General features: G+C 60.0%; 50 protein-coding genes. 36 read left to right on the top strand and 14 right to left on the bottom strand.

The features are described 5' to 3' along the window. The first annotated feature begins 115 nt into the window (after positions 1-115). The 3 genes from HX790_RS18685 to yfcF all read left to right on the top strand — a co-directional run bounded on the left by HX790_RS18685 (position 116) and on the right by yfcF (position 2,674). Positions 116-1,006 carry a hypothetical protein gene (locus HX790_RS18685; protein ID WP_256349285.1) on the top strand — a complete coding sequence of 297 codons (891 nt, stop codon included), beginning with the start codon at positions 116-118 and terminating at the stop codon, positions 1,004-1,006. A 61-nt stretch (positions 1,007-1,067) separates the two neighbouring features. Beyond that, positions 1,068-1,943, top strand: coding sequence for a hypothetical protein (locus tag HX790_RS18680; RefSeq protein ID WP_256349286.1), 876 nt, complete (start codon positions 1,068-1,070; stop codon positions 1,941-1,943). A gap of 98 nt (positions 1,944-2,041) precedes the next feature. Further along, positions 2,042-2,674 carry a glutathione transferase gene (yfcF, locus tag HX790_RS18675; RefSeq protein WP_176991908.1) on the top strand — a complete coding sequence of 211 codons (633 nt, stop codon included), beginning with the start codon at positions 2,042-2,044 and terminating at the stop codon, positions 2,672-2,674. A 3-nt stretch (positions 2,675-2,677) separates the two neighbouring features. Here yfcF and HX790_RS18670 read toward each other — a convergent pair whose 3' ends face one another. After that, on the bottom strand, positions 2,678-2,923 hold the full coding sequence (locus HX790_RS18670; protein WP_176991907.1) for a hypothetical protein: 246 nt from the start codon (positions 2,921-2,923) through the stop codon (positions 2,678-2,680). Positions 2,924-3,066: 143 nt separating this feature from the next. Here HX790_RS18670 and HX790_RS18665 point away from each other — a divergent pair, with 143 nt between their 5' ends. Continuing rightward, positions 3,067-3,711: an ATPase gene (locus HX790_RS18665; protein WP_176991906.1), complete on the top strand. Its 645-nt coding sequence runs from the start codon at positions 3,067-3,069 to the stop codon at positions 3,709-3,711. A 33-nt stretch (positions 3,712-3,744) separates the two neighbouring features. After that, positions 3,745-4,086 carry a hypothetical protein gene (locus HX790_RS18660; RefSeq protein ID WP_017136847.1) on the top strand — a complete coding sequence of 114 codons (342 nt, stop codon included), beginning with the start codon at positions 3,745-3,747 and terminating at the stop codon, positions 4,084-4,086. Between the two features lie 53 nt (positions 4,087-4,139). Here the strand turns inward: HX790_RS18660 and HX790_RS18655 are convergent, their stop codons facing one another. Next, positions 4,140-4,886 carry a creatininase family protein gene (locus HX790_RS18655; protein ID WP_176991905.1) on the bottom strand — a complete coding sequence of 249 codons (747 nt, stop codon included), beginning with the start codon at positions 4,884-4,886 and terminating at the stop codon, positions 4,140-4,142. A gap of 30 nt (positions 4,887-4,916) precedes the next feature. Next, complete coding sequence (locus HX790_RS18650) at positions 4,917-5,630, bottom strand: murein L,D-transpeptidase catalytic domain family protein (protein WP_017136845.1); 714 nt, start codon at positions 5,628-5,630, stop codon at positions 4,917-4,919. 41 nt (positions 5,631-5,671) lie between these two features. On the opposite strand from HX790_RS18650, the gene HX790_RS18645 reads away from it, so the two are divergent. Continuing rightward, positions 5,672-7,255, top strand: coding sequence for a murein L,D-transpeptidase (locus HX790_RS18645; protein WP_176991904.1), 1,584 nt, complete (start codon positions 5,672-5,674; stop codon positions 7,253-7,255). Between the two features lie 131 nt (positions 7,256-7,386). On the opposite strand, the gene HX790_RS18640 is transcribed toward HX790_RS18645, so the two are convergent. Both HX790_RS18640 and HX790_RS18635 read right to left on the bottom strand, forming a co-directional pair. After that, positions 7,387-7,947, bottom strand: a complete 561-nt coding sequence (locus HX790_RS18640) for an AAA family ATPase (RefSeq protein WP_176991903.1) — start codon at positions 7,945-7,947, stop codon at positions 7,387-7,389. Between the two features lie 42 nt (positions 7,948-7,989). After that, positions 7,990-9,018, bottom strand: a complete 1,029-nt coding sequence (locus tag HX790_RS18635; protein WP_176991902.1) for an alginate lyase family protein — start codon at positions 9,016-9,018, stop codon at positions 7,990-7,992. Positions 9,019-9,122: 104 nt separating this feature from the next. Here HX790_RS18635 and dapF point away from each other — a divergent pair, with 104 nt between their 5' ends. After that, the gene (dapF, locus tag HX790_RS18630; RefSeq protein ID WP_176991901.1) at positions 9,123-9,926 is read left to right on the top strand and encodes a diaminopimelate epimerase; all 804 of its coding nucleotides are present in this window, start codon (positions 9,123-9,125) and stop codon (positions 9,924-9,926) included. Here dapF and HX790_RS18625 read toward each other — a convergent pair. Together HX790_RS18625 and HX790_RS18620 are read right to left on the bottom strand one after the other, a co-directional pair. Next, positions 9,923-11,056 carry a PAS domain-containing sensor histidine kinase gene (locus HX790_RS18625; protein WP_017136840.1) on the bottom strand — a complete coding sequence of 378 codons (1,134 nt, stop codon included), beginning with the start codon at positions 11,054-11,056 and terminating at the stop codon, positions 9,923-9,925. The genes dapF and HX790_RS18625 overlap by 4 nt on opposite strands. After that, on the bottom strand, positions 11,046-11,861 hold the full coding sequence (locus tag HX790_RS18620; RefSeq protein WP_017136839.1) for an alpha/beta fold hydrolase: 816 nt from the start codon (positions 11,859-11,861) through the stop codon (positions 11,046-11,048). The genes HX790_RS18625 and HX790_RS18620 overlap by 11 nt, the downstream gene beginning before the upstream one ends. A gap of 127 nt (positions 11,862-11,988) precedes the next feature. On the opposite strand from HX790_RS18620, the gene HX790_RS18615 reads away from it, so the two are divergent. Further along, on the top strand, positions 11,989-13,200 hold the full coding sequence (locus HX790_RS18615) for a YgcG family protein (RefSeq protein ID WP_017136838.1): 1,212 nt from the start codon (positions 11,989-11,991) through the stop codon (positions 13,198-13,200). Positions 13,201-13,203: 3 nt separating this feature from the next. On the opposite strand, the gene HX790_RS18610 is transcribed toward HX790_RS18615, so the two are convergent. Then, complete coding sequence (locus HX790_RS18610; RefSeq protein ID WP_017136837.1) at positions 13,204-13,881, bottom strand: bifunctional 2-polyprenyl-6-hydroxyphenol methylase/3-demethylubiquinol 3-O-methyltransferase UbiG; 678 nt, start codon at positions 13,879-13,881, stop codon at positions 13,204-13,206. Between the two features lie 122 nt (positions 13,882-14,003). On the opposite strand from HX790_RS18610, the gene HX790_RS18605 reads away from it, so the two are divergent. Further along, positions 14,004-14,549 (top strand): GNAT family N-acetyltransferase, encoded by a 546-nt coding sequence (locus HX790_RS18605; RefSeq protein ID WP_017136836.1) that lies wholly within the window; start codon positions 14,004-14,006, stop codon positions 14,547-14,549. Between the two features lie 4 nt (positions 14,550-14,553). On the opposite strand, the gene HX790_RS18600 is transcribed toward HX790_RS18605, so the two are convergent. Continuing rightward, on the bottom strand, positions 14,554-15,048 hold the full coding sequence (locus HX790_RS18600) for a DUF1543 domain-containing protein (RefSeq protein ID WP_017136835.1): 495 nt from the start codon (positions 15,046-15,048) through the stop codon (positions 14,554-14,556). A gap of 106 nt (positions 15,049-15,154) precedes the next feature. On the opposite strand from HX790_RS18600, the gene HX790_RS18595 reads away from it, so the two are divergent. Further along, positions 15,155-15,976 carry an aldo/keto reductase gene (locus HX790_RS18595; protein ID WP_170040061.1) on the top strand — a complete coding sequence of 274 codons (822 nt, stop codon included), beginning with the start codon at positions 15,155-15,157 and terminating at the stop codon, positions 15,974-15,976. A 53-nt stretch (positions 15,977-16,029) separates the two neighbouring features. Here the strand turns inward: HX790_RS18595 and HX790_RS18590 are convergent, their stop codons facing one another. Then, a complete protein-coding gene (locus HX790_RS18590) occupies positions 16,030-16,545 on the bottom strand; it encodes an Hcp family type VI secretion system effector (protein ID WP_017136833.1) in 516 nt (171 codons plus the stop codon). Between the two features lie 479 nt (positions 16,546-17,024). Here HX790_RS18590 and tssA point away from each other — a divergent pair, with 479 nt between their 5' ends. From tssA to HX790_RS18515, 15 genes are all read left to right on the top strand, one after another. Continuing rightward, a complete protein-coding gene (gene tssA / locus HX790_RS18585) occupies positions 17,025-18,608 on the top strand; it encodes a type VI secretion system protein TssA (protein ID WP_176991934.1) in 1,584 nt (527 codons plus the stop codon). A 34-nt stretch (positions 18,609-18,642) separates the two neighbouring features. Next, positions 18,643-19,140, top strand: a complete 498-nt coding sequence (gene tssB, locus HX790_RS18580; RefSeq protein WP_017136831.1) for a type VI secretion system contractile sheath small subunit — start codon at positions 18,643-18,645, stop codon at positions 19,138-19,140. Between the two features lie 26 nt (positions 19,141-19,166). Continuing rightward, complete coding sequence (gene tssC, locus HX790_RS18575) at positions 19,167-20,642, top strand: type VI secretion system contractile sheath large subunit (protein WP_176991900.1); 1,476 nt, start codon at positions 19,167-19,169, stop codon at positions 20,640-20,642. Next, positions 20,639-21,058: a type VI secretion system baseplate subunit TssE gene (gene tssE, locus HX790_RS18570; RefSeq protein WP_189660907.1), complete on the top strand. Its 420-nt coding sequence runs from the start codon at positions 20,639-20,641 to the stop codon at positions 21,056-21,058. Before tssC ends, tssE begins: the two co-directional genes overlap by 4 nt. Continuing rightward, positions 21,048-22,835 (top strand): type VI secretion system baseplate subunit TssF, encoded by a 1,788-nt coding sequence (gene tssF, locus HX790_RS18565; protein ID WP_099547822.1) that lies wholly within the window; start codon positions 21,048-21,050, stop codon positions 22,833-22,835. Before tssE ends, tssF begins: the two co-directional genes overlap by 11 nt. Continuing rightward, entirely contained in the window at positions 22,799-23,791 is a 993-nt protein-coding gene (gene tssG / locus HX790_RS18560; RefSeq protein WP_176991899.1) for a type VI secretion system baseplate subunit TssG, read from the top strand. Before tssF ends, tssG begins: the two co-directional genes overlap by 37 nt. 6 nt (positions 23,792-23,797) lie before the next feature. Next, positions 23,798-26,242: an AAA family ATPase gene (locus tag HX790_RS18555; RefSeq protein ID WP_256349352.1), complete on the top strand. Its 2,445-nt coding sequence runs from the start codon at positions 23,798-23,800 to the stop codon at positions 26,240-26,242. Then, complete coding sequence (locus HX790_RS18550) at positions 26,239-27,768, top strand: sigma-54-dependent Fis family transcriptional regulator (RefSeq protein ID WP_176991897.1); 1,530 nt, start codon at positions 26,239-26,241, stop codon at positions 27,766-27,768. Before HX790_RS18555 ends, HX790_RS18550 begins: the two co-directional genes overlap by 4 nt. Positions 27,769-27,986: 218 nt before the next feature. Further along, positions 27,987-29,180: a type VI secretion system-associated FHA domain protein TagH gene (gene tagH, locus HX790_RS18545; RefSeq protein WP_176991896.1), complete on the top strand. Its 1,194-nt coding sequence runs from the start codon at positions 27,987-27,989 to the stop codon at positions 29,178-29,180. Further along, positions 29,177-29,659 carry a type VI secretion system lipoprotein TssJ gene (gene tssJ / locus HX790_RS18540; protein ID WP_017136823.1) on the top strand — a complete coding sequence of 161 codons (483 nt, stop codon included), beginning with the start codon at positions 29,177-29,179 and terminating at the stop codon, positions 29,657-29,659. Before tagH ends, tssJ begins: the two co-directional genes overlap by 4 nt. 1 nt (position 29,660) lies before the next feature. Further along, a complete protein-coding gene (tssK, locus tag HX790_RS18535) occupies positions 29,661-30,989 on the top strand; it encodes a type VI secretion system baseplate subunit TssK (protein ID WP_169987794.1) in 1,329 nt (442 codons plus the stop codon). A 5-nt stretch (positions 30,990-30,994) separates the two neighbouring features. Then, positions 30,995-31,861: a type IVB secretion system protein IcmH/DotU gene (gene icmH / locus HX790_RS18530; RefSeq protein WP_138450039.1), complete on the top strand. Its 867-nt coding sequence runs from the start codon at positions 30,995-30,997 to the stop codon at positions 31,859-31,861. Between the two features lie 15 nt (positions 31,862-31,876). Next, positions 31,877-35,254 carry a type VI secretion system membrane subunit TssM gene (gene tssM / locus HX790_RS18525; protein WP_176991895.1) on the top strand — a complete coding sequence of 1,126 codons (3,378 nt, stop codon included), beginning with the start codon at positions 31,877-31,879 and terminating at the stop codon, positions 35,252-35,254. Continuing rightward, on the top strand, positions 35,251-35,982 hold the full coding sequence (locus tag HX790_RS18520) for a PP2C family serine/threonine-protein phosphatase (protein ID WP_099547828.1): 732 nt from the start codon (positions 35,251-35,253) through the stop codon (positions 35,980-35,982). Before tssM ends, HX790_RS18520 begins: the two co-directional genes overlap by 4 nt. Next, positions 35,979-36,821: a serine/threonine-protein kinase gene (locus tag HX790_RS18515; RefSeq protein WP_099547829.1), complete on the top strand. Its 843-nt coding sequence runs from the start codon at positions 35,979-35,981 to the stop codon at positions 36,819-36,821. Before HX790_RS18520 ends, HX790_RS18515 begins: the two co-directional genes overlap by 4 nt. A 159-nt stretch (positions 36,822-36,980) precedes the next feature. Here the strand turns inward: HX790_RS18515 and HX790_RS18510 are convergent, their stop codons facing one another. Continuing rightward, on the bottom strand, positions 36,981-37,310 hold the full coding sequence (locus HX790_RS18510) for a DUF6388 family protein (protein ID WP_169987799.1): 330 nt from the start codon (positions 37,308-37,310) through the stop codon (positions 36,981-36,983). A 296-nt stretch (positions 37,311-37,606) separates the two neighbouring features. Here HX790_RS18510 and HX790_RS18505 point away from each other — a divergent pair, with 296 nt between their 5' ends. Beyond that, positions 37,607-39,679, top strand: a complete 2,073-nt coding sequence (locus HX790_RS18505; protein WP_176991894.1) for an EAL domain-containing protein — start codon at positions 37,607-37,609, stop codon at positions 39,677-39,679. Here HX790_RS18505 and HX790_RS18500 read toward each other — a convergent pair. From HX790_RS18500 to HX790_RS18490, 3 genes are read right to left on the bottom strand one after another with little or no spacing between them, the layout of a single operon-like run. After that, positions 39,676-40,524: a metal-dependent hydrolase gene (locus HX790_RS18500; protein WP_099547831.1), complete on the bottom strand. Its 849-nt coding sequence runs from the start codon at positions 40,522-40,524 to the stop codon at positions 39,676-39,678. The genes HX790_RS18505 and HX790_RS18500 overlap by 4 nt on opposite strands. 15 nt (positions 40,525-40,539) lie before the next feature. Continuing rightward, the gene (locus HX790_RS18495; protein ID WP_176991893.1) at positions 40,540-41,430 is read right to left on the bottom strand and encodes an SDR family oxidoreductase; all 891 of its coding nucleotides are present in this window, start codon (positions 41,428-41,430) and stop codon (positions 40,540-40,542) included. Further along, positions 41,427-42,962 (bottom strand): NAD(P)/FAD-dependent oxidoreductase, encoded by a 1,536-nt coding sequence (locus HX790_RS18490; RefSeq protein WP_176991892.1) that lies wholly within the window; start codon positions 42,960-42,962, stop codon positions 41,427-41,429. Before HX790_RS18490 ends, HX790_RS18495 begins: the two co-directional genes overlap by 4 nt. A gap of 275 nt (positions 42,963-43,237) precedes the next feature. Between HX790_RS18490 and HX790_RS18485 the strand changes: the two genes are divergently transcribed. The 10 genes from HX790_RS18485 to HX790_RS18440 all read left to right on the top strand — a co-directional run bounded on the left by HX790_RS18485 (position 43,238) and on the right by HX790_RS18440 (position 56,827). Then, a complete protein-coding gene (locus tag HX790_RS18485) occupies positions 43,238-44,236 on the top strand; it encodes an alpha/beta fold hydrolase (protein WP_176991891.1) in 999 nt (332 codons plus the stop codon). Positions 44,237-44,518: 282 nt separating this feature from the next. Next, on the top strand, positions 44,519-45,799 hold the full coding sequence (locus tag HX790_RS18480) for an alkane 1-monooxygenase (RefSeq protein ID WP_176991890.1): 1,281 nt from the start codon (positions 44,519-44,521) through the stop codon (positions 45,797-45,799). Between the two features lie 134 nt (positions 45,800-45,933). Next, positions 45,934-46,428: an alkane oxidation protein activator PraA gene (gene praA / locus HX790_RS18475; RefSeq protein ID WP_017136810.1), complete on the top strand. Its 495-nt coding sequence runs from the start codon at positions 45,934-45,936 to the stop codon at positions 46,426-46,428. Positions 46,429-46,562: 134 nt separating this feature from the next. Next, complete coding sequence (gene praB / locus HX790_RS18470) at positions 46,563-47,075, top strand: alkane oxidation protein activator PraB (protein WP_176991889.1); 513 nt, start codon at positions 46,563-46,565, stop codon at positions 47,073-47,075. A gap of 123 nt (positions 47,076-47,198) precedes the next feature. Then, positions 47,199-48,644 (top strand): outer membrane protein transport protein, encoded by a 1,446-nt coding sequence (locus HX790_RS18465; RefSeq protein WP_017136808.1) that lies wholly within the window; start codon positions 47,199-47,201, stop codon positions 48,642-48,644. A gap of 272 nt (positions 48,645-48,916) precedes the next feature. Beyond that, entirely contained in the window at positions 48,917-51,442 is a 2,526-nt protein-coding gene (locus HX790_RS18460) for an acyl-CoA dehydrogenase (protein WP_176991888.1), read from the top strand. A 117-nt stretch (positions 51,443-51,559) separates the two neighbouring features. Beyond that, positions 51,560-52,903 carry a 3-oxoacyl-ACP reductase gene (locus HX790_RS18455; protein ID WP_176991887.1) on the top strand — a complete coding sequence of 448 codons (1,344 nt, stop codon included), beginning with the start codon at positions 51,560-51,562 and terminating at the stop codon, positions 52,901-52,903. A 3-nt stretch (positions 52,904-52,906) separates the two neighbouring features. After that, on the top strand, positions 52,907-53,797 hold the full coding sequence (locus tag HX790_RS18450) for a MaoC/PaaZ C-terminal domain-containing protein (protein WP_176991886.1): 891 nt from the start codon (positions 52,907-52,909) through the stop codon (positions 53,795-53,797). After that, a complete protein-coding gene (locus HX790_RS18445) occupies positions 53,794-55,092 on the top strand; it encodes an acetyl-CoA C-acetyltransferase (RefSeq protein ID WP_176991885.1) in 1,299 nt (432 codons plus the stop codon). The genes HX790_RS18450 and HX790_RS18445 overlap by 4 nt, the downstream gene beginning before the upstream one ends. A 31-nt stretch (positions 55,093-55,123) precedes the next feature. Next, positions 55,124-56,827: an AMP-binding protein gene (locus tag HX790_RS18440; protein ID WP_176991884.1), complete on the top strand. Its 1,704-nt coding sequence runs from the start codon at positions 55,124-55,126 to the stop codon at positions 56,825-56,827. Positions 56,828-57,062: the final 235 nt, after the last annotated feature.

The following is a 57,062-nucleotide window of genomic DNA, read 5'->3' as shown; positions in this document are numbered from 1 at the left end:
TCTGACAGTAGACGGAGTATTGGATTCGGCGTGTAGTGCTGTGAGTCCGCCCAGGTGAGGGCGGGTACCTACCTGTTACTGAGGTAGGTGCTCTTAGGCCCCAGGAGTGTCGATCATGTCCGATTCAAGCCAAGCCCCGCGTGAAGTCTGCTGCACCGTTGTATCTGAGCAGTGCCATGAAGATCACAAGGCCTGCCTCGATCATGGGGAGGTGGCGCACGTGCATATTCATGTTCATGTACACCATAAATGCTGTTCGACGGGGGCGGTGTCCGTACCCGTACCCGTGCCGGTGGCCGAAAAAAAATTGCCAGTTATCAGGCTTGGTTTTACCAATATTGCAATTGGCAGTCCGAATTATTCTAAAGTGATGCCGCAGGTCAAGTTGCCAGCCAACTATGGTGCAGAGGGCACGTATAATAAAATTCAATCTGTCATTACGTTTGATGCGATGGCCGATATTGTATCGGCCACCGTAACCGCTGCCGAACTCAAGGCTAAATATGACGTGCTGTCGGTAGGGCTGCATGTGAGTACGTTTACCGTGGCACAAGCTGCCAAGTTGAAAGCCTATGCCGATTTGGGCGGTGTCTTGCTGCTGACCTGTGATAACAGTACTGCGGCTGGCATGACAAATGTTCTGCAGGTATTTGGGCATACCGGCTCCTTTGTTGTCACTCCATCATTTACTTATAGCGGAGTGTCCTCCGTATCAGAAAGCTTTAGCAGCTATTTTGGCAACTCTGAGGCGGTTCCGCTTAAGGGCGGTGGGCTGTTGGCAATAACGGCTGCGCAACTCCCTGTCGACAGTAGAGTGATAGCCACTTACGGAACTAATGTGCTGTTCTGGGTAGTGGGTGGGACAAAGGGCCGGGTGGTCGCCTTTAGTGATATAGACCTGGCGGTGATTGATGTCGATGGCGCTACGATCGATAACGGGCAAGAGAGATTTGTAAATAATATGATGGCTTATGTTTTTGATCAGGTGCTGGTGAGCGCGGAATAAGCGCATATGCGGTCGGCAGTAACGTTCCGGTAAGTTTGCTAAGTTTATAGGAGTTTTGAATATGTCTGATTCAAGCCAGTCCCCGCGTGAAATCAGTGGTGTCGTAGTTTCTGAGACGTGCCGTGAAGATCACAAGAACTGCCTCAGTGGTGAAGAGGTGCATATACACGTGCATGTTCATGTGCACCGTCATTGTTGTTCGGCGGCGACTGCGGCCGTGACCAAGCCAGTAAAGTTGCAGGTTATAAAGTTTGGTTTTACGGGTGTCGCCATTGGTAATTCAAGTTACCCCAATTTGATGGCGCAGGTTAAAGAACCCGCAAACTACGGACCCAACGGGACTTATAATAAAATCCAGTCTGTAGACGCCATTGATGCCACGGCAGATATTGTTGCTCCCTCTATAACGGCTGCTGAATTGAAGGCTAAATATGATGTGCTGTCTGTCGGGTTGCATGGCAGTAATTTTACCGTGGTACAAGCCGATAGACTGAAAGAGTATGCAGCGCTGGGCGGCGTCTTGCTGTTAGCCTGCGACTGTGGTAGCGCCGTAGGCATGTTGAATGTTTTACAGCGATTTGGGCATACCGGTACTCTTGTTGGCGCGACTGTCGCGGGGGTTTACAGCGGATTATCTTCCGCGACGGAAAATTTAAGCAGCTATTTCGGCAACTCTTTAGGCGTGACAATGAAGGGGAATGCAACACTCTCAGTGGCTGCAACACAACTTCCGCCGGGGAGCAAGGTGTTGGCGACATTGGGTGCTTATGTGCTTTTTTGGTTGGTAGGCGGCACGATGGGCCGAGTGATCGCATTCAGTGATATTGAACTTACCACCACTGAGGTTTCAGGCACCACGGTAGACAATGGGCAAGAGAAGTTCTTGAATAACATGATGGGCTACGCATTTGATCAAGTATTGGCGAGCGCTGGATAAAAGTATGCATTCCCACCAGGAATGCCCCTATAAAAACAGCGCATTGTCTTTCTGGGCGCCGATCTCGTAGCGTGGTCTCTCACCCAAGGAGAGCTTTTATGCCTTCACCATCGTTGCGCCTTTACGTGGATGCCCAATACACCAGCCCCTACGCCATGTCGGTATTCGTCACCCTGCTGGAAAAGGGCATGACCTTCGAAACCGTCACCCTTGACCTGGACACGGCGCAAAACCAGGCAGCGGAATTTGTCCAACTGTCCCTGACTCAGCGTGTGCCCACGTTGGTGGAAGGCAACTTCGCCTTGTCGGAGTCCTCTGCAATCAGCGAATACCTGGATGAGGCTTTCCACCAGACCACGGTATACCCGACGGACTTAAAACAGCGGGCGAGGGCGCGGCAGGTTCAGGCGTGGTTGCGCAGCGACTTGCAGGCTATTCGCCAGGAACGTTCGACGCTGGTGGTGTTCTATGGGCAGAAGATGCCGCCGTTGTCGCCTGCGGGTGAGGCGGCCGCGCACAAGTTGATTCAGGCGGCACAGGCGTTATTGGCAGGCAACCCGCTGTACCTGTTCGGTGCGTGGTCGATAGTCGATGTGGACCTGGCGGTGATGCTCAACCGTTTGATCCTCAACGGTGACAACGTGCCCGCCGAGTTGGTGGCCTATGCACAACACCAATGGCAGCGGCCTTCCGTGCAGGCCTGGGTCAACCTGCACCGCCCGGCGCTCTAGGGGTTACAGCCATTCCTGGGCCACACGCCGGCCCAGGTCTTCCCAATCGGCCATGCCCAACACCCGCGTGGTGTTCAAGCCGCGCAGGTAACCGAGCAGTTGCTGGGCGCTGGCGTAACGCAGGTCGGCGTCTACGGTGTCGTCCTGCAGCACGTTTTCATATTCAACCAGGTAATCGGCGACCCGCTCGCGAAACTCCGGCAATACGGCTTCGCGGATGCGGTCGAAGGTTTTCTGGTGGGGCTTCATGGCGTGGTCCTTATAGGTTTTATGGAGTTAGGCTGCCTGACACTATCGGTTCAAATGATAGTCACCATCAAGGATCACACGTTCTGTTTTTGCGCCAAAAGCGGACAATCACGCCATCGACACGCTGTTCAAGGAAATGCGCGATGAGGACTGTAATCCAGCTGGGCCTGATGATACTGATGCTCGGCACCACGGTGCTGGCCAACCCGGCGATTGCCGATGATCTGCGTACAAGCCATTTGCTGCCTCTCGTCGGTAGCGTAGACTCCCTGCGGCACGCGCAATCGGTGGGGGTGTTGTACAGCGAAAACACCCGCGACAACCTCAGCTACCTTGAACGCTACCACGCCATGGCCATGAACGGCGCCAAGGATGCCCTCGACGGGCGCATCCGTGAAGCGTTCGTCAACAGCTCCGACCCGGAACTGGCCATCGATTGGTTAATGAGTTCGTTGCAGGGCACTTTTCTTACAGTAACGGTCTATAGCAGCCTCGATGAATTGGTGCAGGCGCACCCGGATGTGGTGGTGGTGCTCGATACCCACAACCAGCTGCTGACCCAGCGTAACGATCAGGTTGAGGCGCGCTTTGTTGCACGGTTCTATGACGCGAACCTGCAATACATCGCCAAGGCTGAAGGCTCGGTGCACAAACAGGTGCCGTCTGTGTGGGTGCATGACAAGGCGGTGCCGGAAATTGCCACACAGATTGAACAGCAGCGTGATGTACAGCTTGATGCGTTGAAGCAGTTCGATGTGTCGCTCAAGGCGTTGGTAAGCGCCAGTTGATGTGAACTTTTCTTTTTATACTCAGGATTTTATATGCGCGCTTTTTTCGTTCCGGCCCTGGCTGCGGCTCCTTTGTTGCTGACCGGTTGTATCACCGCTCCCAACGCTCCGAGCTTGACCCTGCAAACCAATAAGACCCCTGAAGGCTATGTGCAGTGCGTGTTGCCCAAGCTTGAAAAACACGGCATTACCTCGACGGTGACCCAGAACTCGCGTCACGCCAAAGTGGTGTTGACCAGCAAGATTGCCGCCGATGATGTACTGGAAGCCTACAAGTCCCAGGACGGCACCAAGGTGTTCCTGTATGAGCGCAAGCCACTGGCGTCGGCGATCAAGCCATCGCGGCTTGAGTTGGCGGCACAGGATTGCAAGTAATCCGAGCCTTCACACCGTTCAAGCCAGCTCCCACATTTGGATTTATGGTGGGCCTAGGGTTTGGCTTCGTTGCTGAAGTTGTGCACCGTGTTGACCAGCCCCTTGGCCGCCAACGCCACCAACTCACCGCCTTTTTCCACCGTCGCCAGCGCGGGATCAGAGCCCATGCGCCCGTCGGGGAAGCGTGCGCGAAAGTCCAGCGCTTCGCGGATCGGCCCGGTGTTGGCGATTTGTGGCGAATACTCAGCCGACTTGATCGACTCTGGGTACGCCCACTGCGTCACCGCAATCTCCGACGGCGTGGCGTGGCTGCCGTGGCCCACCGGGAATTGGCGGTGAGCCAGTTCGTTGACGCCTTCCAGGTCCCACCAGTTCACCAGCTTGAGTGCAAACCCGGCCGGGCGGCGGGCGTAGCTGGCTTCGGCGTACAGCTCGGAAAAGGCCGCCTCGATGGTGGCGATATTGCCGCCGTGACCATTCAAGAACAGGATTTTCTCGAAACCATGCCCGGCCAATGAACGCACCCAATCGCCAATGGCAGCGATAAAGGTGGAAGGGCGCAGGGAAATGGTCCCGGGAAAACCCAGGTGGTGCTGGGCCATACCGATATTGAAGGTCGGGCCGATCAGGATGTCGGCGTTTTTCTGCGCCTCGTGGGCGATGATTTCCGGGCACATCCAGTCGGTGCCCAATAGGCCGGTGGGGCCATGCTGCTCGTTGGAGCCAATGGGAACAACCACCGTGCGGCTGCGTTCCAGAAACTGCCCGATTTCGATCCAGGTGGAGGTGTGTAGAAGCATGCGACGCTCTCTTTTATCTGTGGGGACAGGCTAACCACCACGGATTGTACGACTACTCGCCACCTGTTGGGGTTTGCAGTTGAGATACGTCGACGACTTCAGCCAGCGCTGGTCCGGGTACCAGGAGAACATGAACTGCCCATCCTTGAGTTTGTCTACCACCTGGCGCGCTACTTGCGGGCGCACGGCCGGGCAACCCTGGCTGCGGCCGATTCGGCCTTCGCGCTTGCTCCACGCCGGGTTGACGTAGTCGGCTGCATGAATCACCAGTGCGCGGTCGCGGGCCTGGTCATTGAAGCCCGGCTCCAGGCCGTCCATGCGCAACGAGTAGCCGTGGGTGCCCAAGTAACTCTCCTGGGTGCGGAACAAACCCAGGCTGGATTGGTGGCTGCCTTCCCGATTGGAGAATTGCGTGGCAAAGTTTTCCCCGGATTTGGCACCATGGGCCACCAGGTCGCGCAGTACCAGGGACCTCTTGCGTAGGTCGAAGATCCACAGCCGACGGGCGGTAGAGGGCTGGGAGTAGTCAATGACGGCCAGGCGATCCGAGCGTTCCTCGCCGTTGTTGACCGCGCATTGCACCGCGCTCAGGGCGCTTTTCAGTACAGTGGGATTGAGTTCTGGAGCCGAGCGCGCCAGGCTGCTATACAAAGTAGGAGGGTTGGCAGTGGCGGCGAGCGTAACATTGCTCAGCGTAGCCAGGGTCATGGCGATCAAGCCGGCGCGGCATATTAAAGTCAGCATCTACAGTACATCCCCCCCGCTGTGGATTGGAGTTAAGTCAATTGTTCAAAAAACACGCATGTTACTTGAGCATTTGCCTGCTCGTTGCACCACTGGTCGCGACAGCTGATGAGCTGCCGGTGGACGCTGTGCCGGTGGTTTCGACCAGCCCGGTGCAGTTGGCCCTTTCTGAACTGCCCAGCGTTTGCCCCAACCTTGCCGCGCAGATAGACGCAACGACCCAAGCGCGCTTGCAGGCGTTCTACCAGCAACAGGGCAATGTGACGCTGTGGTCCGATGAGCGCCGCCACACTCTGCAATCTCAGTTGCTGATGCTGGCCGACGATGGCCTGGACCCCACCCACTATAGCCTGCCTACCGTGGATGCCACGGGTAACGTGCTGTGCAGCGATATCGGCAGCAGCCGGCAATACCTGCAAGCCCTGCAGGATTTGCATTACGGGCGCCTGCAACAGTCGCGTTTCGAGCCGCTGTGGCATTCCCAGCCACCCACCCTCGACCCCAATACCCAAGTGCTGGCTTTTGCCACCACCGGCCTGCAAGACATGGCGCAAGCCTTTGATCAGGCGCGCCCCAGTGCCGACCTGTACCGCAGCTTGCGCAATACCTACGCCACTGTGCGCCTGCAGCCGTTGCCCCATTGGGACCCGGTCGCCACCGGGCCGCTGCTCAAGCCAGGCATGGAGGACCCGCGCGTGCCCGACCTGGCGCGGCGCTTATATAGCGGTGGTTATCTCGCCAAGGCGCCGACGGGCAACAGCCGGCAGTACCGTGACGAGTTGGTCAAGGCGGTCAAGGCCTTCCAGCTCAGCCACTCGTTGCAGGCCGACGGTGTGATAGGCACGGGTACTGTGGCCGAACTCAATATCAGCCCGGCGATGCGCCGCGATCAGTTGCGCATCAACCTCGAACGTTTTCGTTGGCTGGCTCAGGACCTGGAACCCGAAGGTGTCGTGGTTAACGTCGCGGCTGCGCAATTGAGTGTTTACCAGAGCGGCATCCCGGTGTGGCAAACCCGCCTGCAAGTGGGGCGTGCCGAACGCCAGACGCCGCTGCTCAAGTCGCGCATTACCCGGCTTACCCTCAACCCCACGTGGACCATCCCGCCGACGATCATGCGTGAGGACAAACTCCCGGCCATCCGCCTCAACCCCGAATACCTGCGCCAGCAAAACCTGCAAGTGCTCGACGCCCAGGGCCGCCCATTGACGGCCGACCAGGTGGATTGGTCGCACCCCGGCAACATTCTGCTGCGCCAGGAGGCCGGCCCGCGCAACCCGCTGGGCCGCATCGTGATGCGCTTCCCTAACCCCTATTCCGTTTACTTGCACGACACGCCGAGCCAGCCGCTGTTTACCAAAGGCCCACGGGCATTCAGTTCGGGCTGCGTGCGGGTTGAGCAGCCGATGATGCTGCGCGACCTGCTGGTAACCCCGGCCGAACGCACGCGCACCGAAGAATTGCTGGCCACCGGCACAACCCATGAATTCAGGCTGGCCACGCCGGTGCCGGTGCTGTTGGGTTACTGGACAGTGGAAGTCGATCGCCAAGGCGGGTTGGTGTACTCGCCGGATATTTATGCGCGTGACCCGGTGTTGGTGAAGGCGATGGGAGCGGTGCTCTGAAGCTCGATGTGGCTAGCTGGTTTGTTGTGGCAGGCGGGGCTGTTGTGGCGAGCAGGCTTGCCCTGCGTTGGGCTGCGTAGCAGCCCCAAAACCAGACGCTTATGTGTCTCTGAGAAAACGCGGTGACTGTACTAGGGCCGCTTCGCAGCCCAACGCAGGGCAAGCCTGCTCGCCACGGTAAGCCCGCTCGCCAGAGGGGTGATGTGTGCCAGGATCACTTCGACGGCCTCGGCGGCTGTCACACTTGCAGTGTCGACAGTCAGTGGCGTCTCAGCCCACGCCTCATATTTATGTACTGAAACGGACTGCCAGGAGGGCGGCACCAACCCGGCAATATCGCCCGTGCGGCCCTCCACCCGGCGCTGATGTTCCAGCAGGTCAGAGCAAACCACCTCAATATCTAGCATCTCGACGCCCGCTGTCGCCGCCACGGCCTGCCACGCCTCCCGGCTTTCCTTCAGCGGGTTCACACAGTCGGCAATCACCGTCTGCCCCATTCTCAAATTACTCAATGCCAGCGCATTCGCCACGCCATAACCGCTGGCGCCCACATCACCGGTCAGTACGTTTGCATCCCGAAGCGCCTGCTCAATCACATCAATACGCAGGTAAACCGCGTTTATCCGACGTGCCAGTTCGCTGGCAATCGTGGTCTTGCCGGTGCCGGGCAGGCCGCTGAATACAATAAGCATGGTCAATCCTTTGAATAGGGCGCCCGGCCAGTCTAGCCGCGCTTACTTCAAATAGCAGGCGCTGATCCAATCGGCCGGGTGGGCCGCCAGTTGTGTGGCCACGGGCAAGTAGCGTTTATCCAGTTGCGCCGCCAGCCAGAACAGCGTCGCGCTGCTTTTGGCATCCCAGGTGCCGCTGTAACCGGCTTCGCCTACTGTGGCACGGTCTTTGTCGAACTGAACGTGGGTGTGCACGAACTCCTGGTGGCTGCGTTGCCCAGTGGCGTAAGGCACCAGCCAGTCGAGGGCGGCGCCCAGCGACGCACCATTGCTTTTGAGGTTCAGCCAGTCGCCGCCGCAGGCCTTGGCCGCCAGTGCGGCCTGCACCAGCGGTTCAAGGTCGTAGACCACGTAATGCAGGGCGTCGCGGTCCTGGAAGTCGGTGACCGAGCCGTCAGGCAGGATGTTATCGGCCACTTGCTGTTTAAACAGTTGATGAGCGTGCTCAAGCATGGCCTGGTCGTTGAGTGCGGCGGCGGCGAGGGTCACCAACTTGATGCGGTGGCTCTGCCAGTTATTGGTCTGGGTGCCTTTTTTCTGGCCGTGGAATTGTTCGATATGCGCGATGTAGCCATTGCCCAGCTTGCTGATAAAACGGCGGCTGGCGGCGCGGGTTTCCAGGCGCAGGTGGTCGGCGGTAAGCGCATAGGCCGTGATCAGCATATCGAGATTGGTTTCGTCGATGGGGTTGAAATCCGGCTGGTAGACATCGGCCCAGGCGGCGAGGTAGTCGTCGACTTGCCTGAGGTAACGCGGGTCACCGCTGATGCGCCAGGCCAGCGCCGCCTGGCGCATCAGCGGCCAGTCCTGTTCGGCAACCAGGCTTTGCTCGCGAATGCCATGGTTCGGCAGGGTGCCTTCGGTGTGCACCTGCGGCAACGGCGCAGGCTGGTCGGCCAAATGCCGTTGGGCGGCGGCCAGCAGCGCGTGGGCTGCCGGGTTTGCCGACGCAGGCTGGCAAAGGCTTGCAGCCATCGTCACCGCGGGCAACGCGGCCAGCAGCAAGGTGAAGGCAAGGGTGGTTTTGTTCATGGACGGTTCTGTTGGATAAGGATGTGCCAACGCTAGCACGCGGCTGAAACGGCTTGGATGAAACTCCCGTATGCTTGCAGGCTGATCTCGACCGAGGACCGCCCATGACCTTGCCCTTTGTGAAGATGCATGCCCATGGCGACGATTTCATCATCATCGACCGCCGTGGCCTGGACGACCCGATCACTGCGCAGGTCGCCCGGCGGCTGGGCAACCGCCACACCGGTATCGGCTTCAACCAACTGGCGGTGGTGCTCGACTGCGAAGACGCCCTGGCCTGCATCAAGTTCTGGAACCCCAACGGTACGCCGCTGCAAACCTGCGGCAGCGCCACCCGTGGCGTGGCTGACCGCTTGATGCATGAGACCGGTCGCGACACCATCGTATTGCGCACGGATCGAGGCTTGCTGACGTGCGTGCGGGCCGCCGGCCAGCAAGTGTCGGTGGACATGGGCGTGCCCTCGCTGGACTGGTCTGGCGTACCACTGGCTGACGCGCTGGACACCCGCACCTTGCCCATCGATGGCGCGCCTGCCGCCTGCAGCATGGGTAACACGCATTGCACGTATTTTATCGACGACATCAGCACCATCGACGTGGCGGCCGTGGGCCCGGCGCTGGAAACCCATCCGCTGTTCCCGGCCAACACCAATGTGCATTTTGTGCAGGTGCTGGACCGCAGCCATATCCGCCTGCGTATCTGGGAGCGCGGCGGGGGTGTGCCGCTGGGTTCCGGCTCCTGCTGCTGTGGCGCGGTGGTCAATGGGATTCGGCGCGGGTTGCTGGACGCCACGGTTCAGGTGCAATGCGACGGTGGCACGGTCACTGTGCAGTGGGACGGGCAGGGCGGTGTGGTGTTGACCGGCCGTGTCGAGCCGATCATGCAGGGCACGGCGTACCTGCTTTAAAGCGTTACGGTAAAGGTCGTGCCCTCGTTGACGCAGGAACTCACCGCCACGTCTCCACCGTGCGCCCTGGCCAGTTCACGCACGATATACAGGCCCAACCCCACGCTACGCACCTCGCTGCCCTGGTCGGTGCCTCGGGTCATGGGCTCGAACAGCCCGGCCAGCAGCGTTTGCGGGATCGCGGCACCGTGGTTATGCACGGCCACTTGGCAGCCACCTTCGCCCAAGCGTGAGGTGATGGTAATTGGCATCAACAAGTCGCCATAGGCCACGCTGTTGGCCACCAGGTTACCAATAATCTGCTGCACCCGGTCGGCATCCAGGCACGCTTGGCCCATACCTTCGGGCTGGTGCTTTAATGTGGCCTTGGGGAAGGCCACGCGCAGTTCATCCACGGCGTGCTGGATCACGCCGTGCAGGTCCAGGGGTGTGGTCTTGATGCTGATCCCGTGGCCGACCCGGGCCTGGGTGAAATCCAGCAGGTCGGCAATCATTCGCTGGGCGCGCTCGGAGGACTGGCCGATATGGCCCAGCAACTGGTGCTCCCTGGGCGTGCGCTCGCTGCGCGCAAGCATGTCCGAGGCCATGCGGATGGCGGTCAGTGGGTTTTTCAAGTCATGGCTGACGATCGCCACCATCTGCTCGGCAAACAACGCGCGGCGTTGGGCGATGGCATAGGCTTCGCTCAGTTCCGCCTGGGCCTGATGCAGCGCCAATTCGGTGCTGGTGCGTTCCTGCAACAAGGCTTCGGCAAGCTTGCGCGCATTGAGCAGCTCGCGCTCGTACTTGTCGCGGTCGGTGGTGCCGAACAGCGCCAGGTCGTGTACCAATGCGCCAGCCTGTTCGCGGGCGCTGGCGTTGAGCAGTACGGTCACTTTGTGGCCGTCGTGGTGCACCAAGTCGAGTTTGACTTCGCTGACGCTGCCACGCATGCGCAGCATCGGCGCCAGGTGGGTCTGGTGGAATATTCGCCCGCCCATGGTCAGCAAATCCTGAAACCGCCGCCCGCACAGCTCGGCACTGCGCAGCCCCAGCCATTGGCCGAGCAGCGTGTTGGCGCGCAGGATCGTGCCGTCTTCAGCCGTCACCGCCAGGGCACAGGCGGCGCTGTCGAACAGATCAGCCGACATCAGCCATGGCCCATGGCGCCAGGAAGTTGTCCATCGCCCTCGTGCAGGCCTCGGGCGCGCTCATATGCGGGCAATGGCCGACATTATCGACCAGGCAATAGGTGCTGTTGGGCAGCACGCTGTGCAGGTATTCGCCCACCGCCACGGGTGCAATCAGGTCGTCACGTGATTGCAGGATCAGCACGGGCGTGGTCAGGCCGATCACGTCCTTACGGTTGTCCGACATAAAGGTCACCCGCGCAAATTGCTTGGCGATGTCCGGTTCGGTACGGCAGAAACTGTCGCTCAGCTCGGCACTCAACGCCGGTTGCTCGGGGGCGCCCATGATCACGGGGGCCATGGTGCTGGACCAGCCCAGGTAGTTGCTGTCGAGCGTGTCAAGCAGGTCATCGATATCGCTGCGCTTGAAGCCGCCGACGTAGCCCACGTCGTCGATATAGCGTGGCGACGGGCCGATCATCACATGGGCGGCGATACGGCCTGGTGCCAGGCGGTCGGCGAGGGTGGCGATCATCGCGCTGACCGAATGGCTGACCAGGATCACCGGGCCGCTGGCGAAAGCGTCGATAATCTCGTTTAAATCGCGGGCATAACCGCCCAGCGCGGCATATTTGGTCTTGTCGAATGCGCTGAGGTCCGACAGGCCAGCCCCCACCAAGTCATACATCACGACGCGAAAACGCTCGGTAAAGTGCGGCGTCATATAATTCCACATGGCCTGGTTGCAGCCGAAACCGTGGGAGAACACCAAGGTCGCCGTGCCGTTGCCCATCACACTGACGTTGTTGCGGTGCTTTAGGTTCATGGGGTTCTCAGCTATGGCGCATTGCTATATGTGTGGGCAGTTTAGATAGTCGCGGGCGTGGGGTCACGCGTTATACGTCTATAAGGTAAAGTCGACGCCTCCTCGAAGAAACTTCAGGTAACAAAACATGCGGCTGTATTTGCGCCAATCCGTCTTGAGTCTGCTGGCGCTGGTGTTTATCGGCCTGTTGACCAGTGCCCAGGCGGACACTTCGCCGATCAAGGTCGCCCTCGATCAACGGGTGATCGACCTCACCAATACGTTGGATAACGGCACAACCGAGCGCTTGAAGGCTCAACTCGCCACCCTCGAACAACGCAAGGGCGCCCAGGTTGCCGTGCTGCTGGTGCCCACCACCGGCGGCGCAACCATCGAAGACTTTGCCAACCAACTGTTCCGTGCCTGGAAACTGGGGCGCAAGGACGTCAATGACGGCATCCTGCTGGTAGTGGCTAAAAACGACCACACCGTGCGTATCGAAGTAGGTTACGGCCTGGAAGGCACGGTCACCGACCTGCTGGCCCACCGCATCATCGAAGAACACATCACCCCGGCGTTTCGCCAGGGTGACTATGCGGGAGGGATTCAACAGGCCGTCGATGACCTGGGCGTGCTGGTAGACGGCGGCGACCTGCCCAAGCCGGTGGGGCCTGAGGTCAACCCACAGGCCATTGCGGTGCTGTTGGCGTTTATCTTGGGAGGCGTCGGCGGTGTGCTGATCGCCGCCGGCAAGCTGCCGTGGCGCCCGGCGTTAATCGCCACCGTGGCGGTTACGGTACTGTTGACGCTGTATGGGGGCGGTCGCGACTGGCCGATGTACCTGCTGGTGTTGCCGCTGACCCTGCTGATTGGCGGCGCGACTTTCGGCGCCTTATGGCTGGCGCGCACCGTGTTTTATTGCGTGATTGGGGTGCTGGCCTACGTTGCCGGGCTGCTGGTGGTCGACCATTTCGTGGCCGTCAACTTCGTCCATTGGCTGGTGTGGCCGTTTGGCTGCGCGTTGGTGCTGGCGTTGTATATGGGACTGTTTTTCGTTATCCACCAATCCTGGAAGAATAGCCCGCGCTTCTTCTTCGTGCGGGTGGCGGCGGTGGTAGCGGTGTATGTGGCAGTCGGGTTACTGCTGGGGCACGGTTATCAAGGCTGGATCATCGCCATACCCGCCGCTTCGGTGGTGGCGTTTATAGTGTTTTTGCAGAGTATTTCCGATGGCGGCTCGGGTTCGGGCGGCGGGTCTGGCTCAAGCTCAGGCAGCTCGGGTTCAAGCTCCAGTTCAAGCAGCAGTTCGTCCGGAGGCGGTGGTTCCAGTGGTGGCGGTGGGGCATCTGGTAGTTGGTAAGCGCTAGCGCGGTTTATAACCTACCCATCCTTTGAAACTGAAGCCGGCGTAGAACAGCTCCACGCCTTCGAACCCGGCTTCAACCATCAAGGCTGCATCTTGTGCGGGTGACAGTACCGGCAATTTGGCGCTGATCGCGGTAATCGCGCGCTCTGCATCCTCGGCCGGCACGCCCGAGTCCACCGCAAACGCGGCGTAACGCTTCAACCAGCGGCTTTTTTCCTGCGGTGCCTGGGGGAAACTGTGGTGCGCCACGATCAGCGGTGCTCCGGGTAGCAACCGTTGCCACAAGGCCTTGAGGGTTTGCAGGCGTTCCTCTTCTGGAATGAAGTGCAAGGTCAGCAAGCAGGTGGCGCCGTCAAAGGGACCCAATGGGGCGGTATCGATATAACCCTCGTGCAACTGCACGCGCTCATTTAAAGGGCCCAGTGTCGCCTGCGCCAACTTCAGCATCTCGGCCGACGGGTCGACGCCTGTAAAGCGCCAGCCTGGCTCGGCGTCGGCAAACCGTTTTAGCTCCAGGCCGCCCCCGGCGCCCAATACCAACACGCTGCCGGTCGCTGGAACAGTTTCACGCAGCAGCAGGATGGTCATCCGTTGCAAGCCATCGAAGCCCGGTACCAGACGCACAGGGCCTTCGGCGTAGCGGGCGACGGCATCAGGGTCGGAAAAAAAGCTCATGGCGGGCTCCTGCAGATTGGGCGAGGCGTAAACCCTACTGCGGCCCATCGGTAGAGGCAATTGCTGTTGGCTGCATTCGTGGTAAAACGTTGATCCCTGCACCCCTTGAGTACGGAGACTCAATGCCTGTTATCAACCCGCCGCCCATTACTGTTCGGGATGCCACTGCCGAGGACGCCTTATGCATCGGCGTGCTCGGTATGCAGGTGTTTCTCGATACTTACGCGACCCAAGGTATCCGCGCCTCGGTTGCCAGAGAGGCGCTGCAAGCCTTTGCGCCGCAGACCATCACCCAACTGCTGATACAACCCGGTCTCTCGCTGGTGGTGGCTGAGTCGAATGGCCACCTTGTTGGCTTTGCCCAGATCAAACTCCACGCCACTCATTCGATGATCACAGCATCAGATGCCGCCGAGTTGCAGCGCCTCTACATCCAGGAGCGATTTACCGGCCAGGGAATTGGCTATCGGTTGCTGCAGGCGGCAGAACAGCGCGCGGTGCTGGGCGGGGCGTCTTTCGTGTGGGCAACCGTGTGGGTGGGCAATGAACGCGCGCTGGGTTTTTACCCCCGACGGGGTTACGCGGTGCTGGGGTCGCCGACCTATACCTTCCAAGGGGAAACCCATGGCAATCGTTTGTTTGGCAAAACCTTGGCGCCCTGTACATAAAGGCTCAGGGCAGGGTGATGTAGTCGTTCTGTTGGATGATCGGCTGGTGCGCGCCTGGCACCAGGTGAACGTAGCGACCGTCCACCAGATCGATAGGCAGGCAGTCGTCAATATCCATCACGCCATCGGTATGGGCCTGCGACCAGTGCTGCAATAGCTGCTGCTGGCCCTTGCGCTTGGCTTCCTGTTTGTCGCGAGCCACCACCAGTAAGTAATGGTGGGCCTCGCCGAACACCTTGGCTTCATAACCACCCAGGTTGATGAAGTACAGGTGATGGGCACCGGCAGGCGGCGCCATTTGGCTGAGTTCGACTTTCCAGCCGTCTACGCCATCGACGGCCATCCAGGCGTCGATATGCATGCCCTTGGGGCTGCCGAACCAGCCGTCGCGCAATTGCGGGTAGGTGGCTTGCAGCGTGTCCGCCACTGCGAACACCACATCGTGAACTTCGATTTTGGCCCTTGGGTGCTTGCCCCCGAGCATGACAACAAACAGCATTACAGGTCCTGCCTGGTGATTGGGTAAAGGCTAACCATACTTCGATTGAACCCTTTTGTCCGGTCAGTGCCACACTGTTAATTCGCCAACTCATCAGGAGGTTGTTATGCGCACCATTGATCTGGCCGGTGTTCCCGTGCCTGTCATCGGCCAAGGCACCTGGCGCATGGGTGAAAACCCGGACCTGCGCAAAGCTGAAGTCGCCGCGTTGCAATTGGGTATCGACGAGGGCATGAGCCTGATCGACACCGCTGAAATGTACGGCGAAGGTGGCGCCGAAAAGGTGGTAGGCGAGGCCATTCGTGGCAAGCGCGACCAGGTGTTCCTGGTCAGTAAAATCTACCCTCACAATGCCAGCCACAAGGGCGTGCCGCGTGCCTGTGACGCCAGCCTTCAGCGGCTGGGCACTGATTATATCGACCTGTACCTGTTGCACTGGCGCGGCCAGTACCCGCTCGAAGAAACCGTCGAAGCGTTCGAACGTCTGCGCGAGGCAGGCAAGATCGGTCGTTGGGGTGTTTCCAACTTCGACGTCGCCGACCTGCAGGAACTTGCATCCCCCGCGTGTGCCACCAACCAGGTGCTCTACAACATCGAAGAGCGGGGTATCGAGTTCGACCTGTTGCCATGGTGGCAACAGCACCATTTGCCACTGATGGCGTACTGCCCAATCGCCCAGGGCGGTGAACTGCTGTCCAGCCCGACGCTCAAGCAAATTGCCCACCGACATGAGGCCACACCCGCACAGATCGCCCTGGCCTGGGTACTGCGTCAGGAGGGTGTGATTGCCATTCCCAAGGCGGTGAGCCCCGAGCATGTGCGGCTAAACGCAAGTGCCGCGAAACTGGTGCTGGATGAGCACGATCTGGATGCGATCGACCGCGTGTTCGGTGCACCCAAGCGCAAGCATCCACTGTCAATGGTGTAGCAAGCGTGCAGAAACGCTGCCGTCCATGGCCGGCGTTTCTGCGTCACCCAGGGTTAGCCGGCGACCGGGCTACGCCAGTCGTCCGAGCCGGAAGTACCCGCCACTTCGTGCGTCCAGATGATCTTGCGATAGGTGAAATGCACATCTTCCAAATGCGTGAAGTGCGCGTTTTCCGGTGCCTGGCAGTTGGGCATGCGTGACTGGATGTCCACGATGGTCGCACCCTCAAGCTCGATGGTGAAATAGTGCTCCTGGGTGCCGGCCGAGGAGGTGCGGAACCATTGCAGTTGGCATTTGACTTCTTCGCCACTGGTCAGCGCGCTGAACAGCAGGGGCGATGATTTATCGAAGACCTTGCTGATCATCAGCGGTTTGTGAACCCTTTGGCCGGTTGGCTGGCCGGATTGCGGGTCACGGGGAATGATCACTTGATGCGAAAAAGCCTGGACCAGGATCTGGTCTTCGTGGCCCTCCTGATAAATGTTGCCTACCGAGTCCTGGGTAAACGTGCCTGCCGTAATCAGTCCTTGTTTGACACCGGTGATCGAAAGGTATGCGGGTGTTGGCATGACGGGTTTCCTTGCCTGATGGTTGAAGTAGTGCCCAGCGGCAGTTGTGCCGGCTGGGCAAGTTCCTATAACAAGAAGCGTGCCTGAAATTAACAAGCCCAGTAAAAGCAGGGGGTTGCTTGTTGTTGAGCTTGATTTCATTAAGAAGGTGGATGTTTTAATCCGATTTAAATGAAATTGGTTGCGCAGAAGTGTGCATTAATTTGCTCGTCTAGTTTTTTCGTGTGCTTATTGGAGGAGAGGGTTAATTGAGCATGGCGTGCTGGTTTTGCTGCGCAAAATGGTGCGCACGCCAATGATTTAGGGGCTTGTAGGAAAATCCTTAAGTGCCGATTTGACACTTGCCGGATGTTATTTGTCCGGCTAGTGTTTGCGAACTTCGTGGAGAGAGTGGCGAGGTTTTTATAATCGTGTTTTTTGCGCCTGAGTGTGCTTCAGGTGTGCAGAATTTAATTGTTTTAAATGGTGTGCGGCCCAAAATGGATTATTCAGGCGCTTTGTGTGGCTATTATCTTGAACTTGCCTTGGTGCCCTGTTCGCAGGGTAACTTTGCAGGCAGCGATATGCGCTTTTCAAGTGAATATGAGGCCTTGGAGTCCGAGCTTGGCAAAGTGCAATCGATACATGTCAGCACCCAGCCGGACTGGCAGGAGGTCATGCACATCAGCGAGTGCCTGCTGCGTCAGCACACCAAGGATCTGCGGGTGGCGGCCTGGTTGACTTGGGCGCTGTACCAGCGTGAATCCTTGCCGGGGCTGGTGGCGGGCCTCGGGTTGATACGTCATTTATGCGAGCACCATTGGGCGGTTGTCTATCCGGCAAAATTACGCACCCGTGGCGCAGCACTGGGCTGGTTGGCGCTACGCCTGGAGCAGGTATTTGCACAAAGCTTTTCGCTCAAGGACCAGCAGCCATTGTTTCGCCGCATGCTTGAGCACCTGACGCACCTCGATGAGCTTTGGTCTGCGCATTTGAGTGATGAGGCACCGACGTTGTTGCCGCTGCGCAGGCAATTGACGCAGCGCTTGGAGCAGGCCGTAGAAGTGGAGCTGTCAGAAGCCGGTTCGGCGCGTGGGACTGCTCAGGTCAAGCAGGCGACGACGCGGCTGCTGATCCCCGAGTCGGCAACGGGTCACGACAAAACGGGTAACCAGACGATAGCCAGTGAAAAAGAAGCCCACAAATCACTGCGCGCCTTACAGGAACATGGCCGGCACTTGTGCAACTGGTGGCTGCGCCAGGATGCGACCGACCTGCGCGCCTTGCGGCTTAACCGGACACTGACCTGGCTGGCACTCAACACCTACCCGGACGCTGACAGTGACCGGCTCACGGTGCTTCGTGGCCCGACGCCCGACAAGCTCAAGCGCTACCGGGAGCGTTTTGCCCAAGGGCATTACGGCGACCTGTTGCTTGAACTTGAGGCCAGCCTGGCGGGTGCGTTGTTCTGGTTTGACGGCTTGCGCATGGTCTGGGAATGCCTTGACGCCTTGCAGGCCGATCTGGCTAAGACCGAACTGGAAGTCAGCTTCGCACTGTTATTGAAACGTTTGCCAGACCTGCCCGAATTCAAATTTCACGACGGTGCGCCGTTTGCCGATACCGCCACCCGGGACTGGATCACGCTTCAGGTCGCTCGACACTTGCAGCCACCTGCGCCGTCCGGCGTGGTTGTGGATGCCAACGCCGAACCCTGGGAAGCGGCCTTGCAAGAGGTCATGCCCAGGTTGCGTAAGGACGGGCTCAAGGAGGCAATACGCGAACTCAAGCAGGGCATGCACACCGCACGCAGCGAGCGCGCGCGTTTTCATTGGCGTCTGGCACTGGCGCGGTTGTGCGTATCGGCAGGCAAGCAAGCGCTGGCGAAGGTGCAGCTGGAAGACTTGGACCACGAGCTTCAGCGCGCCGGTCTGGATCGCTGGGAGCCGGAACTGGCACTGCAGGTTGCGCAGCTTTTGTATCGCTGTTGCGAGCTTTTGCCGCAAAGCCAGGCCATACGCGAGCGTAAGGAAACTACCCACCGAAGGCTCTGCCACTTCGATGTTGAAGCGGTACTTGAATAGGCTTTTGAACCCCCTCGAAAAAAGGAGATTTACCGTGGCCAAAGAAGGTTCGGTAGCACCCAAGGAACGCATCAATATCACCTTCAAGCCCGCCGTCGGGGGCGCCCAGGAAGAGGTTGAGCTACCTCTGAAGTTGCTGGTGCTGGGTGACTTCGCCCAGCGCGAAGACCCACGCAAGCTCGAAGACCGCAAGCCTATCGGTATCGACAAGAACACCTTTGATGACGTGCTGGCCAAACAGGCACTGGCGTTGACGCTAAGTGTGCCTAATCGCCTGCAGGAACTGCCCGATATCGAAGCACTGTCGATCCAGGTGCGGGTCAACTCGATGAAGGATTTTACCCCGGCGAACCTGGTCGAGCAGATCCCGGAGCTGCAAAAACTCATGGCGCTGCGTGAAGCACTGATGGCCCTCAAGGGGCCATTGGGTAACACGCCGAGCTTTCGCAAGGCGATCGAACAGGCGCTGGCGGATGACGACTCCCGCGCACGTGTATTGACCGAATTGGGGTTGAGTGACCCCACCGCCTGACATTTTCAGTAAAGGACACTGACGCCATGACCACCCAACAGCATCCGCTACCCACCCGAGTGGCTGACGAGCACAGCATTCTCGATACCATCATTGCCCAAACACTGCTGAGCGCCGATGACGAGGCCTACAGCATTGCCAAACGCGGTGTCTCGGCGTTTATCGAAGAGCTTGTCAAACCGCACAACAGCGGCGAGCCGGTCAAGAAGCGTCTGGTCGATCGAATGATCGCCGAGATCGACATGAAGCTCAGCGAGCAAATGGATGAAATTCTTCATCACCCGGATTTCCAGGCATTGGAAGCTTCGTGGAGAGGGTTGCAACTGCTCGTCGATCGCACCAATTTTCGCGAGAACATCAAGATCGAACTGCTGAACGTCTCACGACAGGACCTGCTGGACGATTTCGAAGACTCCCCGGAAACCACCCAGTCCGGGCTCTACAAGCATATCTACAGTGCCGAGTATGGTCAGTTCGGCGGCCAGCCCGTGGGCGCCATCATTGCCAACTACTTCCTTGGGCCCAGCGCGCCGGATGTGAAGCTGATGCAATACGTTTCCAGTGTTGCCTGCATGGCCCATGCACCGTTTATTGCCGCCGCAGGGCCGAGCTTTTTCGGTTTGGAAAGCTTTACCGGTCTGCCTGACATGAAGGACCTCAAGGATCATTTCGAGGGGCCGCAATTTGCCAAATGGCAAAGCTTTCGTCAGAGCGAAGACGCTCGTTACATTGGCCTGACCGTGCCGCGGTTCCTGTTGCGTACCCCTTACGATCCCCTTGAGTGCCCGGTCAAGACATTTGCCTACCAGGAAAACGTGGTCAACAGCCACGAACACTATTTGTGGGGCAATACCGCGTTTGCCTTTGCCACCCGGCTGACGGACAGTTTTGCCCGGTTTCGCTGGTGCCCGAACATTATCGGCCCGCAAAGCGGTGGGACAGTGGAAGACCTGCCCCTGCATCATTTCCAGAGCATGGGTGAAATTGAAACCAAGATCCCGACCGAAGTGCTGGTCTCTGACCGTCGCGAGTACGAACTCGCACAGGAAGGTTTTATTGCCCTGACCATGCGCAAAGGCAGTGATAACGCGGCGTTCTTTTCCGCCAGTTCAGTACAAAAACCCAAGTATTTCGGTAACAGTGCCGAGGGCAAGGAAGCGGAATTGAACTACCGCCTGGGGACACAGCTGCCCTACATGATGGTGGTCAACCGGCTGGCCCATTATCTCAAGGTGTTGCAGCGTGAGCAGTTGGGTTCATGGAAGGAGCGTACCGACCTGGAACTGGAGCTCAACAAATGGATCCGCCAATACGTTGCCGACCAGGAAAACCCCAGCGCCGAAGTGCGTGGGCGGCGCCCATTGCGGGCTGCCCGCATCGTGGTCAGTGATGTTGAGGGCGAACCTGGCTGGTACCGCGTTAACCTCAGTGTGCGACCGCACTTCAAGTACATGGGCGCGGACTTCACCCTGTCCCTCGTCGGCAAACTCGACAAAGAATGAGAAAGGGGCAGGGGATACCCGACTATCGCAGCCTTTTTGAGCGTCTCGAAGGCCTGGCACCTGCCAGGGCCGGAAGTGTAGCGTCGATTGCCGCGCACTTGGAGAACATGCTCGGCACACGTGCAGGCAGTGTCTTGACGCTGCCTGACTATGGGCTGCCCGACCTCAATGACATGCGCTTGAGCCTGCATGAGTCATTGAGTCAGTCGCGCCTGTCGATTGAGCGTTTCATCCAGGTTTACGAACCACGTCTTTCGAATGTGCGTGTCAGGGGCGTACCCGATACCGGCAACCCCTTGGTCCTGGCGTTTGTGATTGAGGCAACACTGCTCATCGACGGCGTTATGCAACCAGTGGTTTTTAACGCGCAGTTGGCCGGTGGTGGTCGGGTTGAGGTACTGCCTGATGTCCTTTAACCACTTTTACCAAAGTGAGCTCAGTGCCTTGCGCCAACTTGGGCGGCGTTTTGCTGAACGCAACCCAGCCTTGGCACCTTTTCTCGCCGACTCAGGCCAGGACCCGGATGTAGAGCGTCTATTGGAAGGCTTCGCCTTTCTGACCGGGCGCTTGCGCCAGAAGCTTGCCGACGAGCTTCCAGAGCTGACTCACTCATTGATGCATCTGCTGTGGCCCAACTATATGCGGCCACTGCCGGCGTTCAGTATCTTGCAATTTGACCCGTTGAAACATGCGTGCACCACGGTGAGCGTAGAACGGGACACGCCGGTTGAAAGCGTGCTGGTCAATGGTGAGCGCTGCCGCTTTCGTACCTGCTACGCCACCCAGGTGCTGGCGTTGCAACTGAGTCGCCTGGAGTACGTGTCCCAGGGAGCACAAACGCTCCTCAACCTGCATATGGAGATGAGCGTCGAGGGCAATTTGAGCCAGTTGGCGTTCGATCAATTGCGTTTGCACCTGGCGGGTGATCGACAGGTGAGCCAAGGCTTGTACCTGAGCTTGTTGCGTCATCTGGAAGGCATCGAATTGCGGCTCTTTGACCACGAAGGGGTTGTGATCAAGGATCGCGATGGCCAGCCGTTGTCGCTGCGGCTTGCTGCAAGCCAGGTAAAACCGGTGGGGTTCGATGAGGAGCATGCACTGATTCCCTATCCCGCCAACACCTTTTGCGGTTATCGCCATCTGCAGGAATATTTTGCGTTTACGGACAAGTATCTGTTTGTCGATGTACTGGGGCTGGATGCGTTAGAGGCGTTGCCAAATGAATTGCGCAAGCAGGCGAGATGTATAGAGCTGCGTTTCAAGTTAAACCACCCCGCGCATGCGGCGCATCGCCCCACTCTGGACAACGTAAAGCTGTATTGCACGCCGATTGCCAACCTGTTCAAGCACGACGCGGTGCCCATTCGCCTCGATGGCAAGCAGGATGAGTACCTGCTGCTGCCGGGTGGCATAGCGCGGGGCAATGCCGCGGTCTTTTCCGTGGACCAGGTGACCGGATGGCGCCCGGGTGGGCTGGGCTACCAGGCGTATGTGCCGTTCGAATCCTTCGAGCATGGCAGTGGCAATGCCACTTCGGCGCGCACGCCCAGCTACAGCATTCGTCAGCGCTCGTCGGTGCAAAGTGCCGAACTGGATACCTGGTTGAGTTTTGGCACTGGCCCAGGCAATGAGCAGGAAACCCTTTCGATTGAATTGACCTGCACCAACCACAACTTGCCACGGCTGCTGCAGGTGGGAGAGATCAATCAGCCCTGTGAACAAACCCCGGAATTCCTGACGTTTCGCAATATCTGTGCGCCGACGGCAAGCTTTGCTCCGCCTTTGGACCAGGACTTCCTCTGGAAACTGATCAGCAACATGTCGCTCAACTACCTCTCGTTGACCGATACCCGTGCCTTGAAAGTCATCCTCCAGACATACGACTTGCCGCGCTATCACGATCGACAGGCTCACAACGTCAGCCAGCGAAGACTGGATGCGTTGAAGTCCATCCGTCATCAAGCCGTTGATCGAATACATCGTGGGCTGCCGATACGCGGCCTGCAGGTCGACTTGAGTATTGACGTCAACGGCTTTGCCGGCCAGGGCGACCTGTTTGTCTTCGCCTCGGCACTCAATGAGTTTTTTGCCCTATACGCCGGCCTCAATTCGTATCACGAACTGCGGGTCACCAGCACACAAGGAGACGTGTATCTATGGCCACCCCGGATGGGTCGGCAGGCCCTGCTTTGACTGCTCTAGCACGCACAATTCGCGAGTATTCGTTATTCCAGGCGGTACTGCAGGTGATTGAGCGCCTGCGCGACAGCCATCCTTCACTGGATGACGACGCGTTATATGACCTGCTCGAGTTCCAGGCCAACCCAAGCTTGGGTTTCCCTGGGCACGACATTGACCGGGTGGTTTTTTTTGTCGAGCAAGGACAGTTACGCGCGCGCCTGCGTCTTAACGTGCTCGGCTTGTTTGGCGCCGGTTCGCCATTGCCTGGGTTTTATCAAGAGCAGGCGAGTGGCAGCGTCAGCCGTGGCTTTCTCGACGTATTTCACCACCGCCTGCAGAGGTTGATGTTGCCGATCTGGCGTAAGTATCGCTATCGAGCGAGTTTTCGCACCGACGCCAGTGATGCTTTTTCCGCGCAGATGTTTGCGCTGGTCGGGCTGGGCAGCCGCCAGATTCGAGACGCGGCGCAATTGGACTGCAAGCGGTTGTTGCCGTACCTGGGGCTACTGAGCCTGCGAGCGCATTCGGCAACCTTGATCGAAACGGTGCTGCGCCATTACTTCAAGCACAGTCGTTTGTTCATTGAACAATGGGTTGAACGCACGGTGGTCATCGCCCAACAGCAACGCAATCAACTCGGTACGGCCAATAACGTGCTTGGCGAAGACCTGCTGCTCGGGCACCGGGTTGCCGATCGCAGCGGCAAGTTCAGGGTGCATGTCGAGGGCTTGAGCTGGCAGCGCTTTCACACGTTTCTACCCGCCGGCAGCGCGTGCAAACCGTTGTGCTCGCTGGTTCGCCTGATGCTACGGGTGCCATTGGACTATGACGTGCGCCTGGTACTGGCCGAGGGTGAAGTGCGGCCATTGCATATTGGCGAGCGCAACGTATGTCGTCTCGGTTGGACCAGTTGGTTGGGGTACGAGCGTGCCGACGGTGTGGTCACTCTGGCCAGCCACTCTGATTAGGGACTGATGATTATGATGAATGTAGACCTGCAACAACTGATCCGGACCTTGACCCCGCAAACGCGCGTTGACTTGGCGCGGGCAGCTGAACGATGTGTTACGCGCGGTGGCAAGGAAGTGTTGGTTGAGGACCTGCTGCTGACACTGCTGGAACACCATGATGGTCCTTTGGCGAGGGCTCTGGCGGATGCCGAGATCGCTCCAGGCGAGCTTCAGGCCATGCTGCAGCTCAAAGGTGAACACAATGCATCGCGCAGCCCGGTGTTTGCCCCGGCACTCGTGCAGTGGTTGCAACAAGCATTAATGGTTGGCCACCTTGAACTGGGGCAGGTTGAAGTCGATGCCGGTGCTTTATTGCTGGCACTTCTGCGCCATCCACTGCAACACGCGGGCAGTGGTTATCAGCAATTGCTGAGTCGTTTGGACGCGCAACGGGTGCTCGATTTTTTGTTGAGCCAGGGATCTGGAACTGGACCTTTGCGACCAGGCGAGTCGCTGCTGGAGCGCTTTACCCACGACCTGACGCATCAAGCCCGCGAAGGCCGTATCGACCCGGTCCTTTGCCGCGACGCAGAGATCCGTCAATTGATCGATATCCTTGTGCGTCGGCGCAAGAACAACCCGATCCTGGTGGGAGACGCGGGCGTGGGTAAGACCGCCATCGTCGAAGGGCTCGCTTTGCGAGTGGTTGCCTCACAGGTGCCCGAGCCACTCAAGGGAGTACGCATACTGACCTTGGATATGGGCTTGTTGCAGGCCGGCGCCAGCATCAAGGGCGAGTTCGAACGGCGGCTCAAAGGTGTGATCGACGAGGTCAACGCCTCACCACAGGCCGTGATCCTGTTTATTGATGAGGCACATACCCTGGTGGGTGCCGGCGGGCAGGTGGGTGGAGGCGATGCCGCCAATTTGCTCAAGCCCGCCCTGGCGCGCGGTCAATTGCGCACAATCGCAGCCACGACCTGGTCCGAGTACAAAAAATACATCGAAAAAGACCCAGCGCTGGCACGGCGCTTCCAGCCGGTGAAGGTTGGCGAGCCGAGTGTGGCGGCGGCAGTTTCCATTTTGCGCGGGTTGGTGCCGGTGTATGAAGCCAGCCATGGCGTCTATGTACGCGACGATGCGGTGGTGGCGGCAGCGCAACTGAGCGCTCGTTACCTGGCGGGGCGCCAGTTGCCGGACAAGGCCGTCGATGTACTGGATACAGCCTGTGCGCAAGTGCGCATTAGCCTGACGGCGGCGCCTGAGGTGTTGCAGCAGCTGTGCGCTGAATTGGCCGAGGGCACACAGCAGCGCGTGGCGCTTGAGCGCGATGTTCAAGCAGGCTTGTCAGTTGACCAGCCAGCGTTGCAAACACTGGTCCGGCGTCTGGACGCCCTCGAGCTTGAGCGCCAGCAAGCCGAGCAGGGCTGGATGCAGCGTGAACAGCAGCAAGCCAGTCACGAGGTCTGCCCACGGGTGGTCGCTCAGGTCATCAGCGGCTGGACCGGTATTCCGGTCGAGCAACTGGCGTTGGAGCACAGTGAGCGCATCCCGGGTTTTGCCGATGCCCTGCGCGAGCGAATTATTGGGCAGGAACCGGCGGTGCAGGCGCTTGATCGCAACCTGCGAGCGGTGGCTGCAGGCCTTAATAATCCTGAGGCCCCAGTAGGCGTATTTTTGCTGGCCGGCCCAAGCGGGGTCGGCAAGACCGAGACGGCGCTGGCGCTGGCGGACTTGCTGTACGGCGGCGAGCGGTTTGTGATCACGCTCAATATGTCGGAATACCAGGAGCAACACTCCCTGTCCCGATTGATCGGAGCGCCTCCCGGTTACATTGGATACGGCGAGGGCGGGGTGCTGACCGAGGCCGTGCGCCAGCGCCCCTATTCAGTGGTGCTGCTCGATGAAGTCGAGAAGGCCGACCCAGAGGTGCTGAACCTGTTCTACCAGGTCTTTGACAAGGGCTTGGCCAATGACGGTGAAGGTCGCGAAATCGACTTCCGTAACACGCTGATCCTGATGACGTCCAACCTGGGCAGCGATTGCATCACAGCACTGTGCGCCGATGGCCAGCGCCCTGATTCTGAGGTGCTGGAGGAAGTGATTCGCCCCGTATTGCGCGCTCACTTCAAGCCGGCTCTGCTTGCCCGGATGCGTGTCGTGCCGTATTACCCGCTCGCAGGCGAACGGTTACAGGACGTGGCAAGGCTCAAGCTTGCGCGCCTTGGCCAACGGCTGCACACGCGTGAACTGGTGTTCAGCTACAGCGCCGAACTGGTCACGCACATGGTCGAACGCTGTATGCACCAGGACAGTGGTGCGCGTTATATCGACCAGTGGATCGAGTCCCACCTGCTGCCGCAGATCGTTGATCGCCTGCTCAGTGCGATGGCCGTTGGCGAATTCCTCTCTGCCACCCACGCGACGCTGGATGGCCGCGGTGTGCCTGTGTGTGAGTTCAGCCAATGACGCACAGCACATTCAAGCCGTTGCCTGGTCCGCAGGCCTGCACCGACCAACTGCTGGGCTGGTTCACCCGCCTGGGATTTGAGCGTGAGGAATCGACGTTGGCGCAGCTTTGCGTCACGGCCGCTGCGCAGTTGAGCGAGTGTGACCTGTGCCAACTGTATGCGCGGGAGGAAACCACCGGCCAGTTGGGGCTGATCGCTCAATACTTTCCTGACGGGGAACCCTCAGGCGAGCGGGCTGCAACTGTGGAGGTTCAACACCAGCAGTTATTGCACTACGTCCTTAACCAGGGGCGGGAGCTGACCATTGATGAACTGTGCAACAGCGCCTATGACAGCGGTTTTCTCCCCGTAGCGACGTTGCCTTGGCACGCGCTGACATGCCTGCCCTTGTTCAACCGGAGCAAGGCGGTGTGCGGCGTCCTGCTTTGTGCCAGCCTGCGCCCGACGCAATTTCAGGGCTACGCCGTGTCGTTGGGCCAACTGGGTAGCTTTGCCCTCGGCCAATTAACTCTGCGCCGGCTTGCCCATCCTGGGCGCATCACTGCTGTTGCCCAGCGCTGTGCGCCCGTCACAGGCGGCTATGGCTTGATCGGCAACAGCACCGCGATGGAAGCGACCTGTCACCTCATCGGCAAGGTTGTGCAGGCGCCTTTTACCGTGCTGTTGCACGGTGAAACCGGCACTGGCAAGGAGGTGGTGGCGCGTGCGATTCACGCCGCCGGCCCGCGCAGCACGCGAGCGTTTGTCGTGCAAAACTGCGCAGCCTTCCCTGAGGGCTTGCTGGAGAGTGAGCTGTTCGGCTACCGCAAAGGCGCGTTTACCGGTGCGGAGCGTAACTATGCTGGGCTATTTGACGCGGCTGATGGCGGCACACTGCTGCTGGATGAGATTGGCGATATGCCACTCTCCCTGCAGGCAAAGCTGCTGAGAGTTCTACAAGAAGGTGAGGTGCGCCCTCTGGGCGCCAATACCGCCCACAAGGTCGACGTGCGAATCATCGCCGCCACCCATCGCGACCTGCTGGCAATGGTCAGCCAGGGGACTTTTCGCGAGGACCTCTATTACCGATTGGCACAGTTCCCTATCCAATTACCGGCCTTGCGTGAGCGTGACGGTGATGTGCTGCAGCTTGCCCGGCATTTTGCTGAAAAGGTCTGCGCGGCACTCGAAAAACCGGTGGTCAGTTGGTCCAGTGCCGCGCTTGATCAGCTCTCCGGCCACGCCTTCCCAGGCAATGTGCGTGAGCTCAAATGCCTGGTGGAACGGGCGGTGCTGCTGTGTGATGAAGGGGTGATTTTACCTGAGCACCTGTCGCTGTCGTCGGCTCCCGCGGGTACGACCGCCGAAGCGACTCTGCGTCAGCGCCTGGAGCGGGTGGAACGAGTCTTTTTGATCGATTGCCTGCACAAGAACCGTGGCAATCGAACGCGCACCGCGCGTGAACTTGGGGTCGCGCGTCGCACGCTGCTGTACCGGCTTGCGCGTTTGAACATCCCCATGGGCGCGTCTCGAGGGGAATGCTGAATGGCGTATTCACGCTGGCGTGCTCATGGGCTCTGCGATGCCCCGCTTGTTTTATCTACCTGGGAGAACCCCGATGCCTGATCGTCCATGGCGAGCCGTACTGCTTGTGTTGTGTTTGCTAAGCGGTTGCAGCGCCAATTATGTGTTTGATGACGCTGACTATCGTCCTTTGGGTGACTCCCAAGCGACCCGTCGTGGCCAATGAAAAGGAGCCTTTCATGCAATTAGTGCTTGAAGTGTGTGATGGCGGGGGCGATGAGCCGCCACCGCGCAAGGTGTTCGATGGAGTGGGCGGCGTGGTCGGTCGTGGAGCCGGTTGCGACTGGAGTATTCCTGACCCCAGTCGCTTGCTTTCCAGTCACCACGGGTTGATCGCGTACCGTGACGCGCGTTATTTCCTGACGGATATCAGCAGTAACGGTATCCGTGCGGTGAGCAGTGGCAAGTCGCTGCAAAAGGGGCAGGCGCGGTTGATCGTGGAGGGTGATGTTTTCCAGTTGGGGCCATTTGCTATCCGTGCGCGGTTGATTGAGCGCGTGGCGTCGCATTGCCAGCCATTATCCACTGCGGGCGGGGTGATACCCGATGATGCTTACCTGGGCCTGGACCCCGTTCAAGAATGGGATCGCCAGTCGATGCACGGCGCACCGCCGTGCGAGCTGGACGCCTTGAACGACGTGCAAGAGGCACCGAGTGCCTGGATGTCTGGTGACGATGTTGAGCGCGACTACCTGGCCTTACCTGCACAGGCAGACGTTTTGGTAGAGAGGGTCGAACCTGTCTTGCCTGACTCGCAGGCGCCCGAGGCCGACGAAGTGTTCTGGGCGCAGTTCGCCAAAGCGTTGGGCGTCAGTGCGCAGGCGCTCGATTGCGCTGGCCGCGAGGCGTTGGCGATTAAGGCTGCGGGTTTACTCAGGCACGCGATTGATGGGTTGCAACAGAGCCTGCGCACTCACGACGAACTGCACAACGAATTGGACCTGGACGCGAGCACCTTGATCAAACGTCCGAACGCGTTGAAAGACAGCCTGTGCATTGACTCTGCGTTGGCGTCGTTGCTGGGCACGGGCGAGTTGGCGCAACCCTGCGCCGAAGCGGCCATTACGCAGGTGTACCGGCAAATGCAAGTGCATCAGGTCGCGCTGCTCGTTGCATGCCGCACGGCGCTGCGCACCTCGTTGGCGACGTTTGCCCCTGGCCACTTGCTGGCCAGTTTTGAGCGCGATGACAAGGTGCCGAGGTTCTTTGCCGACAGGGCGCATTGGCGGGCCTACCAGCGCCACTATCAACGAGTGGTCGAAGAAAATGCATCGAATACGGACCTGTTGCGCGGCAACTTTTCCAAGGCCTATGAGGAGCAGGTACGCCTGGCCTCGGCGTTGTTTGCCACACCTTCGGGAGGATGCCCATGACCCGTGTCGCCCTACCTCTTTTGGTTGTATTGGTGCTGCTGGGTGGTTGCAGCAACCTGTCACCGTTTTCCACATTGACCAAGCTCGACTTGACGCTGGCCGCCAGTGACGAAGTGAACCCCGACCTGCATGGGCGCCCCTCGCCGGTGGTGGTGCAGCTGTTTGAACTCAAGCATCCAGTGGCATTCGAAAACGCAGATTTTTTTACCCTGTATGGGCATGCCGAGCAGGCGCTGCCCAAAGACTGGGTGAGCAGCGAGGAGCTGGAGCTGCGCCCCGGCGAGCAGGTGGCCCTCAAACTCAGGAGCGAACCGCAAAGCCGTTACGTGGGCATTATTGCGGCGTACCGCGATTTACCCCATGTGCAATGGCGCTGGGTGCTGGCGCTGGCGCCACAGCAAGTCACAAGAGCGCACCTGGTGCTTGACCAGGCGGGTATCCGTGCTGGCGACCCGCTCGCCAGCCTGGAGGAGAACTGATATGCAGGCTCATAAAGTCATCTGGCAGGAAGGGATGTTGCTGCGCCCCCAGCACCTGCAACATAACGACCGTTATTACCATCAGCAGCTTAATCGAACTCGCTTGCTGGGCAGTGATGCCTGGGGTTTCCTGAGCCTGGACATCGACCTGCAATACCTGAACCTGGGCAAGCTGGTGGTCAATCAAGCCAGTGGCGTTTTGCCGGACGGCAGTCTTTTCGAGTTGACCACCGCCATGGCGCCACTGGTGCTGGAGGTGCCGGCCAACGCGGGTAGGCAATCGGTGTACCTGGCGTTACCGATGACGACCGGCAATCAGGTTGAAACCCGCACGCAGGAGGCGCCGGAGGTGTTGGCGCGCTACATCGCCTGTGACATTGAAGTGGCGGACTCCAATGCGGGCCGGGACGCTCGTTGCCAGATCAGTTGCGCACGGCCGGATTTGCGCCTGTTGCTGGGTGAGCAGCCGGGGGATGAGGTCTACGTGAAGCTGAAGATTGCCCAGGTGCTGGAATGCTCTGCTGAAGAGGGGCTGCGTATGGAGCCTGATTTTGCCCCGACGTTTATTTATGTGCAGGGCTCGGGGTTTGTTTCGTCCTGCCTCAAAGAAGTGATCAGCCTGCTCGCCAGCCGGGGGGATGCGATTGCTGAGCGGATGGGCGGCAATGGCGCCACGGCGGGTGCGCAGATTGCGGACTTTTTGATGCTGCAACTGATCAATCGGACCGAGCCGGTGTTGCGCCATTATCTGGTGCAGGCGCAAGTGCGTTCAGAGGCGTTGTTCCGCGAGATGCTGTCGATACTGGGCGAACTGGCGACGTTTGCCAGCGACAGCAAACGTGCCACCCAGCAGGTGCGCTACCTCCACGGCGACCAGGGCGCGAGTTTTCGTGGGTTGATGGCGGGGTTGCGCACAGTGCTGTCGATGGTCTTTGAGCAGCATGCCCTGGAGCTGGTACTGCAACAGCGCCAGTATGGGGTAATGGTCTGCCCAGTGGCCGATCTCAAGCTGCTGGGCACCGCGACATTCATCCTGGCAGTCGCGGCTCAATGCGACTCGGAAGAACTGCGCCATCGTTTGCCGGCCCATCTGAAGATCGGTCCCGTAGAGCGCATCCGCGAACTGGTCAACCTGCACCTGGCGGGCATCAAGGTCAAACCACTGCCGGTGGCGCCCCGCCAGATCCCTTTTCATGCCGGTAAAACCTATTTCATGCTCGAACTCAGTGCCCGGGATATCGCGCAGTTGGAGCAATCGGGTGGTTTTGCGTTCCATGTCGGCGGCGAGTTCAGCGAGTTGGAACTGACCTTCTGGGCTATCAGGAATTGAACAGCATGAACATGGACAGTGATTACCCGCTGGATGAAAAAACCGTGTTGCTGGATCGTAACGGCCACGGCCCGGTACAGCGCCCGGTGACGGACTTTCCCTCGCCACCGCGTTTTGAACAGTTGGAAGACCGCATGGTCTACGCCGCCGCTGTGCAGGGCGCTCAACGTTTCAACGTGGGCCTTAACCCGCTGGTGACAGCGGCCTGGGAACTGATGTGCGAGGTGCTTGAACTTAAACTCAGCAGCGGTCGGGAAAACCTGCAGACGCTCAATGAGCGACTGGCCGCAAGCCTCACACGCTTCGAGGTCCGCGCCCAGCATGAAGGCATGGAAAGCGCTCAGGTGATTGCTGCTCGCTATGTGCTGTGCAGCGTCGTTGATGAAGCGGTAGTCACCACGGCGTGGGGAAGTCGCAGCGACTGGTCGAAGATCAGTCTGCTGAGCCGTTTTCACAACGAAACCTTTGGCGGCGAAAAGTTTTTCCAGCTGTTGGAGCGACTGTCTCGCGACCCCGTGAAGCACTTGGCCATGCTGGAACTGATGTACCTGTGCCTGTCGATGGGTTTTGAAGGCAAATACAGGGTCATGGAGCGCGGCGTGACCGAGCTTGAGGGCGTCCGTGACGCCTTGTATCGCCAGATAAGACACGTGCGTGGCGACCCGGTGTCTGTGTCCGCCTCTGTTCCCCGGCCGGAGCCGGCACGCCGCAAGCGGCTGCGCACACTCTCCGCAACCTGGTGTGTGGCGTTGGGCTTGATCGCTTTGCTGGCGATGTATTCGGCAACTGCCTGGGTACTGGAGCAGGAGCGAGCCCATGCATTGCAACCCTTTCAATCTTCGGCGCCGGAACTGACTCCGACGCCCTTGTAACGCTGGGAACATTGAATGAACGCATTCTTCAAGGGCGCGGGCAACCTGCTGCGCATCGTTTGGGTATGGAGCTTGTTGCTGGTGCTTTCCAGCGCGTGCCTGGTGTGGTTTTTCGGGCCTGTGCTGGCGGTGGATGACCACCGGTTCTGGCAAGGTGCTACGGCTCGGCTCGTGACTATCAGCGGGCTGTTTCTGCTATGGGGGCTGGCGATGGTCATTGCGGGCGCACGCCACAGCGCAAGGTCCAAAACCGACGAAAGCCGGGCCGACCGTCAGCATCCGGGGCTGGTAGAGGATGAGCGCAAACAGGTACGCGCCCGTTTCAAGGACGCGCTGCACACCTTGAAAACATCTCGCCACTATTTCGGGCGCAGCGTGCGCTCACGCAACGAACTGCCCTGGTACTTGTTGATCGGACAGCGAGGCAGCGGCAAGAGCGCTTTGCTGGCAGCGAATGGCTTGCAGCGCCCGCCGGATCATCTTCAAACCGCATCATCAGGGGCCAGCGCCTACTGTGACTGGTTCTTCGCCGATCAGGGCGTCCTGATGGAGAGTGCCGGACGCTACCTGGACCAGCCCGACCGCGCGGTCGATGCCGCAGGTTGGTCAACATTACTCGGGCTGCTCAAGTCCAGGCGGCGAGTACGTCCACTCAACGGCGTGGTGGTGACGTTGTCGGTGGACACCCTGTTGGGCAGCAATGAGCATGATCTGGAGCGCCATGCACGGCATGTGCATTCCAGGTTACAAGATATCCAGCAGACGCTGCATATCGATATTCCGGTTTATCTGGTGCTGACCCACGCTGACCACATCCCAGGCTTTACCGCGTTTTTTGATACGCCGCACGACAGCGCCGCAGAGGGCGTACTCGGTGAGCTGATCACTGGCAGCCACACGGGTGTGCCTATGGCGCAGGTGCGTCAGGTGTTCGAAACGTTGCTGCAGCGCCTGAGTGGCGAACTGGTGCAGCGCCTGCACCAGGAGCGCAATGTCGAGCGCCGTGGCTGGATGCTGGGTTTTGTGCCCCAGGTGGCACGCATCGGTGAGCGTTTATGCCTGTTTATCGAAGTTGCGTTCTGCGCCCATCGCAATCAGCGCATCCAGGGGTTGCGAGGTTTCTATTTGACCTGTGCCGGTGAGCGGCACGAACGCTTTGTCCAAGGTCTTTTCAACCAGGTGATTTTCGCCGAGGCCGATCTTGCGGGGCTGCACGCCGAGGAGCACCGACGCATTCGTTGGCAGCAGGCGGGATGGGCGAGCGCCGTAGCACTGGTCATCGGTGCGGCGGGCATGCTCTGGGTGCACAGCTATGGGATCAACCACCAACGCCTGGAGCTGTTGGCGCAGTTAGGTCAAGTTAATACGCCAGCCCCGGACGATGCGGACCATACGTTGGGGTTACTGACATTGCTGGACAATCGCCTGGCGGCCACCCGGGTGTTTCCGCCGGTGTCAGAGGCCGGCGTGCTGGAGAGAGCCGGACTGTTTCAGGGTGAAGTGAGCCGACCACCGTTGGTCAGTGCCTACAACGACGCCCTGCAGCAAATGGTCGCCCAGGTCGCTTCGCTGCTCGAAGAACAGGTGCGGTCGAGCCTTGGGGATCGCGAACGGTTACTGGATAACCTGCGCGCCTACCTGATGCTCAATCTGCGCGAGCGACGTGATGCCGGGTGGCTGGCGGAGCGCGTGGCGACTCGGTGGTCCGAGCGCTATGCCGGTGAGGCTTCGACGCAGGCGCGCCTGAGTGAGCACTTCGGCCGGCTGCTTGAACAACCTTTTGCCGCGCCACTCAATGATGAGCTGGTCGCCCAGGCTCGCCAGGTGCTGCGCGGAGAGTCGCTGGCAGACGTGGTATATCGCGTGCTGCGCGAGCAATCGCACACGCTGGAGCCCAGCCGTCTCACCGACGGCACTGTGTTCATGGCGCTGGACCAACCGATTTCCGGGTTTTACAGCAAGCGCTATGTGCAGTATTTCGACCAGCAAGGCCCGCGATTGGTTAACGCGATTGTCCTGGACAATTGGGTGCTGGGGCAGGCGACTGACCTCAGTGCGATGGAGTTGCGCCGGTTGATAGTCGAGCTCGAACAGCGCTATTTCAGCGAGTACGCCGATGCGTGGAGCCAGGCCCTGGGCCAGATCCGATTACGCGAAACCGAAAACCTGCGCCAGGACGCCGAACAACTGGCGAGCCTCACCTCGGCGCAATCACCACTGGTGTTGTTGTTACAGCAGGTGCGTGAAAATACCCGTTTGCTATCCACTGATGACCCAATGTCAGCGGTGCCCCACGAGGCCGGTGACGTGGCGGCTATCGCTCAGTCGATGGCTGCCCGTGTACGCGCGGGTGTTTTGCCCAAGCCCACAGGCGATGACGCTGCAAGACGCGCCTTGCAACGCCGTTTCGAGCCTTTGCATCAACTGCTTGATGAGCAGCAAAACCCGGGTGAGCAACTGACCCAGGCGTTGCGCCAGCTTGATGCTGTGCACCTGCAAATGGCAGCGCTGAACCGCGAAGGGTCACCGGAGCAGGCGGCTTTCCAGATGGTGAAACGGCGTATGGAAGGGCAACAACCTGGGTTGGGACAGTTACGCGATATTGCCGCACGTTTGCCGCTGCCGCTCAAAGGTTGGGTCGAGGGCCTTGCCGACGACAGTTGGCGGCATTTGTTCGATGAGGCCTATACGCATGTGAACCAACGCTACCAGAGCGAGGTGTATAGCCTGTATGCCAAGGCTATTCGCCAGCGTTACCCGTTCAATGCCCATGCCAGCAGCGACGTGGCCCTGGGCGACTTCGAGGAGTTTTTTAAACCCCAGGGCGTGCTGGCAAGGTTCCATGAAACCTACCTGCGCCCGTTTATCAGCGCCGACGGCGGGCGTTATCGCTTGCGCGGCCTGGAAGGCCAGAGCCTGCCAATGTCGCGCGCGCTGCTGGAGCAACTCGGCAAAGCGCAGACCATCCGCCGTGGTTTTTTTGGTGGCGACCCAGGCGAGTTGTCGGTTCGATTTACGTTGGCACCTTATAGCCTGGATCAGGCGGTCAGCCGCGCGGTGTTGAGCTTTGGCGGTCAGCAGTTGGAGTACCGTCATGGGCCGATTGTGCCTGTGACGTTCCAGTGGCCCAGCGAGGTGGAAAATGGTCGCAGCAGCCTGGTATTGGAACGAGGTGCACAGCGGCCGTTGGGCATCGAGAAGAACAGCGGGGCCTGGTCGTTGTTCCGGTTTTTTGACTTGCTGCACAGCGAGCCCGCCAGTGGGCGCGATGCGCAGATACTCAAGTCCGACCTCGCTGGTTTGCGTGCCAATTACCTGTTGGTCAGCCAGCGCACACCCAGCCCGTTTCAGATGGACACGTGGCGCACGTTCCGTTTGCCGGAGCGGCTGTGACCGCGCCGCAAGCCGCCGCAAACAGCGCGGCACGTACTCAACGTGGCAAGGCCAGGCAGCGCAACGAAGATGCGTTCCTCGACTGCCCCCAACAAGGTTGCTGGGCGGTTGCCGACGGTATGGGCGGCCACCGGGCCGGACACAGGGCCAGCCAATGGGTGGTCGACAGCCTTGCCGCGTTGCCGGTCCACGGTACGTTCGATCAGCGCATCGATGCGGTGCGGCGATGCCTGCAACGGCTCAATCAGTGTTGGGGGGATAACACCTCACCGCCGGCCGCAGGTCGCGACGACAGGATGGGCAGTACCGTGGTGGTCCTGCTGCTGGAGGGCCGGCGCGCAGCGTGTATCTGGGCGGGGGACAGCCGCTGTTACCTGTGGCGAGGCGGGCGGTTGTATCAGCTGTCGCGCGATCACTCACTGCTGCGCCAATTGATGGATGAGCAGCGATTGAGCCTGGCGCAGGCCCAGGCGCATCCCGACGCCAGGGCATTGACCCGCGCCGTAGGCGCGCGGCACCCGCTGAAACTCGAGGTGCTGGAGTTGGGCGCGCACCCAGGCGATGTGTTTGTGCTGTGCAGTGACGGTATGTACCAGGCGATGACGCACGCCGAGCTGGGCAGCGCCATGGACAGCGGTACGCCGCAACAGGTGGTGGCGCGGCTGTTCACGGCGGCGCTACGCGGGCCGGCGCGGGATGACCTGACGGCCGTGGTGGTGCGCGTATGACCACGGCACCTGGCATGCCCACCTTGCTGGCGGGGCGTTATCACCTGGAGCGCGTGTTGGGCTCGGGCGGCATGGGTGTGGTCTACCGGGCGCGCGACCTGCTGCATGAGCAGTTTGGCGAGCCCTGTTCCAGCGTGGCAATCAAGGTGCTCGGTGAGAATCTCCGCCTGGCGCCCGATGCACATGTGCTGCTCTACAGCGAGTTTGCCCTGACCCGCAGCCTGCAGCATGAGCGCGTGGTACGCATGTTTGCGTTTGAGGTGGATATCAGCAGCCAGATCGCGTTTTTCAGCATGGAGTTAATGCACGGTATGACCCTGGACCGGCTGCTGCTGGAGTGTCCCGATGGCTTGCCGTGGCGTGAGTTGCAGCCTCTGGCTGTGCAGCTGCTGGATGCTGTGGCGTATGTGCATCGTCAAGGTGTGCTGCATGGGGATGTGAAGCCGGTGAATATCATGGTGGGTGAAGAGGGCATTCGTTTGTTCGATTTCGGCCTCGGGCAGGCGACGGCGGAGGCGATGGCAGGGCTGGCGAGTGTGAGTCGTGATCGTTTTAATGCCTGGACACCGGCTTATGCTGCGCCGGAGTTGTTGGCGGGCGGTGCATTGACGGCGAGTGCTGATCTGTATGCGGTGGCGTGTGTGGTGTATGAGTTGGCCCATGGCAAACGCTTGGGCGAGCGTCGGGCCACTGAGCGGCTGGAGCGCCCCCGGCAGCTGCCCGCAGCGTGTTGGCCAGCCTTGCGCTTGGCGTTGGCGATGGATCCTGAGCGCCGAACGATCAGCGTGGAGGCGTTGGGCGAGGTTATGGCGCGTTGTCGATGGCGCTGGTTCAGGTAGCTATGGGTGCCTGCCAAGGTATCGATTTGGCCTACGCTGTGTATCGGCTGTTCTGTGGGAGCTGGCTTGTCGAATCGTCGCACCGCTGCGATGCAGCCATCTCGGTGTGTCAGGTGCACCGAGCTGATGCCATCGCAGGCAAGCCAGCTCTCACATGACCTACCCAGCCAATTCATGCAGCCGGCAGTACTCTTCCCACCCCAACCCCGCCATCTGGGCGACTTCTTTATGCACTTCCAGGCGCTGAGCCTCAAAAGTTTCAGCCGACTCGGCCGTCAACTTGAGCGTCAGCTCCCAGGCAAACAGATTCTGGCGCTCAGCCTCGGCCTCGAAAGCTTCATGCAAGCGCTCGGCGCGATACTGCGCGAGGGTTTCGCCTTTGGCTTGGGCGGCCAGAGGGTTGAGGGTATCCAGTTGCGTCGCCACCTGGGGGTGTTCATTCAAGAAACGGTCCAGGGCGCGCTGGTGGTTATCACCGGGTTCTGACAAGGGCTTACTCCTGATGGGATGAAGTGAATAGATGGGGTCACGCACAAGGCTTTGCAATCAGCTGGCGGGCAATCGCCACGTAGGCGGGCAGGGTCGCTGGCCTGGGCATCGAGAAAACGGGTTTGAGGGCTGACCTGACGGCCCCGATACACCGCGCAATCTGAAATTAATTCTGAATAATTAATTGTAGTGCGGCAAAAGCCTTTCGCTACCGGTAGGTGGCCGTGTAGCGTTACATGGGATTTTTGGGCACTGCCAAGCATGGGCAGAAAGCGATACGGGCAGAGGGACGGGGCATGGCGCAAACGCTGTTCAAACTTTTCCTCACCCAACGCCTGGCGGCCTTGGCCAGTACCGAATCATTGCGCGCCATCCGTGAAGGCTTGCTGTGGATCCTGCCGTGCCTGCTGGTGTCTGCCGGTTTCCTGATCTTGTCTGAATGCGCCAAGGTGCTGGGCTTCGATCCGCAGGTGGTGGCCTTTCTGTCGGGGTTGCATAACCAGATCAGCTCGGTGATCCCGCTGCTGGTGGCGGCATCGATTGGCTACATGCTCGCCATCCAGCACCGGCTGCCACAATTGCCCGTGGCATTTTTGTGCCTGGCCCACGTGGTGATCGCCACCTTTGTATTGCGCGACTACCCGCGAGCATCGGCGACGTTTGTATTGTTTATCGCCATCGCTTCGCCGCTGTTGAATGTGCCGACGATCGCCTGGCTGCACCGTTTCCGCTGGACGCGGCTGGTCAACGAAGACTTGGTGGGCCACAACCTGCGCGGCACCATCAACATGGTGGTGCCCGGCGCGATTACAGCGCTGTTGCTGGTGGTGGTGTTGTCGTTGATGTTGCAGATTCCCTATGTGGCGCAGCTACAGGGGCCGCAGGTACTGGATGCATTGCAAACGCCGTATGGCAGCGGATTGTTTGTGACCTTGATGAATTCGCTGCTGTGGTTTTTCGGCATTCACGGTGTGTACGCCATGCAGCCGCTGTTTGATGTACTGGACCAGGCCGTAGTGCTCAATGGCGCCGCGCTGGCGGCGGGTGAACCGGTCAAGTACCTGCTCAACAGTGGCCTGCTCGGTTCTTTCGCGTTTATCGGTGGGTCGGGCGGGGCGTTGTGTTTGCTGCTGGCGATCCTGTTGTTTTCCAAAAGCCAAACCATGCGTTTGCTGGCAATGGCCAGTCTGCCGCTGTCGTTGTTCAATGTCAGCGAAGTGCTGTTGTTCGGCTTGCCGATCATCCTTAACCCACGCTTGTTTATCCCGTTTCTGCTGGTGCCGGCGTTCAACACCCTGCTGGCATTGACGGTGGTGCAGTTGGGCTGGGTATCGCCGGCAGTGGCCAGCGTGCCATTTACCGCGCCAGTGCTGCTCAATGCCTACCTCAGCACTCACGGCGACGTGGCGGCGGTGGTGCTGCAAGTGGTGCTGTTGGGGCTGGGCACGCTGGTGTATGCGCCGTATGTGCGCGCGATTCATCGCCAGTCCAGTGAGGGTGGCACGGTGTACCTCAAGTCGTTGGACATGACCTTCCGTGGCCTCGAAGAGAAAGGCCGCCTGCTGGAATTGGACCCGGTGTTGGCGTCCCACAAGGCGGCCGCCCGTCAGGCAGTCGAACTGAGCCGTATCCAGCAGATCAGCGATTACGAGTTCTACCTGGAATTCCAGCCGCAAGTCTCGACCCGCACCGGCCTGTGCACCGGCTGTGAGGCGCTGATGCGCGCGCGGGACAGCCAGGGCACGGTGCATTCACCCTGGGAGTTCCTGCAATGGCTGGCCCAGGCGCGGTTGATGCCGGATGTTGATCTGTGGGTGGCGTCCCAGGCCGTGCGCCAATATCAGAAGTGGCAAAAGATCGGCTTTGCCTTGCCCATGACCATCAATATTTCCAGCGCCACGCTCACTCACGCAGGCTATGGCGAGCGCCTGGTGGAGATCCTCGCCCAGGCCTGTGGCCAGATCTCGGTGGAAATCACCGAAGATGCATTGGTGGGTGATGTCCAGGCCACCCGCCAGACCATCCAGAGGCTCCAGGCGATCGGCGCCAAGGTGTATATCGATGACTTCGGCACCGGGTTTTCGGCCTTGAGTTACCTGCATCAGTTTCCGGTGGACTTTATCAAGATCGACCGCAGTTTCGTGGTGGCCCAGCGCGACCCCAAAGGCGCCCAGGTGTTGACCGGCATGTTGCGCTTTTGTGAGGCGCTGAACCTGGGCGTGGTGGTCGAGGGCGTGGAGACCGCCGAGCAGTTGGCCTTTTTGAATACCGGCACCGAGCTGTTTATCCAGGGCTGGTATTTCAGCAAGGCGCTGCCCGGCGACCTGCTACCGGGCTTTGTCCGCAGGCGTGCGGCGGCTCAGGCTTAAGCGTGGGCGGACGCGTATTCGCGCCGGGTTTGTTCAATCGCTTCGACCAGGTCGTCGATACCCGCCAGGCGTGCACGGTTGTCATGGTCCCAGGGGTGAAAGCCCGGTTTGAAATAGTGCAACCACGGCCGCAGCATGCGTGGGAACACGCCCTTGGGCCCGTATAGAAACTTGAGCATGCGCCAGAACCCCTTCAGGTGCCCACCGGCTTTGCGGTCGGCCAACAGCAGGCGCACATGGAAATCAAACACGACCAGCCAGAACAGCAGCGTGGTGGTCAACATGGTGCCGGTGCGCAACAGATAGCGCATCGGCCCAGGCTTGATCACGGTGTTCCACACATCGAACGCCACGGCCTTGTGCTCGGTTTCTTCGAGGGCGTGCCAGTACCACATCTGCTGGTAGCCCTTGAGTGACTCGCCAAAACGCGACGGGTCGCTGAGCAGGATTTCCGCGAGCATCGCTGTGTAGTGTTCCAGGGCGATGGTCACCGCCAGGTTGAACGACGGTGGCAGGTGTTTCTTCTGCAGGTCGAGGAAGAACTTCAGGCGCTTGTCCAGTGTGTGCGCCGGCAGACCGGCCGCTTGCAAGTGATCGTTGTAGGCCACGTGTTCGCGGCTGTGCATGGCTTCCTGGCCGATAAACCCCTGGATTTCTTTCTTCAACGCCGGGTCGTCGATGCGCTGGCGGTAGTGGCGCACGCTGTCCATGAAAAACAGCTCGCCCTGGGGAAACAGCAGCGACAACGCGTTGAAAAAGTGCGTGATGAACGGGCCTTGTTCGTGCCAGTCCTTGATGCGCTCGGCAGGCAAGGCAAAACGGATATCGCGACGGATCGGCAGCATGGTGCGTGCTCCTGTTCAGAGTCGGGTTTCGTCGTTGGTTTCGAACACCGGCGTGCGCGGTTTGGGCGCCATACGCTTGCTGGCGAACACCACCAGGGCCTGATAGGCCGCCGGCAGGCACCGGGCGAGCAGGTCGAGAAAGTACGCGTCGCGACCGATCAGCACGCGGCGCTTGTTCTTGCGCACGGCGTGCAAAATCACCTTGGCGGCCTGGTCGGCGTCGGTGATGAAGAGTTTTTCGAAGTCGGCGCGGGCCTGTTGCTCGCTGTGAATCAGAAAGCCGGTCATGTTCGCGTCGATACGGCTGCTGCGGCAGATATCGGTGCGAATGCCGCCGGGGTGCACGCAGGTGGCGGACACACCGCAGCCTTGCAGGTCGAGCTCCTGGCGCAGGGATTCGGTAAAGCCGCGCACGGCAAACTTGGTCGCGTTGTAGCCGCTCATGCCCGGCTGGGCAAACAGGCCGAACACGCTGGAAGTATTGACCACATGCCCTTCGCCGCTGGCTTTGAGGTGCGGCAGAAACGCCTTGGTGCCATGCACCACGCCCCAGAAGTTGATGCCGACGATCCACTCAAGGTCGGCATAGTCCACACCCTCGACGGTGCTCGACAGCGCCACGCCGGCATTGTTGAAGATCAGGTTGACCTGGCCATGCTCGGCCGCGCAGCGTGCGGCCCAGTCTTGCACGGCCTGGCGGTCGGCCACATCGACGACGTGGGTGGTGATCATGATCGGCGACAAGGTTGAAGACTTGATCAGCGCGAGGGTGTGTTCCAAGCCTTGGCTGTTCTTGTCCGAAAGCGCCAGGTGGCAACCTTCGCGCGCCAATGCGAGGGCCAGGGCACGGCCCATGCCGGAGGCTGCGCCGGTGATTGCCGCCACGCGGCCATTGAATGACTTCATGACAGGCTGCCTTCTGCAGTGGGTTGCGGGGCCACAACCGCGCGCGGCGCGGAGGCCGGCAACGGGTTGGCGAGGTAGTCCTTGAGGGCAAAGTGCCGGGTGACCTGCTTGAAACGCCAGGTTGAGCCGGGCCACAGCGTGGTGTTTTTGCCGGTGCGCGGGTCCAGGTACCAACTTTGGCAACCACCGGTGTTCCAGATGGTGTGCTTGAGCTTGTCCTGCAACTGTTGGTTGTAAGCCTGCTCGACGGCGGGTTTGACCTCGACCGTGGCAATGCGCTGGTGCTGCATGTGCTTGAGCGCATCGAGGATGTAGGCGACCTGGGCCTCGATCATCAGAATCATCGAGTTATGCCCCAGGCCCGTGTTAGGCCCGACAATCAGGAACAGGTTGGGATAACCCGGCACCGTCGTACCTTTATAGGCGTGGGCGCCGTCGCGCCAGGCGTCCATCAGGTCGATACCGTCGCGGCCGATGATGCAGTCGCGGGGGAGTGGATCGGTGGCCTGGAAACCGGTGCCGAAAATCAGGCAGTCGGCCGGGTGCTTGATGCCGTCGCTGGTGATCACGCCATCGGCTTCGATGCGCAGCACCGTGTCGGTGACCACCTCGACATTGCTGCGTGACAGCGCCGGGTAGTAGTCATTGGAGATCAACACGCGCTTGCAGCCGATGGTGTAGTCCGGCGTCAGGGTTTTGCGCAGGGAAGGGCGCGCCACCTGTTTGCGCAAGTGGCGCAGGGCGATCTTCTGCACCATCTTCATCAGCCGCGGGTGCAGGGCAAAGCCCACCACGCGGCCTTCCAGCGCCCAGTAAAAGGCGCCGCGCACCAGGCGTTGGGTAAACGGCAGGTGTTTGAAGGCCCAGCGTTCGAGCCTTGAAATCTCGCGATCCGGCTTGGGCATGATCCACGGTGGCGTGCGCTGGAACAGGTCCAGGTGCGCCACCTGCGGGGCAATCTGCGGCACGAACTGGATCGCACTGGCGCCGGTGCCGATCACCGCCACGCGCTTGCCTTTCAACGAATAGTCATGATCCCAGTGCTGGGAGTGAAAGCGTTTGCCCTTGAAGCTGTCCAGCCCTGGAATATCCGGCAACGCCGGGCGTGACAGGCCGCCCATGCCCGACACCAACACCCGCGCGCTAATCTTGCGGCCATCGCTGAAACTCAGTTGCCAGCGTTGCTGCTGCTCATCAAACACCGCACGTTGCAGGCCCATGCCGAAGCGCAAATAGGGCGCCAGCCCGAACCGCTGCGCGCAGTGCTCAAGGTAAGCGCGGATCTCCGCCTGTGGCGCAAATTGCCGCGTCCAGTTGGGGTTGGGCGCAAACGAATACGAATACACATGGGACTGCACGTCGCAGGCGCAGCCAGGGTAGTGGTTGTCACGCCAGGTGCCACCGAGGGTGTCGGCCTGCTCGGCGATAAAGAAGTCGGTAAACCCGGCTTCCTTGAGTTTGATCGCCATGCACAGGCCGGCAAAACCTGAACCGATGATGGCGATGTCGATGGAATCAGTGTGGGCATTCATAGGCTGTCCCTCATGGGCATCAGATGTGCTCCTGTTTTTGTTTTGTCTTTTAGATAGAACACCATTGCAAAGAAAAAATGAATTAATTATTTTAAAAAAGATTTTAAATAATCTACCTGAAAATATCGCCTACGCTAGGACCTTGTTCGCAATGTGCGCCTTGTCCGACAGACGCGCACGCTATGCAGCAAGTCCGGGTCCAGGGTGTGGACGGTGGCTGAGGCCTTGACCAATACCGGTCAGGGAGCAGCAGCAGGGAAGCAGAGGACCGAGCTATGGCGGTTGAATGGGTTGTTGCTGCGGGTGTGTTGGTGGGCGCCAGTGCGCTGCTGTGGGGCTTGAGTGCCTGGATGACACGGCGTATAGAAACCACCGTTCCGATCAACGGGCGTTTCGTCGAGGTCGATGGCGAGCGCTTTCACTATGTCGAAGAAGGTAAAGGCCCACCGCTGGTGATGATTCACGGGCTGATGGGCAGCAGTCGCAACCTCACCTATGCGTTGTCCGGGCAATTACGTGAACGCTTTCGGGTGATTACGCTGGACCGTCCGGGCTCCGGCTATTCCAGCCGGGGCGCACACACGGCGGCAGATCTGCCGGCCCAGGCCCGGCAGATTGCTGCGTTTATCAAGACCCTCGACCTGGATAAACCGCTGGTGCTGGGGCACTCCCTTGGCGGTGCGATTGCCCTGGCCTTGGCGCTTGATCATCCGCATGCGGTATCCGGCCTGGTCCTGGTTGCGCCGCTGACCCACCCGCAGCTCCTGTTGCCGCTGGTGTTCCTGTCACTGGCCGTACGCCCGGCCTGGTTGCGTCGTTGGGTGTCGCACACCCTGACCCTGCCCGTGGGGCTTTTGACCAAAGGTTCGGTGGTCAAGGGCGTGTTCGCCCCCGATACCGCGCCACCGGACTTCGCCACCCGTGGCGGCGGGCTGCTGGGGATGCGCCCGGACAACTTCTACGCCGCCTCCACCGAGATCAACACAGTCAACGATCACCTGCCGGACATGGTCAAGCGCTACCCGCAACTGACCTTGCCCATCGGCCTGATCTATGGCGCGCGCGACAAGGTGCTGGACTTCCAGAAGCACGGCCAGGCCCTGGCCAGCAAGGTGCCGGGGCTGAAGCTGCAAGTGGTGGAGGGCAGGGGCCATATGCTGCCGATCACCGCCACAGAGCGTGTGGTGGCGGTGGTGGAGCAGATTGCCAAGCGCGTCAAACCGCCGCAAAACGACCCGCTTGCGCAAGGGCCATTGGCCCTGGTGGGTAAGTAGCTGGGTAAGTAGTTGGGTAAATGATTGTGCAATCCGACTCGCGGTTCAACGGCGTCGATGCCTGCTTTAGACACCTGACCAAACGGCTGAAAAAGAGACTGCCCGGTCACGTTAAAAAGCCTTCGAGAAACTAGTTGACGACCTAACGATTCCGCGCTATTAATTTTAAAAAATTATTTCAATGTGTAATTTGAAACAGTTTTTGAAATGCCTAAGAGCGAATAAAATAATGAAAAAAACGCCTTTTATCGCATACCCAACCTGCCTCGTTCGGAGGCTGCCATGAATCAGACTATGGCAAGCCCAACCGTCTGGACCGACGGCAAGCGTCACCTCTGGTGGCTCGGCATCATGCCACTGGCAACCCCCTTGCTGTCCGGCGCCCTGGCAATTACCACCGGCGTACAGCAACTGTGGTGGGTCGGTGTGCTGGTGATCTTCGGCCTTATCCCGCTAATCGACGGCCTGCTCGGTGAAGACGTCAGCAACCCACCCGAATCCGCCGTCAACCACCTCGAATCCCAAAGCTACTACCGCTGGATCGTCTACACCGGTGTGCTGTTCGTCATCTCGTCGGTGGTGATCACCGGCTGGCTCGCCGCCGGCGGCATCGACTGGATCATCAGCGGCGGTCTGCTGAACGCCACCGCCCACCTGGACCCGTCGAGCGGGCTGGCCAAAACCGCCGCCTTCATTACCGCGCGTACTGAGTTGCACGGTGCGGTCAGCTGGTTCACTTACCTGGGCATGGCGATGTCCACCGGTGCCGCCACCGGCATTGCCATCAACACCGCCCACGAGTTGGGGCACAAACCCAAGCCGCTGGAAGTGTTCCTGGCCAAAGTCACCCTGGCGCCGACCTTCTACGGGCACTTCTACACCGAACACAACCGTGGCCACCATGTACGCGTCGCCACCCCGGAAGACCCGGCCAGCTCGCGCCTCGGTGAGAGTTTCTGGGCGTTCCTGCCGCGCTCGGTGTGGTTCAGCGCCGTGTCAGCCTGGAACCTGGAGCGCGAACGCCTGCGCAAACTCGGCCTGCCGGCCTTGCACTGGAAGAACGCGGTGCTCAGCGCCTGGATGTACAGCCTGGTGTTGTGGGGCGCGATGATTGCCTGGCTGGGCGCGGCAGTGATTCCGTTCCTGATCATCCAGGGTATCTACGGGTTCTCGCTGCTGGAAGTGGTCAATTATGTCGAGCACTACGGGCTCAAACGTCAGAAGTTGCCCAACGGCCGTTATGAGCGTTGTTCACCTCGGCATTCGTGGAACAGCAATCGGATTGTCACCAATATCTTTTTGTTCCAACTTCAGCGGCACTCCGATCACCATGCCAACCCGACCCGCAGTTACCAGTCGCTGCGCCACTTTGATGAATCGCCGCAACTGCCTTACGGTTACGCCAGCATGATTGTCTGGGCCTATGTGCCGTACTTGTGGCGACGTCGCATGGACCACCGTGTCTTGAACCACTATGCCGGGGATATCACCCTGACCAATCTTCAACCGTCACAGCGGTTGAAGTATCTGGAGAAGTACAGCAACAGCGCGACGCCGTTTTAATCTGAACTAACGCCTGTGTGATTGAACTCGGGGTCTGTGTACCGCGCAGGCCTTCATCGCCCAGGATTTATCGGTTTTAGTGCAAGTCAGTGGTTTGACCCTACAACAATAATTTCAAGGGAAGGACGTACACCATGCAAAGCCCTGCCACCTTTACCGCCCATGTCATCCTGGCCGCACTGGGCCTGATGGTTTACCAACAAGCCCAGGCTGCGCGTATCGAGCCGGCCGGCAGCGCCTTTACGGCCCAAGGCCCGATCAGTTTTTCCAAGGGCGCGCTGATCAGCGCCGACTGCACCATCAAAGTGGCCGGCAAGGTCGCGGCCAATGGGGCGTCGGTGAATGTCGATAAAGTTGAATTCGACGGCGGCCTGAAATGCAGCCGCGTCGAGGCCATCAACTTGCCGTGGGTATTGATTGCCAAAGACACTAAAAGCGGCTCGATGTCGAACATCAGCGTGGATGTGCATGCCTTCGGTTTAGGCGGCAAGTGCGGCCCGTCGACCGCCGACGGTACTTGGGATAACGCCACCGGCAAGTTGGAAGCGACGAATGTGCCAATCGGCGAAGACTGCAAGATCAAGACGGTGTCGATCAAGATGCCGCCGAACTTCAAAGTGGTCGAATAAACGAATTCTAAAACTGTAGCGGTATAGGTATTGAAATTTGGCTGGAAAGGGAAGTTCTGCAGTTTCACCGTGACCTCTCGATCATGGCCATTACCCCTGGCGAACTGACTCGCCATAACATGTGAGGAAAAACAATGAAAAGCTTGAAAACTCTCGTGTCGTTGACTGCTCTGGCTGTTTGCATGGGTGCTGCTTCCATGGCGAGTGCAGCCACTATTTCTCCTGCAGGCACGGGCTTTTCCACGCCTGCCGGGACCATTGAGGTGTCGTCGCCAGCGTCGTTCGGTGCGCCTGTTTCCTGCAATATCGTGTTCACCGGTAGTGTGGCCGCCGACGGTTCCGCCGCTGCTATTACGGGCGCGACTGTCAGTGGTGCCAACCCACTCTGTGGCGTGCCGGTGCTGCTGGGTCTGCCTTGGACCTTGACGCCAACCTCCACGAGCACCGGTGCAGGTGTGTATGCGGGTACCGTGTCCGGCGTCAACTTCAAGATTGTCAGCAACTGCGCCAGTGGCCCGGTCACTATCAATGTGCTCTACAACAACAACACCCACGCCATCACCGTTCCATCTGCTCAAACGGTCGGCAGCTGCAAAATCACTGCTCTGAACGCCGCTCCAAGCCCAGCACTCACTGTAAATCCTTGATAGCAACGCGTTGGACGTGATGATCACACGTTGAAATGCAGGTGCCCCTCTCGGGGCACCTGTTGAGGAAAACCAGGGACGGTAGGCCCGGCCGTGGTGGATAAAAATAATAAGGAGTGGAGCATGAATAATAAGAAACAACCGGCCCAGACGTTTATCGGCCTGGCATTGTTGGGCGGTCTCATGGTCGCGGGCGGTTCGGTGCAGGCCGGTGGCTTCTCGACTCCTACATTTGGTGCCCAAGGTTGGGGTCGTGCGTTCGGTGGTGGTTCGTTGTTCAAGGACGACCCGTCCTCGGCGTACAACAACCCGGCTGCCATGGCGTTTATCGATCAAACTATCGCGCAGCAAAACGTCATTTATGCGCGCGTCAATATCAAGTTCAAAGGCAATGCCACTGATTACAAAGGCGACCCAGCTTCTGTAGGGGTATTGGACGAGTTTGGTGGCGTTACCTCTACGCCGCGTACGGGTGATGGTGGCGAAGGCGGGTTCACCGCTTGGCTGCCGACCGGGTTCCTGGTGATACCCATTAACGATCGTTTCAGTGTTGGTCTAAGCCAGGTGGTGCCCCAGGGGATGAAGTCGACCTGGGACCCGGATTGGAAAGGCCGCGATTTTGCCGTAGACACCAAAATCGAAACCGTGGGACTGACCGGTTCGCTGTCCTTCAAAGTTAACGACCAGTTCTCTATCGGTGGCGGCGCCATCGTTCAGCATACGAGTGGGTTTGTCAGCCAGAACGTCGACTTGTACGCAGCAGCGGCAGTTTCACCGGGGCTGGGCGGCTTTGGTATTCCCTTTCCATCCGGGGTGGGCCAATCGCTGATTCGGGTCAAGGTCGATAATACGTCTGTGGGCTGGTTTGGCGGCATGGCGTGGAAACCCACCGACCAGGATACCGTTGGCTTCAACTACCACGCCAAAATCAAGAACAAGCTGGAGGGCAAGTACAAATTCAATGCCGACCCAGGAAGTCGGTTACTGATGACTGACGTAGGCGGCGACGGCTTGACGCTGGTTGAGCGCGCTTACCCAGGCTTGAAACTGTTCCCGGACGGTGCCAACGCCAGCACGCAACTGGACATCCCGGCGACTGCTGCCATCGACTGGGTACACGTGTTCAATGACCGCTTCACCCTGGGCGCCAGTGCCTTGTGGACCCAGTGGTCGTCCTTCAAGGCCCTGACGTTGAAGTCTGACGGCAATACCATTGTGTCGATTCCTTACAAGTACAAAGACGTGATGATGTACTCGCTGGGCGGCGACTATAAGCTCACTGACGATTTCACTCTGCGTGCCGGTGTTGCCTATGATCAGACGCCTACCCGTGACTCCACGCGTGACCCGCGCATTCCTGACGGTGATCGTTATTTCGCCTCGTTGGGTTTTGGCTACAACATCAAAGCGGTTCCAGGCTTGAGTGTTGACGGCGCCTACTCGCGGCAGTTTGTACAGGAGGTCAAGCTCAAGACCGTCAACGAAGATCGCCTTGGGGCTGCGCGCCTGGATGGAAAGGTGGACAGCAAAGGGGAGGTGGTAAGCCTGTCGGCCACGTATAAGTTCTAACCCACAATCTGTGCGTGCTCAGGTGTGAAGTGGTCAGTCAGCGCATCTTTCTGGCGCTTCACACCCGTGCTGCAAATGTCCTGGTTTTAATGTTTTCCCAATGCAGAAACTGGCTGACTCGATCAGCCTATTTTTTTTCGTCAAAGCATTAAATAAAAATTTCAAAACAAAATTTGAATTTGTCCCTTCAAGTTTGTAGTGTGGTTTTACGCCCTCGTTCATCCCGAACGAGCGACGCGCATGCCATACCCTGAATTGAGTAGAGGTATCCCATGGTTATCTGGTTATTGTTGGGTGTCGCCGCCGCGATTGCCCTGGCCTATCGACAAGCCGCTGCTGCCCTGTGGCTGGGCGTCGGCCTGGTCTGGCTGGCGCTTGGTTATCTGTTCAATGTGGTCGCAGGCTTTGGCGCCAGCGTCGCGGCCATTCTGGTGGTACTGCCCGCCGTGCTGATGACGATCAAGCCGCTGCGCCGCACGCTGCTGACCAGCAAGGCCCTGGGCCTGTTTCGCACGATCATGCCGGCGATGTCTGACACCGAGCGCGCGGCCATCGAGTCCGGCACCGTGTGGTGGGACGCCGAGCTGTTCAGCGGCAAGCCCAACTGGCAGCGCTTGCTGCAAGCCGCGCCTGCCAGCCTGAGCGCCGAAGAGCAGGCGTTTCTCGATAACGAAGTGGAAACCCTCTGCGACATCGCCAACGACTGGGAAACCACCCAAGTCTGGCAGGACATGTCCCCCGAAGGCTGGCAGTACACCAAGGACGCCGGGTTCCTGGGCATGATCATTCCCAAGCAGTACGGCGGCAAAGGCTTCTCCCACTTTGCGCATTCGCAGGTGGTGATGAAGCTGTCGACGCGTTGCTCGGCCGCGGCGATTTCGGTGATGGTACCCAACTCCCTCGGCCCGGCTGAACTGCTGCTGCATTACGGCACCGATGCCCAGCGCAATTACTATTTGCCGCGCCTGGCACGCGGCGAAGACATCCCGTGCTTTGCCCTCACCAGCCCGTATGCCGGTTCCGATGCCGGGGCGATTCCAGACCTGGGCATCGTCTGCAAAGGCGTGCATGAGGGCGAGGAAGTGCTGGGTTTCAAAGTGACCTGGGACAAGCGCTACATCACCCTCGGCCCGATTGCCACGGTGCTGGGCCTGGCGTTTCGTGCCGAAGACCCGGATGGCTTGCTCGGCAAGGCTGGTTCGCTGGGCATTACCTGTGCGTTGATCCCCACCTCCCACCCGGGCGTGAACAGCGGTCGTCGGCATTGGCCGCTGAACGCGGTGTTCCAGAACGGGCCGACCACCGGCAAGGATGTGTTCATTCCGCTGGAATGGGTGATCGGCGGCCGCGAACAGGTCGGCAATGGCTGGCGCATGCTGATGGAATGTCTGGCGGCCGGGCGCGCCATTTCGCTGCCGTCGGCCAACGTCGGCCTGGGCAAGGTCGCGGTACGCGGCACCACGGCTTATGCGGCGATGCGCAAGCAGTTCGGCCTGCCCATCGGCAAGTTCGAAGGCGTACAGGCGCCCTTGGCGCGCATGGCCGGGCATTTGTATGCCTGCGATGCGGTGCGCAAGGTCTCGGTGGCGTCTTTGGATGCCGGTGAAAAGCCCTCGGTGATCTCGGCGATTGCCAAGTACCACGTCACCGAGCGCGCGCGGATGATCGTCAACGACGGCATGGACATCGTGGCCGGCAAAGGCATCTGCATGGGGCCAAACAATTTCCTGGCTCGCGCTTACCAGCAAAGCCCGATTGCGATCACCGTGGAAGGCGCGAACATCATGACCCGCTGCCTGATCATCTTTGGCCAGGGGCTGATTCGTTGCCATCCGTATGTGTTCCGCGAGATGGAAGCGGCGCACAACCCGGATCGACGCAAAGCCCTGGAAGCTTTCGACAGCGCGATGTTCGGTCACCTGAGTTTCGTGTTGGCCAATACCGTGCGCGCTGCGGTGCATTCGCTGACAGGCGGGCGGCTGCTTGCCGCACCGGCCAAGACCGACCCGGCGCTGGCGTCCTACTACCGCCAGGCCAATCGGCTGTCGGTGGTGCTGGCATTGATCTCGGATGTGTCCATGGGCGTGCTCGGCGGTGCGCTCAAGCGCAAGGAAAGTATCACCGGGCGCTTGGGCGATATTCTGTCGCAGCTGTACATCTTGTCCTGCGTGCTCAAGCGTTTTGAGGACGACGGGCGGCCCCAGGCCGACTTGCCGCTGGTGCACTGGTCGGCCCAAGACGCGTTGCTGCGTGCCCATGAAGCCCTGGCCGAAGTGCTCGACAACTACCCGTCGAAACCGGCGGCAGCCGTGGTGCGTGCCTTGAGTTTCCCGTTCGGTATTCCCCAGCACAAACCCTCGGACCGCCTGCTGGCCCAGGTGGCCGATGTGGTGCAAACCCCCGGCGAAACCCGCGACCGCTTGCTGGCCAATTCCTACATCCCGCGCCCGGAAATCGACAAGCTGGCCTATGGCGAATTGGGCTTCCGGCTGTTGCCGCAGGTGGAGCTGATCGAGGCGCGGCTCAAGCCCGCGATCAAGCAGGGCCTGATCGAACCGATGCCGATTTCCGCCACCGCCTTTACCGCCTGGCGCGTCAAGGCGCGGGCGCTGGACCTGATCAGTGATGAGGAAGACAGCTTGCTCGGGCGTTACGTGGAATATGCCGACCACGGTATTCAGGTTGACGACTTCCCGCAGGATTTTGGCTTGCTGGAGGCTTTGCAGCAGCGTCAACAGGCGTTGGAGCCCAAGGCCAAACGCCGCAACAGCCAAAGCGAAAACGCCTCGGTCAACTAGAAAGCACGCGGTCCATGTGGGAGCTGGCTTGCCTGCGATAGCGGTGTATCAGACAGATCGCTATCGCAGGCAAGCCAGCTCCCACAGTTGATCGGGTTTACAGGGAAAGAATGTTTTATGAGTGACAGCTACTTATCCTTCGTCAATTCCCCTTGGGGCCGGCGGCTGGCCCAGGCAATCGGCCTGCCGCAACCCTTGCCCTTGCAACGCCACCGCAGCGACCAGCAAGGCCTTGCCAACCCGGTGATTGTCGCCGGGGCAGGGCGCCTCGGTGCGCAGGTGCAACAGCTCTTCAAAGACACCGATACCGTCGCCGCCACGCCGGCAACCCTCAAGGCACCGTCCACGGTCAAGGTGCAGGGCGCGGTGTTCGACGCCACGGCCGTGCTCGACCTGCAACAACTCGACGAGCTCTACCTGTTCTTCCACGCCAATGCCAAGCGCCTCGGCCAGCACGGCCGCGTGGTAGTGCTCGGCACGGCGCCGGAACATTGCCAGGACTTGCCCCAGGCCATCGCCCAGCGTGCCCTTGAAGGGCTGGTGCGCTCGCTGGCCAAGGAATTGCGCCGTGCAATTACGGTGCAGTTGATCTACGTGGCGCCGGGCGCCGAAGACGCACTGGACAGCAGCCTGCGGTTCTTTTTATCGCGCCGCTCGGCCTATGTGTCGGGCCAGGTGGTGCGCCTGGACAAACCCGTGGACGCCCAGGGCACGGTGAACTGGGACAAACCCTTCGCCGGTCGCCGTGCCCTGGTCACCGGCGCCTCACGTGGCATTGGCCTGGCAATTGCCCAGGTGCTGGCCCGCGACGGTGCTCATGTGGTGTGCGTGGACGTGCCCCAGGCCCAGGCAGCGCTGCTTCCAGCCGCCGACAGTGTGAACGGCTCGGCCTTGCCGCTGGACATCACCGCAGCCGATGCGGCCGCGCTGTTGCAGGCGCATGTCAGCCAATACGGCGCATTCGACGTGGTGGTGCACAACGCCGGGATCACCCGCGACAAAACCATCGCCAAGATGACCGAAGCCGCCTGGCGCAGTGTGCTGGCGGTCAACCTCGAAGCGCCGTTGCAGCTCAGCAGCGCACTGTTGGAGGGGCGAGGCTTGAACCCTGGCGGGCGGATTGTGTGCGTGTCGTCGATTTCCGGTATCGCTGGCAACCTCGGGCAAAGCAACTACGCCACCTCCAAGGCGGGCGTGATTGGCCTGGTGGAGGGCCTGGCACCCCAGGCGGCCGCGCTGCAAGTCACGGTGAATGCGGTGGCGCCGGGGTTTATCGAAACCCAGATGACCGCGAATATCCCGCTGATGATCCGTGAGGCCGGGCGGCGCATGAACTCACTGTCCCAGGGCGGGCAGCCGATCGATGTGGCCGAGACCATCGCCTGGCTGGCGCACCCGGCGTCCGGCGGGGTCAATGGCCAGGTGGTACGGGTGTGCGGCCAAAGCCTGCTGGGAGCCTGAACCATGGACTATGTGACGCAGATCATCGACCCGCCACCGTCGCGCACCCAGCTGTTGCTGGACGGCGTGCGCGCACTGCGCAAACCCAAGCTTGACGGGCCGCCGCCGCTGCCCACCGCGCGCCTGGTGCGCTCGGCGGTGGAGCTGAGCGCAACTGGCATCGCCGCCTATGGCCGCGCCTGCGGTTTTCGCCGTGAGCAGGGCGTGCCGCTGTCCTATCCGCATGTGCTGGCGTTCCCACTGCATTTGATGCTGCTGACCCGGCCGAGCTTTCCGTACCCGGCCAGTGGCATGGTGCACCTGGCCAATCGCATTCGACAGCACCAGCGTTTGCGCGAAGGCCAGGCGCTGCGCCTGGAAGTGTACTGCGAGCGCTGGGTGGCGCACCCCAAGGGCCAGGCGCTGAGCATCGCCACCCGCGCCTTTGCGGCGGATACGTTGGTGTGGGAAAGCGACAGCCTGTACCTGCGCCGCGACGTCAAAGACCCGCTCGGCGAACCCTGGGACGACGCGCTGCCCTTGCAGGAAGACGGCCTGTTGCGCACCCAGCGCTGGATGCTGCCGGCCGACCTGGGGCGCCGGTTTGCCAAGGTCTCGGGGGATTTCAACCCGATTCACACCTCGGTGATTGGCGCCAGGATCTTCGGCTTTCGCCGCGCCATCGCCCATGGCATGTGGACCCTGGGCCGCGCACTGGCGGCGCAACAACCGCCGGGCGGGCTGGATCAGGCGCAAGCGCATTGCGACTTCAAGCTGCCGATCTTCCTGCCCGGCCAGGTCGCGCAATGGAGCCGCCCGGTGACCGGGCCGCGCCGTGAGTTTGAAGTGCGCAATGTTGCCGGTGATAAACCGCATATGCGCGGGCTATTTATCTGGAACGAGAGCCATCAATGAGTGACTACAGTTTCAACCCGGCCCCGACCCGCCGCGTGGCGATTATCGGCGGCAACCGTATCCCGTTTGCCCGTTCCAACACCGTGTATGCCCACGACAGCAATCAGGACCTGCTGGTGGCGGCCCTGCAAGGCCTGGTGGAGCGCTATCACCTGCACGGCCAGCGCCTGGGTGAGTTTGCTGCGGGCGCGGTGATCAAGCATTCGCGGGATTTCAACCTGGCGCGTGAGGCGTTGCTGTGCACCACGTTGTCGCCCGAAACGCCCGCTTACGATGTACAACAAGCCTGCGGCACTGGCCTGGAAGCGGCCTTGCTGGTCGCCAACAAGATCGCGCTCGGCCAGATCGAAGTGGGCATCGCCGGTGGCGCCGACACCACCTCCGATGCGCCCATCGGCATCAACGAATCGCTGCGCCACACCTTGCTGGCGGCCAATCGCGCCAAGGGCATGGGCGCCAAGTTGAAGACCCTGCTGAAGGTGCGCCCGTCGATGTTTTTCAAACCGCTGCTGCCGCGCAATGGCGAGCCGCGTACCGGTTTGTCCATGGGTGAACACTGCGAAGAAATGGCCAGGCGCTGGCAGATCAAACGGCTGGCCCAGGATGAGCTGACCCTCACCAGCCACCAGCGCCTGGATGCGGCCTATAAACGCGGTTTTTTCGATGACCTGATCTGCCCCTATCGCGGGCTGGCGCGTGACAACAACCTGCGTGCCGATGCCAGCCTGGAGAAACTCGCCGGCCTTTCGCCCGCCTATGATCGCCAGAACGGCACGCTGACGGCGGGTAACTCCACGCCGCTGACCGATGGCGCCTCAGTGGTCTTGCTGGCCAGCGAAGCCTGGGCTGCCGAACAGGGTTTGCCGGTGCTTGCTTACTTGCGTACCGGCGAAACCGCTGCGGTGAACTTTGTCGACGGCACCGAAGGTTTGTTGATGGCCCCGGCATATGCCGTGCCACGCATGCTCAAGCGTGAGGGCCTGGGGTTTGCCGACTTTGACTTTTTTGAAATTCACGAAGCCTTTGCCGCCCAGGTGCTGTGCACGCTCAAGGCGTGGGAAGACCCCGAGTATTGCCGCGAGCGTCTAGGCTTGGACGCGCCACTGGGCGCCATCGACCGCAGCAAGATGAACGTCAATGGCGGCTCCCTGGGCTGTGGCCATCCGTTTGCCGCCACCGGTGGCCGGCAACTGGCGGCGCTGGCCAAAACCATCCATGAAAACGGTGGCGGGCGCGGCCTGATTTCGATTTGTGCAGCCGGCGGGCTGGGCATCACCGCCATCGTCGAAAAATAGCCTGATCAAAAACAACAATAAGGAGACTGCCATGAACGCTGTAAGCCAGGAACACACCGAACGGGTCTGGTTGAACGCCTACTTGCCGGGCGTGCCGGCGGACATCGAGGCCGGTATCGAGGCCTACCCGTCGCTGTGCGAGGTGTTCCTGGAGCACCTGGAAAAATTCCGCGAGCGGGTCGCCTACGTCAGCATCGGCACCGAAATGACCTATGCCGACTGGCAGGTGCAAGGCCAGGCATTTGCCGCGTGGCTACAGGGCCAAGGCGTGAAAAAGGGCGACCGGGTGGCGCTGATGATGCCCAACTGCCTGCAGTACCCGATCTGCCTGCTGGGCACGATCCTGGCCGGTGCGGTGGTGGTCAACGTCAACCCGTTGTACACCCCCCATGAACTCAAGCATTTGCTCAAGGACAGCGAAGCCGAAACCCTGGTGATCTTTGAAAACTTCGCCCACACCTTTGAAAAAGTCGCGCAGGGCAGCCGTGTCAAACGCGTGGTGGTGGCGGCCATTGGCGATCTGCTCGGCACCTTCAAGGGCGCGGCGATGAACTTCATCCTGCGTCGCGTGCAAAAACAGGTGCCAAAATTTCACCTGCCTGGCGCCGTGCGCTTCAACAACGTGTTGAAACAGGGACGGGCGCTGAACCACTTTCCGGTGGCGATGCACCTCGATGAGCTGGCGTTTTTGCAATACACCGGCGGCACCACGGGGGATGCGAAGGGCGTGATGCTCAGCCACCGCAATGTCATCGCCAATTTGCTGCAAGCCAAGGCCTGGGTTGGTGACCAGTTGGACCAGGACAAGCAGGAAACCAACGTGACCTTGTTGCCGCTGTACCACATCTTTTCGCTGACGGTGAATTGCCTGATGTTCATGTGCCTGGGCGGGCGCAACATCCTGATTGCCAACCCACGGGATGTGAAACGGGTGCAGATGATCTTGCGCAAGGAGCGTTTCAACGGCATTGCCGGGGTCAACACCTTGTTTAACGGCTTGCTCGAAAACAAAGAGTTCTGTGCGCGGGATTTCTCTGACCTGCGCATGGTGATTGCTGGCGGCATGGCCACGCACACGGCGGTGGCCAAGCGCTGGAAGGAGGTCACTGGGTTGCCGATTATTGAAGGTTATGGGCTGACCGAGTGCTCGCCGGTGGTGAGCATCAGCCCGATCAACATTGCTCGCATGCGTGAGATGGAATTCACCGGCAGCATCGGTGTGCCGTTGCCGTCGACCTGGGTGCGGTTTATGCGTGAGGACGGCGAGCTGGCGGACATTGGTGAACAAGGTGAACTGCAAGTGCGTGGCCCGCAGGTGATGCAGGGGTACTGGAAGCGGCCCAAGGAAACGGCTGAAGTGTTGGATACCGAGGGCTGGTTGTCCACCGGGGACATTGGGGTGATGGATGAGCGTGGGTATATTCGTCTGGTGGATCGCAAGAAAGACATGATCCTGGTTTCGGGGTTTAACGTGTATCCCAATGAGATTGAAGACGTGGTGGCGTTGCATCCCGGTGTGGGGGAGGTGGCGGCGATTGGTGTGGAGGATCCGGTGACGGGGGAGAAGGTCAAGATCATCGTGGTGCGCAAGGACCCGAGCTTGACCCAGGAGCAGATTCTGGCCCATTGCCGGGAGTATCTTACGGGGTACAAGGTGCCCAAGTATGTGGAGTTTCGCAGTGTTGAGTTGCCCAAGACTACAGTGGGTAAGGTACTGCGGCGGGCGTTGCGTTGATTTGATTTGAGGGTTAGGGGCTTTAAGTGTGGGAGCTGGCTTGCCTGCGATGGCGGTTTGTCGGTGTACATATCCGTTATTCGGGTAACGGCGGCTTATGGTTCCGCTCTTACAGCGGGTCACTTTTGGCAAACGCCCCAAAAGTAACCAAAAGGTCTTCGCCCCACCACTCGGCACCTCGCTAATGCTCGGTGTGCCCTCACTCCGGCTTGAATCCGTGGGGCCGCCGCGATGG

Source organism: Pseudomonas sp. IPO3747, assembly GCF_013385245.1.
Lineage (GTDB): Bacteria > Pseudomonadota > Gammaproteobacteria > Pseudomonadales > Pseudomonadaceae > Aquipseudomonas > Aquipseudomonas edaphica.
Note: the sequence above shows the minus strand (reverse complement) of the source record. Positions and strands in the feature narration are given on the sequence as shown.

Excerpts from the sequence above, each read along its gene's own strand:
- HX790_RS18480 (WP_176991890.1), top strand. The coding sequence starts at position 44,519 with ATGAATCAGACTATGGCAAGCCCAACCGTCTGGACCGACGGCAAGCGT.
- HX790_RS18500 (WP_099547831.1), bottom strand. The coding sequence starts at position 40,524 with ATGCTGCCGATCCGTCGCGATATCCGTTTTGCCTTGCCTGCCGAGCGC.
- tssF (WP_099547822.1), top strand. The coding sequence starts at position 21,048 with ATGTCCTTTAACCACTTTTACCAAAGTGAGCTCAGTGCCTTGCGCCAA.
- HX790_RS18455 (WP_176991887.1), top strand. The coding sequence starts at position 51,560 with ATGAGTGACAGCTACTTATCCTTCGTCAATTCCCCTTGGGGCCGGCGG.
- HX790_RS18620 (WP_017136839.1), bottom strand. The coding sequence starts at position 11,861 with ATGAACCTAAAGCACCGCAACAACGTCAGTGTGATGGGCAACGGCACG.
- dapF (WP_176991901.1), top strand. The coding sequence starts at position 9,123 with ATGACCTTGCCCTTTGTGAAGATGCATGCCCATGGCGACGATTTCATC.
- tssM (WP_176991895.1), top strand. The coding sequence starts at position 31,877 with ATGAACGCATTCTTCAAGGGCGCGGGCAACCTGCTGCGCATCGTTTGG.
- HX790_RS18440 (WP_176991884.1), top strand. The coding sequence starts at position 55,124 with ATGAACGCTGTAAGCCAGGAACACACCGAACGGGTCTGGTTGAACGCC.
- tssJ (WP_017136823.1), top strand. The coding sequence starts at position 29,177 with ATGACCCGTGTCGCCCTACCTCTTTTGGTTGTATTGGTGCTGCTGGGT.
- HX790_RS18680 (WP_256349286.1), top strand. The coding sequence starts at position 1,068 with ATGTCTGATTCAAGCCAGTCCCCGCGTGAAATCAGTGGTGTCGTAGTT.
- HX790_RS18465 (WP_017136808.1), top strand. The coding sequence starts at position 47,199 with ATGAATAATAAGAAACAACCGGCCCAGACGTTTATCGGCCTGGCATTG.
- HX790_RS18600 (WP_017136835.1), bottom strand. The coding sequence starts at position 15,048 with ATGCTGTTTGTTGTCATGCTCGGGGGCAAGCACCCAAGGGCCAAAATC.
- HX790_RS18490 (WP_176991892.1), bottom strand. The coding sequence starts at position 42,962 with ATGAATGCCCACACTGATTCCATCGACATCGCCATCATCGGTTCAGGT.
- tssE (WP_189660907.1), top strand. The coding sequence starts at position 20,639 with ATGAGAAAGGGGCAGGGGATACCCGACTATCGCAGCCTTTTTGAGCGT.
- HX790_RS18505 (WP_176991894.1), top strand. The coding sequence starts at position 37,607 with ATGGCGCAAACGCTGTTCAAACTTTTCCTCACCCAACGCCTGGCGGCC.
- tssA (WP_176991934.1), top strand. The coding sequence starts at position 17,025 with ATGGATTATTCAGGCGCTTTGTGTGGCTATTATCTTGAACTTGCCTTG.
- tssC (WP_176991900.1), top strand. The coding sequence starts at position 19,167 with ATGACCACCCAACAGCATCCGCTACCCACCCGAGTGGCTGACGAGCAC.
- HX790_RS18595 (WP_170040061.1), top strand. The coding sequence starts at position 15,155 with ATGCGCACCATTGATCTGGCCGGTGTTCCCGTGCCTGTCATCGGCCAA.
- HX790_RS18655 (WP_176991905.1), bottom strand. The coding sequence starts at position 4,886 with ATGCTTCTACACACCTCCACCTGGATCGAAATCGGGCAGTTTCTGGAA.
- HX790_RS18495 (WP_176991893.1), bottom strand. The coding sequence starts at position 41,430 with ATGAAGTCATTCAATGGCCGCGTGGCGGCAATCACCGGCGCAGCCTCC.
- tssG (WP_176991899.1), top strand. The coding sequence starts at position 22,799 with ATGGCCACCCCGGATGGGTCGGCAGGCCCTGCTTTGACTGCTCTAGCA.
- tssK (WP_169987794.1), top strand. The coding sequence starts at position 29,661 with ATGCAGGCTCATAAAGTCATCTGGCAGGAAGGGATGTTGCTGCGCCCC.
- HX790_RS18515 (WP_099547829.1), top strand. The coding sequence starts at position 35,979 with ATGACCACGGCACCTGGCATGCCCACCTTGCTGGCGGGGCGTTATCAC.
- HX790_RS18670 (WP_176991907.1), bottom strand. The coding sequence starts at position 2,923 with ATGAAGCCCCACCAGAAAACCTTCGACCGCATCCGCGAAGCCGTATTG.
- HX790_RS18650 (WP_017136845.1), bottom strand. The coding sequence starts at position 5,630 with ATGCTGACTTTAATATGCCGCGCCGGCTTGATCGCCATGACCCTGGCT.
- HX790_RS18640 (WP_176991903.1), bottom strand. The coding sequence starts at position 7,947 with ATGCTTATTGTATTCAGCGGCCTGCCCGGCACCGGCAAGACCACGATT.
- HX790_RS18555 (WP_256349352.1), top strand. The coding sequence starts at position 23,798 with ATGATTATGATGAATGTAGACCTGCAACAACTGATCCGGACCTTGACC.
- HX790_RS18605 (WP_017136836.1), top strand. The coding sequence starts at position 14,004 with ATGCCTGTTATCAACCCGCCGCCCATTACTGTTCGGGATGCCACTGCC.
- HX790_RS18625 (WP_017136840.1), bottom strand. The coding sequence starts at position 11,056 with ATGTCGGCTGATCTGTTCGACAGCGCCGCCTGTGCCCTGGCGGTGACG.
- yfcF (WP_176991908.1), top strand. The coding sequence starts at position 2,042 with ATGCCTTCACCATCGTTGCGCCTTTACGTGGATGCCCAATACACCAGC.
- praA (WP_017136810.1), top strand. The coding sequence starts at position 45,934 with ATGCAAAGCCCTGCCACCTTTACCGCCCATGTCATCCTGGCCGCACTG.
- HX790_RS18615 (WP_017136838.1), top strand. The coding sequence starts at position 11,989 with ATGCGGCTGTATTTGCGCCAATCCGTCTTGAGTCTGCTGGCGCTGGTG.
- tagH (WP_176991896.1), top strand. The coding sequence starts at position 27,987 with ATGCAATTAGTGCTTGAAGTGTGTGATGGCGGGGGCGATGAGCCGCCA.
- HX790_RS18685 (WP_256349285.1), top strand. The coding sequence starts at position 116 with ATGTCCGATTCAAGCCAAGCCCCGCGTGAAGTCTGCTGCACCGTTGTA.
- HX790_RS18550 (WP_176991897.1), top strand. The coding sequence starts at position 26,239 with ATGACGCACAGCACATTCAAGCCGTTGCCTGGTCCGCAGGCCTGCACC.
- HX790_RS18590 (WP_017136833.1), bottom strand. The coding sequence starts at position 16,545 with ATGCCAACACCCGCATACCTTTCGATCACCGGTGTCAAACAAGGACTG.
- HX790_RS18660 (WP_017136847.1), top strand. The coding sequence starts at position 3,745 with ATGCGCGCTTTTTTCGTTCCGGCCCTGGCTGCGGCTCCTTTGTTGCTG.
- HX790_RS18450 (WP_176991886.1), top strand. The coding sequence starts at position 52,907 with ATGGACTATGTGACGCAGATCATCGACCCGCCACCGTCGCGCACCCAG.
- HX790_RS18445 (WP_176991885.1), top strand. The coding sequence starts at position 53,794 with ATGAGTGACTACAGTTTCAACCCGGCCCCGACCCGCCGCGTGGCGATT.
- HX790_RS18635 (WP_176991902.1), bottom strand. The coding sequence starts at position 9,018 with ATGAACAAAACCACCCTTGCCTTCACCTTGCTGCTGGCCGCGTTGCCC.
- HX790_RS18610 (WP_017136837.1), bottom strand. The coding sequence starts at position 13,881 with ATGAGCTTTTTTTCCGACCCTGATGCCGTCGCCCGCTACGCCGAAGGC.
- HX790_RS18485 (WP_176991891.1), top strand. The coding sequence starts at position 43,238 with ATGGCGGTTGAATGGGTTGTTGCTGCGGGTGTGTTGGTGGGCGCCAGT.
- icmH (WP_138450039.1), top strand. The coding sequence starts at position 30,995 with ATGAACATGGACAGTGATTACCCGCTGGATGAAAAAACCGTGTTGCTG.
- HX790_RS18460 (WP_176991888.1), top strand. The coding sequence starts at position 48,917 with ATGGTTATCTGGTTATTGTTGGGTGTCGCCGCCGCGATTGCCCTGGCC.
- praB (WP_176991889.1), top strand. The coding sequence starts at position 46,563 with ATGAAAAGCTTGAAAACTCTCGTGTCGTTGACTGCTCTGGCTGTTTGC.
- HX790_RS18665 (WP_176991906.1), top strand. The coding sequence starts at position 3,067 with ATGAGGACTGTAATCCAGCTGGGCCTGATGATACTGATGCTCGGCACC.